This window comes from Dolichospermum sp. UHCC 0259, assembly GCF_009711935.1.
In the GTDB taxonomy this organism is placed as follows: domain Bacteria; phylum Cyanobacteriota; class Cyanobacteriia; order Cyanobacteriales; family Nostocaceae; genus Dolichospermum.
Window position 1 is genome coordinate 1 of the sequence record NZ_VIKX01000323.1, and the last position, 57,671, is coordinate 57,671.

Here is a 57,671-nt window from a genome sequence, read left to right on the forward strand (position 1 = left end):
TTATCTCATTTACGCCGCAGTGTACTAGCAACTTGGGTTAATACTAATTCAATACTTAATAGCCGTTCTTGTATCCGTCCTTCTTCCCTACCTTTGTGCAAAATTTCCTGATAAAAAAAAGATTTTTCTAACATATCTATACTCCTTATAATTAACTCTGATTCATGGCGATGAGGAATTTATGCTACACTTTCTTTAAGGTTTTTAATCAATACGAGATAGGCAGAAATATCAGATTTTTCTGCCGCTGATGCTGCATAAGTCCGCATTTATTTAGGCATTTCCAGTTTATACTGTGATTATAACTCACTGAGGACACAAAAATCTCGGCTCTCCCGTATTTGTTATACAAAATTACCAGTTGCTAAAATAATTTTCAAAAATATGATTTATTAACTTTGCTGGGAAACACTAACTACAATAAATTAGTCTTGTTATTAACAGCCGCAAAAAATTTGTTTATCAGCCTATGAATACCATGCGTAACGCTATTAATCCAGAGAATAAATTGTCAGGTTTTAGTATTATCAATCGTGCCAAAATGTTTATAGGCATCATTGCTGCTATCCCCATTGCTTTAAGCCTACCAGCAAAGGCTTTAGAAGTACAGGTATTACCGAAAAATCCTCAATTAGGAGATACCATTTCCGTTATTATTGAGGCAAATTCTCCAGATAAAACCAGCAATCCTACTGTCACAGTGGGGAAGGAAATATATCCAGCCTTTGAAATTGCACCTCGTAAGTATCGTTCTTTTGTGCCTACAACTCCCTTAGAAAAAGCTGGGGTGAGAACTATTAAAGTTTCCGAGGGTGGACAAGAACAAAATTTATCAGTAAAGGTGCGCGATCGCAAATTTCCCGTCCAACGGATTACCTTACCACCTGGAAAAGCTGGAGTTAAGGCTACTGAATACGAACTCAAGCGAGTAAAAGAATTAAAAGCCCTACAAACACCAGAAAAATATTGGAATGGGGCTTTTCTTGCCCCCAATGCTGGGAGAACATCCACTAAATATGGTGTCCGTCGCTACTATAATGGTAAATTTGCCAAAGACTACTACCACCGTGGACAAGACTATGCAGGTGCAGCGGGTTCAACCGTAATTACCCCAGCAGCCGGACGAGTTGCTTTAGTGGGTAAAGTATCCCAAGGGTTCCGAGTTCATGGTAATCTAGTAGGCGTTGATCACGGTCAGGGAATTATCAGCATTTTCATGCACCTAAGTCGTATTGATGTCAAAGAAGGTGATTTTGTGCAAGCAGGACAAAAAATTGGTGCAGTGGGTTCAACTGGTGCATCTACCGGCCCGCACTTACACTGGGGTTTGTATGTAAACGGACAATCTGTTGATCCATTACCGTGGAAATCTCAGAAAATTGATTAAGTTGTTGACCTAATTACTTTCTCAACCCAAAATACCTGTATATAAATAGTACAATTTGGTAGAGTAATTAATTCAGTAACATGGTAACGGGGTACTTAAGCCCCTTATCTATCTATTATTTGAACTAATTCTGCTATTGTATTCTGGGTGATTGATAGCATTCCTATTTAATTTAGCTATCGGAAATTTTATGTTTCTAGCCAGAAATACATACTTTTATGCCACGCTCCTTCCAAACTACCCACAATGTTTTATGAGTATTGAAAAAATAGTAGAACAAGCTCTTGAAGATGGCCACTTGACACCGACAATGGAGGCAGAGGTTGGGCATATTTGCGACAACGCCTCAGAACTGTCAATTGAAGAATACATGGCTTTAGACCGACTCATGGGTGCATTGTTGACTGGTGAGGTCGTAGCAGTACCCCGTAAACAATTTATCAATGTCATGGAAGAGTTGGTTCTGGGCAATGTCATTGCCAAGGTAGCAGAAATTGAAGTGACCAGCGAAAGTTCTCTAGATGTAGGAGATATAACGGCCTATGCTCTCAATAGACTACCTCCTCTGTATGCAACGACAGAAGAAGGTGCAAAATATCAACGAGAAAGAGCTAAAACAGAACTTGATGCTTTAATATCTCAACAAGTCAGTGAAGCTATATCTCAGTATTTAGATAAACCTAGTTTCTTCCCAGAACGTCAAGCATTGAATAAGAACAATGGTAAGGAGGTTTTAACGCAAGTTACTACATTACTCCAAACTTATGCATCTAACTTTGAGGAAAAATAAATGACAATTGTTAATTGTTAGTGGTCAGTGGTCAGTGGTCAATTGTGTCCAATCACCAATTACGGTAAAAGCCATACAGTAAAAGACTTTTATTCCTGACTTCTGACTGCTTTCATATTTTTATTCACGTACAAATACTTGTGTGCCTATATTTACTTGGCTATACAACATTCGGACATCAGCATTACGCATTCTTAGACAGCCGTGAGAAACAGCCGCCCCCAGTAAATCAACATTTGGTGTGCCATGAAAGCCGAGTTGATTCCGACCATCAGACCAAAAACCAATCCATCTATCCCCTAAAGGACTGTCTGGACCGCTCTCGAAAACAGCATTTGTAATGGGATGTCTCCAAATGGGGTCGTGTTCTTTGTGGATGATTTTAAAGTTACCCGTTGGTGTTTCCCAGCCTTTTTTGCCGATAGCAATTGGATAACTAGCTATTATTTCATTATATTGAGAAACATAGACACGGCGATCGCTCAAATCTACCACGACTTGAGTTTTATTTGATACTGGTATTGATCTCTGAGAATTATTGACTGGATCTGTAACTTGATCCTGACTTGACCTTTGTGTTTTCCACACGGCAGCTTTTTGGGGAGAGTTAGGCACAGAAGCCGCAATTGCACTGGTGCCAATTTCCACCGCTGAACCCTGTGGATAAACCTCTGTGGATGCAGACTGATTTAATTGTCCTGTTGTTCTCATATTGTGCCAATGGACAGCCAGAGATAAAATTGCCGTACCAAAACAGAGAAACATGACCATAGTTGCTACAGATTCATTTCTTGCCATTGCCATCGCTATTCATCGCCTATTATTTATCCCTGACACATCTGGCTAAAGGTGACTGATCATTGATCATTAATAAGTACCAGTCAAGTATTTAGTGGACAGTTTTCAATCTGATTGCCATTTTTAACTTTAACAAGAAGTTAATCCGTAGTCTTCCTTACCTTATTCTTTCATACTTACTTGACGAGGGAATAAAATGCTGAAAACTCCTTTCTATATATATTTCCGTGTTCCGATTATAAATCCGTCACCTTACCGAGGAACTTTTCATCTATCATCTAGTCTAATAGAAGGGAGTGATTTAACGCCAGTCTGATCCATGAGTCAATCCATTAGTGTATCTTGGTCAACAGTTGATGCCACCTACCCAGCAGCATCGGTGCAAGTTGACAAACTCTCAAACCACGATCTTATTTTGCGCTGTCAAGTCGGATTGCGTCCAGAACGCGCTGCCTTTTCAGAACTGTTACGTCGCTACCAAACTCAAGTTGATCGAGTTTTATATCATTTAGCTCCTGATTGGTCTGATAGAGCCGATTTAGCTCAGGAAGTTTGGATTCGTGTCTATAGGAATATTAACCGACTCCAAGAACCTGCCAAGTTCCGAGGTTGGTTAAGTCGCATTGCCACGAATTTGTTTTATGATGAATTACGTAAACGTAAACGGGTCGCTACTCCCTTATCATTAGATGCTCCCCGCACCTTAGATGATGGGGAAATGGATTGGGAAATTGCCGGTGATGCCCCAAGTCCAGATGAGCAACTAACTACTAGAGAATTTTATGAACAGTTGCGAGAAGCGATCGCCGACCTACCAGAAGTTTTTCGGACTACAATTGTTTTAAGAGAAATTGAAGGCATGGCCTATGAAGAAATTGCCGAAATTACCGGAGTTTCCCTGGGAACGGTGAAATCTAGAATAGCCAGAGCCAGATCAAGATTACAAACTCAGTTACAAAGCTATCTAGATACATAATCTACACCATGTTTCTTCAATTCTATGGCAGATTTTAAGAAATATTAAGGACTGTCAACGAAAATATATATTTTCTGCCATTGAGAAGCAAAAATGAATCAACGGGTACTATAAATATGGAGAAGCGCGATTGTTTCGAGTTATTAAGTGCTTACCTGGACGGCGAAGTTACCGCAACTGAACGCAGGCAAGTTGAAGAGTGGCTACTAACTGATGCCTCGATTAAACGCCTGTACAAAAGACTACTAAATCTGAGAAAAGGCTTGCATAGCATCCCTGTTCCCGCCAATTCTCAGTCATCAGAAGCAACGATTAACCAAGTTTTAACCCGTGTTAATCGCCGTTATCGCTTAAATTGGATGTTAGGTAGTGCCGCCGCAGTAGCTTGTATTTTGGGAGCAATATCTGGTTTATTACCCAGTAATTCCAGAATCTTACAAATAGCCACAACACAACCCACAGAATTAACACCAACAGCCTCAGATTCGCCCTTAATGGTAGCTGTAAATAACCCAGTGATTGAAATTCCCAAAACAGCAGTAGCACCTAGCGAGAAGCCAGTTAACAACTTCAATTAATTGCCTGGCAGGTAGACTTTTTGTAATATCATAAAACACACCCAAGCCCAATCTGAAAATAAGTGGTTTAGCTTGTAAACCTCTATGTACTGGCGATTATAGAGGTTTTTTGATGTTGGTTGGTTTCTTTGCTAGTAATCTTCCAAATTATCTAACGCCTTCTTTGAATTTTATTCATCCAAGATCGAAGAAACAAAAGCACCTAAAACGGAAATATTTCTTTCTGCAATTTCGTTAATAAATTCCAGTGCATTAGCAGGTGTGACTTGAAGCATAAAATAAGCTTTTGGCTCACTTTATGCTTCACAAAGCCGATGTCCATTTTATGCTTCAAAAAAATGTGAAAGTAGAAAATTCCTTTTTCCAAGTAATACATAGGAAAAAACAGACACTTTCCCGTGTAATATACGGAAAGATAAGAATCAAGATCAACAACCTTCAATTGTTGGCTTGATGTTTTTATTGACTATCGCATTACGGGTTTTTACTCTCATAGAGTTTGTTGTCCGCGAAGCACTTCAAAAAGCACAACAAGTTCTCGCTGGTCTTTATGATGGTAATCCTAAGCGAGCCACTGCGCGTCCTTCTACTGAGCAGCTACTTAAGACTTTTCGCAACTTAACTCTTTACTCTCTCCCTGATTCTACCATCTTTGTTACGCCTCTTTCTGATCTTCAACGACAGATTCTTTCACTGATGAAATTGCCTGAGTCTCTTTATCAACTGCATCTCTTACCGTGCAAGACTTAATTCCTTCTTCGATTTCCAAAATGAGCGAACGGACAGTATAAACCAGCATCTAATAAAAATAATAAGTTTTTCTGGTTAAATTGTGCCAGTAATTTAGTCATTAAAGTCCTCTCACCAGTTCCTTTACCTTGGCTAGAACCATAGGTAAAATCTAGAATTAGGCGTGTTGATGCTGATATTAATGTGACTATTCTCAGCATGGGAAAAGCACTTTCTCCTCGACCACATTTAGACTTCCCAAATTTATCACGATTACTTTCAGTATCAGGTGTCGTACCTGTGGAACCATCAAATATTACTGTAGTCCATTTATGAAAGTCATATTTCAATGTTGTCAAACTAGAAGTGAGTTTTTTAAATATTAGTTGAAAAACTGTTAATCCTATACGAACTCTGGCATGACTCATAGCACCTTCAGAAATAAGTTGTTTTGGTAGACAACAGGATAACCACCTCAATCCTGATATCATCCAATCCATAATTCCTACTGAGTAAGCATCTGATGATGTTCTTTTTGAATTCCCATACAAAACTGTCAAGGATGACTTGAAATAAACTCTTATAAAGCTTAAATATTCTTTCATATTTTGTCAATATATACTATCAGGCTACTCATTTTGGAGCAGGAACAAAAATTATCGACGAAAAAATGACACATTCATGATTTTTTAAATTTGATTTCAAATAGTTGACAAGATTGATGATTTATAAATTCAAGAAAAATGTGATGGTCATATAATGTTAGATACATTTTGCCTGGAGTTTAGACTAAACTGAAGTTATTTTTACGCCTTAATATTTGCAGAATTAATATTAGTAATTATTTGTAGGCTATTAATTTCATTCACGGGTATTGATATTAAATCAAAATACTCATTTAATCTCAATCTTAGGATTATCCGGTATTGGTAAAACCACACTCGTTAAAAGATTTATAGACTTACATCAACAAAAGTTTGATGCTATTGTTTGGAGAAGTTTAAAATTTCCTCAATCTCTAGATTTATTACTTGATGATTTACTCAAACATCACAAATTAGACTCATTACCAACAATAAATGATAAATTAAAACAATTATTTGATATTCTCAAGAATCAAAAATGTCTAATTATTCTTGATGATTTACAAAATATATTTATTCCTAGTCAATTCGCGGGAAAATATCAACCAGAATATCAAGATTATCAAACCTTATTCAAAATGATTACAGAAACCCATCATCAAAGTAGTGTTATCTTAATTAGTCAAGAACAATGTCCAGAAATGGAATGTTTAGATGAAGAATTATATCCTATTAAATCTTTAAAATTATCAGGTTTAGATAATCCAGAAATTTTCAAAAATACCGGATTAAAAAATGAGGATAGTTGGTTAAAATTAATCAAATTATATGAAGGTAATTTGTTTTATTTAAAAAGTATTAGTATATTAATCCATAAAAATTATGATGGTCAAGTTACTGATTTTTTAGCAGAGGATACTTTACATATTACCAATCAAATGCAATCTCATTTTCAAGATATTTTTAACCGTCTATCATCACCAGAACAAGAAATAGTATTAGAACTAAGTAAATTTGAAAACCCTATTTCCAGGGAAGAATTAAGACAAAGTTTAAATTTATCCTCAGTTGATTTTAATAATTGTTTACAATCCTTACAACAACGGTATTTAATCACGAAAATCAAAGAAGATAAAATTCTGTTTAAATTATCTCCTGTTTTTCAAGAATATGTAAGAAATTATTGTTAATATGTGATAAAATCCCTATTGTTATCCTGTTCATTCTTTAATCCTGGACATCCTGATTCAAACAATTACCTAACTAACTGCATAGCGGAGTTAAAAAACTGCCGACATAAGCCTTTAGTAATTAAAATAGTTGTTAACAAGTTGGTGACAGCTACCATAAAAATAATTAAAATCTCATAGGATACAGCCTCTAGCGGTGTGATTCCAGCTAATAATTGTCCATTGGTAAAGGTTGGTATTGTCACCATACCAATCAGCATCATTTGATTTAAAGTCGGCATAATTGCAGTACGAATCGCTTCTTTGCGGTAGGGCTTAATCGCCTGTTCAGGAGTTGCACCTAAGCTTAAATGTGTTTCTATCTCTGTGGGAAATTGGTTGATACTACTAACCAAACGTTCTCCCGCTATTGCTGCTGCGTTCATGGCATTACCTAGCAATATGCCAGCTAAAGGAATGATATAACGCGGTTCATACCATCTTTCTGGTTGAATAATTAGAAAATTGGTGTAAAGCAATGTTAAGGAAGTGCTGAGAAAAATCGCACTTCCAGCTAAAGGTAAAACTTGTGGAATTTTTTGACTAATGCGGTTACGAGTAATAATTGCAGTAATTGTCAGAATTATTGCTAAAATTCCCACTACTGCCCAAACATTGTTAACGGCAAAAATGAAGTCAAAAATGTATCCTAATACAAGTAGTTGGAGGATAGTTCTACCAGTAGCTACGCTTAAATTTAATTCTAGTCCTAATTGCTCCCACGCCGATATACCAATGGCAACAGCCATTAAACCCATCGCTAAAGCCAAATCTACCATATCTAATTTGATTAACTCTGGCATAGTTTCTCTACCTCTTAACAATTAAAAACTTTAGGTATTACAGGGAATAGGGAACAGGGAAATATTTTTAATTCTTCCTTCTTTATCCTGACAACTGACAACTGACAACTGACAACTAACAAATAAAAACTCATGATTAAAAGTGTAAATTCGATTCCCGCCTTTGATATTAAACAACAATATGCCACCATTGAAGCAGAAGTAAGTGCTGTTGTATTAGCGGTTTTGGCTTCGGGGCGTTATATTGGTGGCCCAGCAATTACAGATTTTGAACAACAGTTTGCAGCTTATCATGGTGTCAGTGAATGTGTAGCTTGTAACTCTGGTACTGATGCTCTATTTTTAGCATTACGCGCTTTAGGAATTGGGGCAGGTGATGAAGTTATTACTACACCATTTACTTTTTTTGCGACGACAGAAGTTATTAGTGCGGTAGGGGCAATCCCAGTATTTGTAGATATTGATGCAACTACGTTTAATTTGGACGTAGAGAAATTAGAAGCAGCGATTACGCCAAAAACTAAAGCAATTATTCCCGTGCATTTATTTGGCTTACCTGTAGATATGACAAGATTAATGGAAATTGCCAAAACTCACAATTTAGCAGTAATTGAAGATTGCGCTCAAGCTACTGGTGCAAGTTGGGAAAATCAAAAAGTTGGTAGTATTGGCCATGTTGGTTGCTTTAGTTTCTACCCTACCAAGAATCTTGGTGGTTGCGGTGATGGTGGAGCAATTACTACGAATGATCCAGCGATCGCTACTCAATTACGAGTTTTGCGCGAACATGGGAGTAAGGTAAGATATATTCATGAGGAAATCGGTGTCAACAGTCGTTTAGATGCCATTCAAGCCGTAATTCTGCAAATTAAACTCCGCTATCTCGATCTTTGGAACAGCAGACGTAAACAAATCGCTGACTATTATTACCAACACCTCAGCCAAGTTTCTGATATTATCGTCCCCCAAGAATTTCCCGGAGGGGTTGGTGTTTGGAATCAATACACTATTCGGATTTCTGGAGAAAGACGGAATGGTGCAAGTGGTAAATATCGAGATTCCGTCAAAAACCAAATGCAGGAACAGGGTGTAAATTCCATGATTTACTATCCCTTACCTTTACATTTGCAGCCAGTGTATAAAAATCTAGGCTATCAACCCGGACAATTACCAGTAGCAGAGCAAGCAAGTCAAGAAGTTTTATCCTTACCCATGTTCCCAGAATTGGAGCAAGAACAACAAGATAAAGTCATTGATACGTTGAAAAATTGTTTGTCCTAAATTGTATGCGTAGTCCTGGCGATTATAAATCGCGGCTACACAAACGAAGTCCGTCTTCACGGACTAATAAAATTTAACCCGCGTTCGCGGAGCGTTCCGAAGGAATAGGCGGGTTTTGCCTGTGTAGACGCGGTTTCCAACCGCCCTTTTAATCTTAATTTGCCTCTTACGCAAATGTGCGAGTATTTGCAGTCGCCAAAGCTTCTACTAAACTACGCACAGCAGCAATCATGGCAATCTCGCTATTGAGTTGGTTGATAGCTGAACCGACACCAACACCAGATGCACCAGAGGCGATCGCTAAAGGTGCAGTAACATTAGAAATACCAGAAGCACACAGTACAGGCACAGAAACCGCACGGGCAATTTCATAAGCAGCAGCTAAAGTAGGAGCAGCCTTTTCAATTAAACCTAAAGTACCGGAGTGAATGGGATTGCTGCTAGTACCACCTTCAGTTTGAATAATATCAGCGCCCGCTTTCACCAAATCTTCCGCCAATTGTACCTGTTGGTCTAAGGTAAGAATATGGGGAACAGTCACAGATAGGGTAATTTCTGGCAGCAAGGCACGGGTTTGGCGAGTTAGTTCCAAAACCTCAGCAGCTTCAAATTTGCGCCCTTGAGCGTAGAAAGAATCGAAGTTACCAATTTCAATCAAATCCGCACCAGCAGCCACAGCAGTGACAAACTTCTCTGGCTCAACAGCAGATACACAAACAGGTAATTTAGTCAAGCTTTTCGCCAATCTGACCAAATCCACATCAGCAGCAATATCCACAAAAGTCGCACCACCCAAATCAGCCGCTTTCACAGTCGCCGCCACACTAGCAGCATTGAAGTTATTCAAACCACTAATTACCTTAAGTACAGGATGAGCGAATGCACGTCTTAGGTTAGGATACATAGTCATAATTTTTTTTGCAGCTTATATTCAGTACCAATATTTTTACACTAAAAATAGCAATATTTGATTTTGAAAAAAAACTCAGTCTGCTGCACTCAAGTAATTTCCTCAATTTACTTGTTGGCAACTCTGCGTAAATTTAAGTAATTTCGGATTTTTGAATACTCAAAGCATGATTTTTATACAAAAACGTGAAAATTTTAGATAATATACCAGATAACAAGTAAGTGAGGTAAAAAATTTACATCAAAAGCCAAGAGAATTTTCCTCCTGACTCCTGCTGGATTTTAAGAAATATCTAGCAATTGTCTCAAGAGCATTTGATCGTCTAGTTTAGCTTTTAAACGACCTTTTTCTACATCACGAATCCAGCTTTGGCTTTTTTCCATCAGCTTTGCTAGTTCCCTTTGGGAAAGGTTCATTTTTTTGCGTCCTTCTATCACCTCTTCCCCTAGCAAATTACCTGTTTGTTGATGATTGCTTTTTGCTTTAGTGGGGCGACGTTGTTTTTTATCTGATTCTGAACGATTTTCCCAATCGGTCGGGAGTTCAAAAGATAAAATTCGTGCATTGAGAAGCAAATTCCACTTACCACGTGGTCCGCTATCTGTGAGACGATTTTCACCACTACCATCATTAATCCAAAATTCTAACGCTTCCTCTGGATCTTCTGGTATATCCACTAATTTAGCCCACAAAGGCTGAATTTCTGGGGGATAGGTAACAGGATCAAATAATGGTTTGATTCCATAATGATTGAGAACTTCTAAATCATTTTCATAGGCTTTAAGTAGGCGTTTCCGTTCTTCCCTGTGTCTGGAAGCTTGGGTTACTTTTTCCTCACCATAAGCAACGCGCAGCAAGGTAGGAATAGTAATCCGTTGTTCTCTACCCATTTTTGTTTTAAATAATAACCAAAGCATGAGTCTAACAGCACCTTCGTGTTGTTGCCACAGACTCATAACTGTGGTGAGTAGGGTTTTAGGAAGACTGCCATATTGATAAAATGTAGTTCGTTCTTTGCATCCTTGTCTGTTGAAGAAATGTTTAGTCCAAATCCCAGCTTTGATTGTAAATGTTAGTCCCACTAAATATTTACAACCTTGATCATCTTCTTGAAAATGGTGTTGGGTATCTGTCAAATTCCATAGATAACTATCTTTAATGGAAAAACTGGGAACTCTACCTTGTTGTGGCCAGTCAATAGAAACCAGGAGAGAACAAGTTTGAGAGACGATGTTTTTAATTAAACCGAGTTTGGCACTTTTGCTGAGGTCTTTGCGTTTTTCTAAGCCCAAATACTGTTCAATTTGTCGTTCATCAATAGTAAATTCTTCTTCCCAAGGTTGCTCTAGGGCTGTAATTTGAGCGGCGAAAATAAGATGGATACAAGCAGCACGGATGTCTAAATAATCAATTGCTTGTGAATTATTAGCACGGTTGTTAACTGGAAATAGGTCTTGAAGATGAAAGGAAATTGTCCCTCGTCCTTGATTAACTAAGCGACTGTAATGTAAGTTACCTTCTTCATCTTTTTCCCATTGTAAAGATGTTCGTTGTGCTAATAAATTACAAGCTTCCCAGATAACAATGGCTGAGGCGAAGGGGTTATTCTTACCATTAGAAAATAAATCGGGACTGGTAGCATCGCGTGGTTCAATTTTACATCTTCCTTTTTTGGCTTGTACAGGAATAGGCGCATTTGTGGGACAGGCAATTACACATTGTGGTTGTGAATAATAGCCATCACAATTATTGCAAAGGGCAGGATCAACCCAATATTCATCATCTTCGATTTTAATTGCACCCGTAGGACATAGGGGTCGGCAGTTGTCACATCCCACGCAACTGTGGTTAGGAATTATATGCGGCATAGTCCGTCTTCCTACTTTAATCGTTGAGATGTTTGGCTCAAGTCTCCCCTTAATGTGTCCTTTTGATTCATAACTCGCTACCAAATTACCTCTATAACGAGAAGATATATTTCTCGCCTGATTAATTACTGATATGGTGAATGAAGCCAGATTTTGTATCTATTGATGTTTGGCAAAGTTGGGCTTCATTGCTTCTTCATTAACTATACTTTTCATAAAGATTTCAATAAGATTGTTCAGTATGAGCTTGGCAGAATTTCTTAATATTTACCTGCAAATTTACTGTCATAATGTTTATTTTGGGATATATAAATTAGTCTAAATGTTTTTGAGTAACATTTTATAGGAGGGAATAGAAATAGAAAATTGAAAACAAAATAGTTCAAAAATAGAGGAAATGATTTTTTGAAGTTTGTATTTACTAATACTGTTGGGAGAATATTTTTATCTAATTAGAAAATATTTGCAAATAGGAAGTCAATGAAGCTAATAATGAGGGTTAGTAATTGATTATTATTCTTATTGAATAAGATATTTTTAGACTCACTAACTAAGATTTATTGAGAAAATAACTTGAAACACAATTCTGGAAACCTTTGATTAATCAGCTTTTTATCTAACCATACTATACAAATTTATCAATAAATAATATCATTTAATATTTTAAACCAAGCAAAAATAAATAATATTATTTAGCAAGTCATCAAAATTTGATAAAAAAGTTAATTTTTGTTATTGAAAAAATGAAATATCAGGCTAGTATGAAGATTAAAGGATTAACTAACATCTAGCTAAAATTGCTGAGGTTTTATTCATGGCTACATTCACAGGATTGACCTTTGGAGGTACTGATTGGACTCCTAAATTTGCCCAAGAAATAGACAAGGACAAGTGTATCGGTTGTGGCAGATGTATGAAAGTTTGTGGTCATAAAGTTTTAGGCTTAATGCCTTTAAACGAAGAAGGTGAATTTGTCGAAGATGAAGATGAGGAAGAAGTGGAACGGAAAGTAATGGTTGTTACTAAACCAGAAAATTGTATTGGCTGTGAAGCTTGTTCTCGGATTTGTCCCAAGAATTGTTATAGTCATGTAACATTGGACAAATAACATATTTGGTGATTTTTAACGGTGTGATGTTCTGCAAAATATCGGTTATTTTGGTTAAGTTTATAGGCAAGGTAATTAGAGGGGAATCTCAATATTTACTGTAGTTTGTGAAAAGGTTTGCAGTAAACAGAAATGTAAATCGTCAGTTGTTATCATCTAAAAAATCATACTTGCTATTATTTTTCTACTGCTATTTGATTTATGAAAATATCAACCTCTCAGATCCTCGATTTCTTCAAGAAGTCGGGGATTTTGTGGTTATCAATATGAAAAAATATGGAAGTTTACCAATTTTTGATTAGTTACAAGTTAGAACAGTAATAGTGAAAATCTCAAAGATAATCTTGTCCTCAGAAAATAATTCTGTGGCTACATAAACAAAGTCTATCTTCACTGACTCTGGTTTTACTACTATTTACAAAGCAGGTAGCATTCATGCAAAAAGTTCCTGTGTCGCTGTGGACACTGTTAGCTGGGATGATCATTGCCCCTATCAGTATCTGGGTTGGTCAAAATCATCATTTATTACCGGAAGCAGCATCGCAACAAGCTCCTTTGGTGGATGGTTTTTTCAATATCATGTTGACAATTGCAGTTGCTCTTTTTTTAGTGGTGGAAGGGACAATTCTGCTTTTTCTAGTTATTTATAGACGACGCAAAGGAGATAATACCGATGGTATTTCCGTAGAGGGTAATTTAAGTTTAGAAATTTTTTGGACGGCAATTCCTACGGTAATTGTGATTGCTTTAGGTATTTATAGTGTTGATATTTATAACCAAATGGGTGGTTTTGGCGTGGGTAGTCATCCTCATCAAATGTCAGCAGGGGCAATGAATGTTAGTCAAATGGCTAATATTGGGATTGGTGAAAATCCGCAAACTAAAAATAAGCCTGCTGATTTGGTTGTAGATGTTAAGGGTATCCAATTTGCGTGGTTATTTAATTATCCTGTCAGTGGTATTGCTGCGGGAGAATTGCACGTTCCTGTCGGTGCTGATGTGCAATTGAATTTATCCGCAGATGATGTGATTCATTCTTTTTGGGTTCCCCAATTTCGTCTTAAACAAGATGCTATTCCTGGTGTTCCTACCCAATTGCGATTTACGGCTACAAAACCTGGTACTTATCCAGTAGTGTGTGCAGAATTGTGTGGTGGTTATCACGGTTCAATGCGATCGCAAGTAATTGTCCATGAACAGCAAGATTTTGATGCTTGGATGCGTGAAAACCAGATTGCTGAAGGTGAAAATATGAATGATGCGGTGGCTACAAATTTGGAGAATTTATCTCCATCAGAATTTCTGGCTCCCTACACTCAAAATTTAGATGTAACTCCAGTAATTATTGAGTCATTAGCCCATCAATTTTAGATTTTGGATTTTAGATTGATTCTTGTCTAAGTTTGTGGATATTGAATCATTCTCATGAAGTTCAAAATCTAAAATTCTGTGATTAATCATGATTAGCTAATAACTGACAAAGGACAACTCACAACAATATGACACAAGTAAATTTTCCAGTTAATCCTCCACCCCATGAAAGTGGATCACCAACTCGGTTGATTACTCATAGTTCTCATCCTGAAGCGTGGAAAGTTCGAGATTATTTCACCTTTAATACTGATCACAAAGTGATTGGGATTCAATATTTGGTGACAGCATTTTTCTTTTATATCATTGGTGGGTTGATGGCGATCGCCCTTCGCGCCGAATTAGCCACACCAGACTCGGATTTCCTTGATCCAAATCTCTACAACGCTTTCATGACCAATCATGGAACAATCATGATTTTCTTGTGGATTGTTCCCAGTGCAATTGGTGGATTTGGTAACTATCTAGTCCCCTTGATGATGGGCGCTAGAGATATGGCTTTTCCTAAATTAAATGCGATCGCCTTTTGGTTAAACCCACCCGCCGGATTATTACTATTACTAAGTTTCATCTTTGGTGGTTCTCAATCTGGTTGGACAGCTTATCCACCATTAAGCTTAGTTACCGCCAACAACGCCCAAAGTTTATGGATTTTGGCCATTGTTTTAGTGGGAACATCTTCAATTTTAGGTTCGATTAACTTTGTCATCACGATTTTGATGATGAAAGTTCCCAGCATGAAATGGGATCAAGTTCCTCTATTTTGTTGGGCAATTCTCGCAACTTCCATCCTCGCACTTTTATCTACCCCCGTATTAGCAGCAGGTTTAGTTTTGCTGTTATTTGATATTAACTTCGGCTCATCTTTCTTCAAACCAGACGCAGGTGGTAATGTCGTTATTTACCAACATTTATTCTGGTTTTATTCCCATCCGGCGGTTTATTTAATGATTCTGCCGATTTTCGGAATTATGTCCGAAATTATTCCCACCCATGCACGGAAACCAATATTTGGTTATAAAGCGATCGCCTTTTCCACAGTCGCCATTTGCGTCGTCGGTTTATTCGTCTGGGTTCACCATATGTTTACCAGTGGTACACCCGGTTGGATGCGGATGTTCTTCACCATTTCCACACTCATAGTTGCAGTTCCCACAGGTGTAAAAATCTTCGGTTGGGTAGCAACCCTCTGGGGTGGAAAAATCCGGTTTACCAGCGCTATGTTATTTGCGATCGGTTTACTCTCCATGTTCGTCATGGGCGGTTTAAGCGGCGTAACAATGGGAACAGCCCCCTTTGACGTTCACGTTCACGACACCTATTATGTAGTCGGTCATTTCCACTACGTTTTATTTGGTGGTTCAGTTTTCGGTATTTACGCAGGCATCTATCACTGGTTTCCCAAAATCACCGGCAGAATGATGAACGAAACCTGGGGAAGAGTTCACTTTGTCCTCACCTTCATTGGTACAAACCTCACATTCCTACCCATGCACAAATTAGGGTTACAAGGAATGCCCCGCCGAGTTGCCATGTATGACCCCCAATTTACTAGCTTAAACCAGTTGTGTACCATTGGCGCAATCCTTTTAGGTATTTCCGTCATTCCCTTCGCCTTAAACGCCATTTACAGTTGGAAAAACGGCGAACTCGCAGGTGATAACCCCTGGGAAAGTTTAACTTTAGAATGGACAACCTCTTCCCCACCCATCATTGAAAACTGGGAAGTTTTACCCGTTGTTACTCATGGACCTTATGACTACGGACATGATAAATCATCGGTAACAGAACCCGTTAGTTGAAACGCAAACATAATTTATCCGCCTTGTACTTAAGTACAAGGCTAATAGTAAAAGTCGGTTAAAACCGACTGGAAAATTGGGATTTTAGTCCGTTTTAACGGACTTGCGCTATGAGACTGGGAATTTATTCCCAGACGGGTGAGGAGGCTAATTGAGAACCAAATACTAGGAATAATAATATGACTGCAATTACACCAATTGAACATCATAGCGATGGACATGAAGAACATCCAGATTTACGAGTGTGGGGATTAATCACATTTCTCGCTTCTGAATCATTAATGTTTGGTGGATTTTTCGCCACCTATTTGTTTTTTAAAGGGACAACCGCAGTTTGGCCACCAGCAGGAACAGAAGTAGAATTATTTATCCCTGCTATTAACACGATCATCCTTGTTTCTAGTAGCTTTGTCATTCACTTTGGTGATATGGCAATTAAAAGAAATAGTGTGGGTTGGATGCGGTTTTGGTATTTTATCACCGCGATTATGGGGGCTGTATTCCTAGCCGGTCAGGTTTATGAATACATGAATTTAGGTTATGGATTCACCACCAATGTTTTCTCCAACTGCTTTTATTTAATGACCGGTTTTCACGGCTTGCACGTCTTTATTGGCTTGTTATTAATTTTGGGTGTATTATGGCGTTCTTTCCGTCGTGGTCATTATTCTGCTACTAAACATACAGGCATTGAAATGGCGGAAATTTACTGGCACTTTGTAGATATCATTTGGATCATTCTCTTCACATTGGTATACCTGCTCAACATTTTGTAAATGTAGGTAATGAGGAATTTATAATTATTCCCATTACCTCTTGTTAAATTTTATCAGTTTAACTTTGTTCAGAGGCAAGGATTTTCATGCCCTTGGATAAATCCTCCGTAAAAAAATTCCGCTTTCAGTAATTTATCGTAAATTATAACCAGAAAAGATTAGTTTAGAATAAATTATGATATAATTGTATGACTTGGTAAAATAGGATTACTTTGTTAAAATGTCTTAATAAAATAAATACTATGCCAGCTAAAGACATCTATCACAATATGGATTCCTTAACTAATAAATATCGTCAAATCATTAAAAAAATTCTCGAAGAATATACTGATTTTCTTGGCAATGATGAACAGGTTACAGTTGAATTTGTGTTAGACGAAAAAAATGATCGTTATTTATTAGTAGAAACAGGTTGGAAAAATGGTTATCGGATATATGGAACTTTATTACATCTTGATTTAATTGATGGTAAAATTTGGATTCAACATGATGGCACTGAAGAGGGTATTGCTAATGATTTGGTGGCTGCGGGAATACCAAAAAGACATATTATTTTAGGTTTTAAGTCTCCTGAAATTTGGAAACATACAGAATTTGCTGTTTCTTAGGTAAAAATTTGTTAATTACTGTTTAGTTAAGCATTGAAGTGGGTATACTGTTATAATATCCTTTGTCGCAATTTCGGCTGTAATTAATAGGCTCACTCACATTTTATTCTTAATCAAAAATTTGTGATACTTGCAAATTTAGGCTATTAAATTGTGGAGATATAACTAAATTATCACCGGAAAAAATTCCTATCTCAGTGTAAATTTCATTAATTAATTCTAAAACTAATATACTTTGGGTTTGGGGGTCAATAATCCAATATTCAGGAATACCACAATCTTGATATTGTAGCCGCTTGGCAATAAAATCTCTATCTCTTTGTAATTCTCCAGGACTAACTACTTCCACAACCAATAAAGGTGGTAACATTGATAGGCGAATAGTGTTCCGATTTGCTAATTGTTGAATATGTTCTTCTCGAATAATAGTTAAATCAGGATAACGGTTTCTGGGTTCTCCTCTTACTTCCAATTCTAAACCATGTCCTCGCACTCTTTTATAACCCAAAAGTGAGCCAAATTGAATTAGCAAAAATGTAGCAATTTGCACATTGATTCCTGATTCTGGGGGCATTTCAATTAACTCTCCATTAAATAATTCATAAAGTTTATCTGTACCATCATCATAGGATAAATACTCTTCAAAGCTTTGAAATTGATGTTTAACTTGTAGCATCAGAGTTACTCCATCTATTGCCGTAGTTAGTTATAGTTTAACACTATTGATTTCTCTTTACGTCTCTGCACGAAATTAAATGTAACCCACTTATCAGAAAATTTTAGACCTTCACATTAGCAATAATCCCAAGTTTGCTATAATCATTATTACTTCAATATAATCGGTTACAACATGATAATCTGGCTCAATTGCCGCATCGTCGTGACTTAAATTTGCTTGTAGTAGCTATTGCAAGAGTGTTAGAATATCAAACATGGTCTGTATGTGGTTTTTGAGTTTTTGTTTTGGAAGACTATAACTCTACTACATTAGCCCTCTCTTCATCCTCTTTTTTTTGCTACAGTATTGATGTTATTGCTTTATTTTTAGGGTTGGATAAATAGTAAATTATCATGGTTGAATTTAACTGGATTAACGGTTTAATTGGGGGTATCCTCATTGGTATCAGTGCCACTATTCTTTTAGCATTTAATGGTCGGATAGCCGGAATTAGTGGTATGGTTAATGGTGCTATCAGTTTTAACAAAAACGACGCTTGGCGCTGGTTGTTTATGTTAGGAATGTTAGCTGGTGGTGCTATTTATGAATTTATTTTGTCAACCCAACCAACTCCTACTTCAAAGTTTGCACCCTTAACAATGATTATTGGTGGCTTGATCGTTGGTTTTGGGACGAGAATGGGAAGCGGTTGTACCAGTGGACATGGAGTGTGTGGTTTAGGTCGTTTGTCAGTGCGATCGCTTGTAGCTGTCTTGACTTTTCTTTCCACTGCTTTTGTAACTGTATTTATTGTCCGTCATTTGTTAAATTAAGTTGGTTAATAATAGCTGATTTATTAGTCATTAATTTTATCCAGGGAGTAAAGTAACCATGAATATTAAACAGTATTTGACAATTTTTATTTCAGGGTTATTATTCGGGTTGGGTTTAGGGTTTTCTCAGATGATAGATCGAGAAAGAGTTCTTGGTTTTTTAGATTTAGCTGGAGTTTGGGACCCGACACTGTTGTTCGTTTTGGGCGGTGCTGTGACTGTAACTTTAATTTCCTTTCGCTTTGTGTTAAAACTTCCTCATCCGTTATTAGACGATAAATTTTATTTACCTACTCAGCAAAATATTGATTCATCTTTAGTTGTAGGATCAGCAATTTTTGGTATTGGTTGGGGGATTTCTGGCTATTGTCCCGGTCCGGGAATTACTGCTTTAGTATTAGGCATTTTCAATCCTGTCTTGTTTTTAATTGGCTTAATTATAGGTTCTTTAACTTATAAGTTTTATAGAGATTTGAATCAACAGTCAAATGTTAATAGTTAACCAATTAGTAATAAGTTGATGAAAAATTTGCAACAAATATTGCAGTATATAACATTTAGGAAAATAAATCAATGAGTTTACCGCTAAATACAGAGAACGAACAACCTGTTACCGAACCAATTCAGATTACTTATTTTATTGATATTCTTTGTATTTGGGCATATATTGCTCAAATTCGGATTGATGAATTGAAATCTACATTTAAAAACCAAATAGTGATTAATTATCACTTTGTTTCCGTATTTGGAGATGCCCGTTACAAACTAGAAAACCGTTGGCGCGATCGCGGTGGATTAGCCGGTTATAGTAACCACGTTCAAGAAGTAGTGGCAAGATTTAATCACCTCAGCGTACATCCAGAAGTTTGGAAAAATGTCACTCCCCATTCCTCCACCTCTTGCCATTTATTTCTGAAAGCTATTCATTTACTAGAAAGCAAAGGATTAATAGAAAGCAAAGGAACACAAAGTTGTTGCGAAACAGCTATTACCGCTTTACGTCAAGCTTTTTTTCAGGATTTACAGGATATTTCCCATCGCAAGGTACAGTGGTCAATTGCAGAAGCTTTAGAATTTCCTATCAGTCAAATTCAAGCAGAAATTGATAGTGGTGCAGCCTATGCTGAACTATCAAGGGATTTTCAAGAGGTGAAAGATTATAACGTTACTGTTAGCCCGACAATGATTTTTAATGAAGGACGACAACGTCTCAATGGCAATGTGGGCTATCGGGTTATGGAATCTAATATTCGGGAATTAATTTCCAATGTACCCGGAGAAGCATCGTGGTGCTAAATCTGTGAAAATTCATCTCTAGTTGTAGGGTGCGTCAGACTGGATAAATCCTGTAAATAAACAGATTGTTGGTATCTGACGCACCCTACCAATGTGCCAGTTGCGTAAGTCCTGTATTATTCTCACTTTAGTCATATAACCAAGTATTTTGGGAAAAATCCGCACTATCTTGATTAGGCTTTTCTTGCAGTCTTTCTACTGATCTATGAGATTTTTTGTATTGGATAGATTTGGAAATTTGACTAGCCTGTTGACTCAGTTGTGGATAAGATGGTTGAGTAGGTTGTTGTAAAACCTTGATTTCTTCTAGCAACTGAGAGTTAGAATCTGCTAATTGTAAAGCGGTTTGTTTCGTTTCCAAAAGTTCCTTCGTTAAACGTTCTACCAATGCTTCTTTTTCAGAAAAAGCTATTTGTAAATCACTAATTTGCTTGATTAAAGTGGATTCTTTTTGTTTTAATGTAGAAACTGTTTGTTGCAATTCTTTAATACTGGTTTCTAGTTCTAACTGATTATTGATGGGAATAACAGGATTATTATCCGTTTGTACTTGGGCTTCCAATACTGGTTCAGCCGAAATTTCAATTACAGGTTCACCTTGTAGAGGTGTAAATTTTGTGGTTTCTTCTTGTATTAAGTTAGAGAGATTTTTTTTAGGCATTACTTTATCAACTCCAATTACGCCGTCATTGTTTAAGTATACGCCTTGAAGTGACAATAAAATCTCAGATTCCCAATTTCTTGGAAAAATTGGATATTTGATTATTTCAGTTCAGGGATGATTAGCTGTATAGAATCAGATTTTAGGAGTTATTGACCGCAGATAAACGCAGATAAACGCAGATGAATACGGATGAATTATTGATATTAGTTCAGATAATAGATAAAATTAAGATGTTTAATTACCTATCCATTTTCTGTTTTGGCTACTATACCTTGTCCTCGTTGTCATCAAATTATTGATAGTCAAGCAATTACTTGTCCTCAATGTCGCTTGTTGCTGAAAGCTTACGGACATCCTGGTATTCCCTTGCACCGCGCTCAAGGAAATGATTATTTATGCGACAGTTGTAGTTATCATTTTGATCATACCTGTAATTTTCCCCAATATCCCTATGCTCAAGATTGTACTCTCTATCAAAATATGGAAGAAAGTACATTAGAATTGCAAAAGCAACATTCTCATCATAGCTTGAGTACAAGGATTAATAATTGGATTAAACGCCATCAAAGTTTGTTATTAATACTAGCGTTGTTATTAGTTTGTTTATTAATAACTTTGTTTAATTCTTGATTTGATGGTATTAGCTATCTCCTTAAACTTTCTTTAATTCTAAGTTTTCGGGCATAGTTTCCATTGTTGACGAAATCTCTTCTTCAAATATTTCTAAATCAAACCAAAAAGTAGTACCCATACCAACTTCACTTACCAAATTGACTTGACTGTGATGTCTATCCATAATGTTTCTGACAATTGATAAACCTAAACCTGTTCCTTCTAGAGTATGAACTCTATTTTCTACACGAAAGAATCGGTCGAAAATTGCTTGTTGATCTTCTGGTGCGATACCAATTCCTGTATCACTAATTTCAATTCTCACTTTACCAGCATGATGGTGAGCATGAGAATTAGCATTTAGTTGATAGGCACGAATAACTACCTTACCACCGGCTAGAGTAAATTTAAGAGAATTACCAATTAAATTCCCAAATACTTGCAGTAATAAATCATAATTGCCCAGAACAAAAGGTAAATTAGGGGTCAGTTCGTGGCATAGTTCAATACCTTTGTCTTTAGCATTAAGCTGATAGGTACGTAATGTTTGTTCTATAGCTTGTGGTAAGTCTACTTTATCAAAGGTGTAATTTCGACCTGATTCAAGTTTTGATAAATCTAAAACGTCATTAACTAAACGGGTGAGTCTATCAGTTTCATTATTAACTGTTTGCAGAAATTCTTTGCGTTCATCAATCCCTAAATCTTCACCATAATCATGCAGGGTTTCAATATAGGTTTTAATGTTAAATAAAGGTGTGCGTAATTCGTGAGAGATGTTGCTAATAAATTGGCTTTTTGCTTCATTTAGTTCTACCTCCCGGCTAATATCTTGGACGGTGATAGCTATGCCTTTAATACTTTCTCGTTGCAGGTTGAGAACTGTAGTTAAAACAATGCGAATTGTGCGTTGAGTGGGTTGTTTGAGGAGGATACGAAATTCGGCACTTTCACATTCACCTGCTGCCATTTCATACAAAGTCCGGGATATTTCCATTTGCACACTATGGGGTAAGTAATGCAGGATATTACTACCAACAACATCCACACCTTCCCAAGCAAAAATCCGTCTGGCGGTGGGATTGACTAATATTACTTGCATATTATTATCAATCAAAACTGCACCATCAGCAATGGTGGAAACTAAGGTTTCTAATTTAGCTTTTTCGGCAGTTAATTCTTCAATATTTTGTTCTTCATAACGTTCTAGCCGTTCTGCCATTTCATTAAAGCTGAAAATTAGTTCTCCTAGTTCACCACCTAGAGGTATATCTATCCGTTGTTTAAAGTTTCCAGCCGCAATTTGTTTAACGCCTACTAGCAATTCTTTAATAGGTTTAGTAATAGTTAAAGCATTAATTACTCCTGCTAAAATCACCATGACCCAAATTGTGATAAAGACGGCAATGGTAACATCACGGGTAAAATTAGTGGATATGACTGCGGTTTGATTAGGGTTAATACCAACTGCTAACACACCTAAGTATTTGTTGTCTACTATTAAAGGCACAAATACATCGGTAACTGCACCATCGGGGGTGTTATGCTGCCTAACCATTGGCTGATCTTCATTGCCAGGATAATCTTCTGGTAGTTGGATATGGCGCTTAATGGTGAGGGAGTTTTCTACCTCTGGTTCCCAAAAGGGAAGACCAAAAAAGATTTGCCCAGTTTCATCGGCGTATAACATATAACGCACGCTAGAAGTGGCACTGAAAAAACGTTGGGAAAATTGGGCAACTTCAGTTAAATTTTGATCGGCAATTAGGGGGGCTACATTTGCCGCCAGGAGTAATCCTAGATCACGACCAAAGCGGGTATCATTGAGACGTGCATCTTGCTGAATTGTGTTTACAGCCCAGAAGGTCAAACCACTCATGACCAAGGAAACCATGAGGGTGGCGACGGCTAGGAGTTTGGTCTGAAGAGTGAATTCTGACCACCAATTGGCGATACTTGCGGCGAGGGATGCGTTGCCTTTGTCCAGCGCAGCGATCGCTTTTGACGCACCAGAGGCAAATTCATTTCGGAAATTTCTAAAAATATCCAGCATCTTAAAATACAAGTGTTAGTAAGTAGTTAGACAAAATTAAATTCAATCGGGTCGTCAGGGAAAAGGGAACAGAAAGACAATGTGTGTAATTAATTTTGTCCGATTACCTCTTCTTTCCTAATTTAACTATGTTTTTGGAGTAATCGTGAAAACTAAGTCGAAACAGAGGTTATGTGATGTGACTATTACAATGTAAAATAGGTAATAATCTCCAGTTCAACATCGAGAATATTTTGACTTTCCTAGTTGAACTCACATTCTAACTCAGTAAATTATTTCCCAAATACTTATAACTAACCGAATTAAAATTTTTCTCTTCTATTTATGACTTCTCCTGAAATACCCCGCAAATTACCCAGTCAAGCGATCGCTGCGAAAATTTTTCACGTCGGCAATGTCATCAGTTTATTTATCATGATCACCAGCGGCTTGCAAATTTACAATGCAAACCCTGTCTTTGGTGGACGTGGTGGATTAACTATTTTCCCCCTGTTTACTTTGGGTGGTTGGTTGGCTGGAGGTAGACATTGGCATTTTGCAGCCATGTGGCTATTTTCTATAAATCTGTTTTTCTATGGAATTTATATTTTTGTTACCCAACGCTGGAAAAATAGATTTGTTAGCAGCAAAGATATCAAAGCATTACAAAAAACTCAGAATCACCAACGTTTAAACTATGCTTGGCATCGAATTATTTATACAGCCATCATTCCGATTTTATTACTAGCAATATTTACAGGCATAGGAATGTATAAACCTGCTCAATTTTATTGGATAGTTGATATTTTTGGCAGTTGGCAAGCATTAAGAATTGCCCACTTTGCTTCTGTACCAATAGTCGTAATATTTGTTTGGTTTCATTGGCGATTGGGGCAGAATGTAGGCGGCAATGCCCTAACAAAATCTATGTTTTGGTAAAAAGTAACAACATTGAGGAATCAAAATGAATAATCATGAATTTACACGGAGAAAGTTTTTAGAAATTTCCGGTTTGTCGAGTATGAGTTTATTATTGGGTGGTTGTGGTACACCGATGTTTTCAGACTTGGTAGGAAAACTTTCTGAACCTCTCAATCAGAAATTTCAAGAATTAATATTTCAGCCTCAAAAGCCAGTTCCCGAATTTTTACCTAGTCAAATTGAACCAAGTAAATTAATAATTAATAGCTTTAAATCTACACCCATTATTGATTTAGAAAAATATCGTTTAATTGTAGATGGTGAAGTAAATCATCCACTGAGTTTAAGTATGGCAGATATTCAAGCCTTACCCCTTACTTCTATGATTATTCGTCATGTTTGTGTAGAAGGCTGGGCAGCAATTGTCCAATGGGGTGGCATTCGTTTGAGAGAAATTATTGCCCTTTCTCAACCTAAATCCCAGGTTAAATATGCCTATTTTCAATCAGCAGATGGTTATTATGAAAGTTGGGATATAGCTTCAGTTTTACACCCACAAACCCTATTAGCTTATCAAAAAAATGGTGCAGCTTTGCCTGTGGAAAATGGTGCGCCTTTACGATTAGCTTCACCCATTAAACTTGGCTATAAACAAAGTAAATGGGTAACACGAGTTACCCTCACCAGTAAATTATCAAATGCTAAAGGTTATTGGGAAGATATGGGTTATGAATGGTTCGCTGGATTGTAAATTGAGTCAGGAGTCAGGAGTCAGGAGTCAGGAGTCAGGAGTCAGGAGTCAGGAGTCAGGATGAAGAAGAAAGAAGGAAATTTCTAATGACCAATTACCAATTACCTTATTTTTTCACTAAAATATAGGCATTTGTATATTCAGGTAATTTTTGAATATATCGTTCAAAATCTTTTTCACTAGCAAAAGTTCCTGCTAAGAAATCAAGTTGATAGAGGTTAGGTAAAAATGCCCCACCTGTATCGGCAATTACGCCCATTCTTAACCGTTTCTGATTGTCTTCAGTAACAATTATTCTGCCTAAACCAATGTTTAGCACATCTCCTGCAAATGTTACTCCTGGTTTAATGGATATTTTAGCATCTATTTTATATCCATAACCTTTAATTGCATCAACTTCTTGAAAATACCAATAACGCTTTTGTGCAGTAGCTTTTAAGCCCCGAATATAGGACATTCCATTATTTTTGTCTACGTTTAAAAACTCTTTAGTTCCATCAGTAAAATTAACTAAAACAGTTCCCTGCATTAGTGCTGCTTCTAAACCATTGCGAGTTAAATAAGCAATAGGTTTAACCTTGCCAAATTCCTTACCTCCAGGTTCATAAATACCTGATAAAACGTCTTGTTTTGTATATTTAGTGTAAAATTTATCTTGACTCACTTCTTCGTTAATAGCGTAAATTGGTGTATTGTATTTAGAAGTTTTTTGTCGAGAACCTGAATGAATAAAAGCTGCATATTTAGTAATTCTTAATTTTTTCTGTTGGGGATTTTCTGGGTTATGGGCAGACCATTTAATTACGCGAAAATTGGCGTTAATAAAGTTAGGATCTTGTAACCGAGTTGTTCGCTTATTAGAAATGTCTTCTTCTAAGACGACAATCATAAAATCTAATGTTTTCAGAATATCTTTAACGGTAACTCCTTGAGTTACTAAGATACCTGTGCGTTGAATATCGGGATCTTCTTGAGAGTATTTTTGAAAATATTTTCTAGTATTTGTAAGTACGGTTAATAAATCACCTTGATTAAAATTGATGGGATTATTTGGTAATTTTCCTGCTGTCAATACTCGATTAGAATTAATACTGTATTGATATTTTTTCCATTCATTAATAACTGAATAGAATGCGTATTTTACATTATTTTTGGCATTTATGTTAGAGGGTTTTGGCGTAGATAAATTATTAGTAAATGCTTCAATTGGAGGATTTCCTATTTGGGATAATGATACATTTTTAACAATTTGTTGTTGTTGAATTGGCTGCTTATTAGTGAAACTAATTACCAATAAAGCAGTAATAAATGCTGTGATTTTGAATTTTTGATTAAGTAGGTAAACATAATAAAACCAATATATGTTTAGTTTTGTGAAACCCGTAAAACAACCTATTTGTAAGGCATTCATTGAATTTACATTTCGTCACATACCTTTAAATTTTTCGGTTTACCTACTTAAATAGAATACGCATAATTCATGAAGACCAACAATGATTATGCCCCATTTTAGCATTCTCAGAAATGTTGACAATGGGAAATATGCCCAATTATGATGATTAATCATCCATTTCTTTTAAGGTAGCTAATGCTGAAGGTGATAAACGACTAAGATAGCGGAATATCCAATATTTAACTATAGTGTCTAAAATTACAGGAAATGTGGCAATAAACATAAAGATATAATTTCTATTTGCTGGTAAACCTAAGTGTTCTGTAAATCCTTCCAGAATTATTTCCCAACCATGAGGTGAGTGAAAGCCGACAAATACATCTGTACAGAGGATAATTAAAAAAGCTTTAGCACTATCGCTTAAACCATAAACAACTTGATCTATAAAGTGTTGAAGAGAAATAATATCTTTGGTACTAAAAATAATGACCAATGCAAAAGCAATTAAGGCTATAATATCAGCAAAGGTATTACTAATGGCGTTGGTACTTTTATGTTGAAATTTTGCTGCTAGTTCTATGGCTTTGGCTTTAATCTTAGATTCTCGATTTTCTGGAGAAATTTTAGTTTCTGAATCCAGTAAACTTTCAAACTTTAATTTTGCTGTAAATATTTTTAATTCATGAAAGGCTTTGTCTTCCATTTCCTGATTGAGAAAAATTTGCCCGGAGTTATCGTTTCTCAGGTTTTCTACTATGGGAAGAATAAACAGCCGTTTGGATAGGTGATGAGTTAGCAGGGGAATTATAATCAATAATAATAAGAATTTGATGGCTATAGTTGTCCGCTGTCTGGATATTTGATATTTTTTAATAAATTCTTGATCTGCGTTTGGAGATATATCACTGAGAATTTTCTGGAATGTTTTTCCAATTGATCTGGGAAATATGCCCGTTTTTAAGAATGTAAATGATTGTGAAGAGGTATCTTTATTAGATGATTGTGATGATTTTTTCACGGTAAGATAAATCTTTCTAGTTTGAGTCCGAGGTTAGATGTAGCTATTATAAACTCCTACAACTATAACAATTAAAAAAGTTTATATTCAACTGTGAAATAAATACCATTTTCTTGTAATGTATTTCCAGTTCTATCTAACTTAACTAAGGGAATACCCCAATCAATTCTAGCATTAAAGTTGTTAGCAACTAGAAAACGTAAACCTAAACCGACGGATGATAAGGTTTGTTTGGGAATCTTAACTTCAGAATCAGAGTGATTCCAAACTGTGCCAAAATCGAAAAATGGAGCTAATTGGACTGTAGTTTGCCATTTAGGTATTTTCAGGATTGGGGTACGCAGTTCTGCGGATGCAAATAAGCCATTGTCAGCCAATAATTGATCTTGACGATAACCTCTAATGCTCTGTTGCCCACCAATACTTAGTTGTTCGAGGGGGACTAGAGGACGATCAGCTAGTTGTAAATCAGAGCGCAATAATAAGGTTGTATCTGGTGTTAATAAGCGTAAATATTGGGTTTGTCCCCGCCAAGTTATAAACTGACTATCAGGTGCTTTATCGTTAATGGTGGAATTTAAAGCATTAATCCCCCAGTTAAATTGCGAACGGAGAGCAAATACTTGTTGGGTATTTCTTTGAGTATATTCCTGGAAAAAACGGAGAGCAGAAATTTTTGTTTCTCCTTGTTCGTTTGCACCGATAGATAAAGGAAAAGGAATATTTAAAAGTGAGGTTTGTGATTCTTGTCGAGAAGCTGTTAAACCTATGGTAAATTCTTCCTTTGGTGTTTGTTTTAGGGGTTGACGATAGGTGATTTGATAGTTGTGTGATTCTGACTGGATATCTAAGGTGTTAAAGGGCTTTTCCAGAATATTACTATTGCTTAGACTATAGTTTAAGCTAATAGTCCCATTGTAGGGGTTGATGGGAAATGAATAACTTAAATCATCGAGGGAGTTACTACCATCGGTATTGATATAGCCTACATGAAAGCGATCGCCAAATCCTAAAAGATTATTGTGACTAATTTGCAATTGACGGCGGATACTACCAACACTAGGTGATCTTTGATTATCAAAATTTAGCTGAGTAGAGAAAGCTTGAGCCTCCCGCACCTTGATTTCTAATGTACTTACCCCCGGACGAGAACCGGCTGCTAATTCTGCTGATAAATTAGCAATTAAAGGGTCAAGTTGGAGCATTTGTAAGGACTCAAGCAAGCGATTTTGATTTAAAGGAGCTTTGGTCGCTAATGCCAATCTACTGCGAAGATAACCAGCTTTTAATCTTTGTAAACCTGTAACATTAATTGACTCAACTTCACCTTCAATCACTTCTATTTTTACTACCCCATTTTTTAATTCTTGGGGAGGGATAAATGCTCCAGATGTAATATATCCAGATTTTACATATAGTTGGCTAATAGCTTCCTGCGCTTTAAGTAATTCAGCAAAAGAAATAGGATGTTTAGTAAAAGGTTCTAATGTTTTTGCTAATTCTGTTTGACTAAAAACAGTGCTACCAATAACATCAAATTGTGTAACTGTAATTGTTCCCGGAATTTGTTCTAATGATGGTTGGAGAATTGAAGGAATTTGTCCTGGTGTTGGTAATAGCTCTTCTAAAGGTGGTAATGGTTGAGTTTCGGGTAGAGGTTGGGGAGTTGGTAATACTGTTGGATCTTTAGGTGTAACAGGTTGTGTAATTATTTGGGCGTTAGCTGATAATAAGAGATTGGGGAAAAAAATCACCAATTCAATAGAAAAAAATAACCAATTAAATATGATTTTGTAGGAATTTTGAGGTTGGTTTTTCACTTTTTTAACACACCTTAATTTTGCAATAATAAATAGTAACATACTGATCTAAAACCTCATCTTACTATCCTTTTTTTAAGATGATGAATTTCTATCAAATTAGAGCCAATTACCTATGAGTACAAAAGCTGACCAAAAATAGGGATGTTTAAATTCCTCTTGATTTAAAATTGCTAATTGAGCGCGACGCAGAGCTTCAGATTTTGTAATTTTACTATTAGCTAATTCCTGATAAAATTTAGTCATGAGTAAAGAGGTTGCTTGATCATCAACAGACCAAAGACTAGCAACTGTACTCCGCACTCCAGCTTTGACTGCTATTCCTGCTAAACCTAAACTAGCTCTTTTGTCTCCACTTGCAGTTTGACAAGCACTTAAAACTAATAATTCAATTGGACGAATTTGCTTTTTATCAGAACGTAGTATATTCGTCAGTTGATCAATGTTTAATTGACTATCCCAGGTTAAAATAAAAGTATCTTCTGCTTTGGAACTAAATTGACCATGAGTTGCTAAATGAACTATTTGAGCCGGATATTGTTTAATATTTTTTTCTAGAGTTGAGTTTGTAAAAGACTCATTTTTTAATAAAATTCCATTAGGAAACTTAGCTTTAATTTGTGCTAATTCTAATATTACATTAGGAAGGGCATCAAATTTTTCACGAGATTCACTTATTCCTGCTGCAAACAATTGTACTTGTTCTCGTAATAAAGGTTTAATATCTACAAGTTGCAAGCTAGGAGCAAGAGCAATGCTATATTTTTCGATTAAATATTGTTTACCATCATAAAGAGCAGCTAAGGGAATATTTCTGAATACTCCATCCGAAATAAAGACTAAATTTTTAATCTTGCTATGTTCTAATTTTGTAGCTAATTCTTTGTTAATTAACCAATTATAAATTTGTTGAGATAATCTTAATCTTCTTTTGTTTGCACCTCTAGCATTAGTTAATTCACGTTTTAATTCTTTAATACCGTTCTCTAAATCTACTTGAGATATAGGTTGTGAATACTTTTGTAGCGGTTGATTCGGTAAAGCTACAATTAATTCTAGCCTATCTTTTAAAATCAGAGTATAGAAAACAGCAGTGGTAGGATCATTAAGTTCATCTATTTCTACAGGTTTACTGTTTAAACAAGCATTACGGAAGAAATTATCTAATTCTGCTAGTTGTAAATCTTCAATTACTTGTCTAGCTTCTTTAAGTTCTGCTTGACTGGAGTTTTCATGTAATAATAATCCTGCTAATTCTCGATAAACTGGTTCAACATCTTCTCGAAAAGAAAATTGCAAATCGGAACTAATAGCAACTAAATCAGTTCTGATATTTTTTAAAGTTTTCACAGTTTGTTGATAGGCAAATATGGCATCTTTTTGGTTTCCTGCTGCTGCTAATATTCTACCTAGTTGCCATTGCCATTTATAACTAATATCTGGTGCTTTAATTCTTTGAGCAATTAATACTGCTTTTTCTGTCAATTTTTGCGCTTCTGGATAGCGGTGATTTTTTTCATAGACATTACCTAGCACTCCTAACGTATAACTTTCAGCACGATTATCTGCTAATTTTTGCGCTAAATTTAATGCTGTTGCTAATTCTTTAACAATTAAATTTTGATAAGTTTTCGCTATTTCTTTATTTTTGAGAATAGTTTTAGCGAAAGTAATCCGAGCATAAACCGCACTGCGACTAGCAGGTAGTTTAGTTAAAATATCTTGGATTTTGGGAATTAATACTTGAACTTCTGGTACTTTTTGATCAGATAATAACAAATCAAATTGATTTAAATAGGCTTGAATGAGTAAATCGGAAGTAGGTGATTTTTCAATGGCTTGTTGATAATAATTAATAGCTTGCTCAGAGTTTAATTTTAATCTCTGGGTTTTACCTAAACTAATGAAAACTTCAGTTATAATGGTAGAATTAGATGCTAATTTTTTAGCAACAGTCAAACTTTGATTTAAGACTTGTGTAGATTCATCTAATTTTCTTACTCCTCGAAGAACATCACCTAAAGTTAAAAGTGCTTTAGCTTTGAGTAAAGTATCTGGTTGTTTATCTAAAATTGCTTGAGTTGCCGTCAAATTTTTAACAGCTTGATTATATAAACCTAACCCTTGTAATGACTGAGATTCGTTAATTTTAGTTCTAATTAATCCTATACTGTCTCCTGATTTTTCATAAATATCAATTATCTGTTGCCAAGTATCTAAAGAAGCTTGAGAATCACCAATAGATAATTGAATTTGTCCTTGCACTTCCAGAGTTTTTGCCAATAATTCTTGACGCTTTTTGTTGTCTGCTATTTTGGATAAATATTTGATGCTTTCTGCTACAGCCTGTTTAGCTTCTTGAGGATTTCCCATTTTCTGGTAAACTAAACCTAAATTTCGCCAAGCTATAATTTGTCCAGTCAAATTATCTTGTTTTTGATAGTTATTAATGGCATCTTTTAAGTTGGTAATAGCTGGTTGAAATTCTCCATTTTCGTATAATTTTTGAGCTTGATTTTCCAAAGATAGAGAACTTTCAGAAGTTATGGAAATATTACTAACATTAGCTAAAACAGGAAAAGGATTCAATACATAGCTTAATGATAATAAACTTAAAACCAAGAGCTTGCGATTTAGCATTATGATATTGCCCCCTCATACCCATTTCTTTAGTCTACTATACCCCTGTTACAACTTTTGCACTTTATTTAATCCACATTCCTTAGAGGATGTTTGAAAAGTATCAGAATTAATTGAGATCCCCCCAACCCCCCTTAAAAAGGGGGGCTAAATTCCTCAAAGTCCCCCTTAAAAAGGGGGACTTAGGGGGATCTGCGGGTGTCAGATCCCACACGAAAAAGTTTTCAAACAATCTCTTAGGAAAATATTTATTACAACAATTGGAAACAGCAATTGCTTTGGAGGGGTTTAAGCAGATTTGGATTGGATTGAAACTGCCAGTAAGTAGGTGAACACAATAAAACCGAACTGTGTAAAGAAACTAACGACAATTTTCAACGCCAACCTACTTATTTTAACTGAAGCTGTTAAACTTTATGAAAGTAATAGTTATCTACCAACAATCGGTGTAGAAACCAGCAGATGCGATCGCGTTTATGTAAAATATCTATGATCAAGATATTCCAAGATTTACTTAATCTTTTTCTTAAATCTTCTTGTCCGCTGTGTCAACGTTCTACGCAGAGGGAACTTTGTCCATATTGTATTCGGCAAATCCAAAGTTGCCATAAGCAAAATCCCGCTTATTTATGGAAGCAACCATTACCCATATTTGTGTGGGGAAATTATGGTGGTGCTGTTAAAAGGGCGATCGCTGCCCTAAAATATGAGAATCAACCACAAATTGGTTATGTTTTAGGCGAATGGTTAGGGGAATCATGGTTATTACATTCACCTCAACCACAACAACAGGTTTTAGTTGTTCCTATTCCTATGCACCCTAAAAAACAAAAACAACGCGGTTTTAATCAAGCCGCATTAATAGCGGAAGGTTTTTGTAATGTGACAGGATACAAATTGAAAGTCAATGCTTTAGAACGCATTAAGGAAACTGAAGCCCTATTTAATTTGTCCCCAGTCCAAAGACAAGAAAACTTAGCAGATGCTTTTATCATTGGTAAAGATTTGCGTCGTCGTCCCCATATACCAATATTATTAGTAGATGATATTTATACTACTGGTGCTACTGTTAAAGCTGCTGTCAAGACATTTGAACAACATCAAATTACAGTCTTGGGTGTAGCCGCTGTTGCCACGACAAATAAATAAAAATAAAGCTATATTAGATTGGTTGCTCGATATTTGTGGGAACAGTATTTTTATTTATGAAAAAGATTTTTACAGTGCATTTAAACCAAATGTTAATTATTCCTATCACATTACTAACAATGGGAATATGGATCAAAACAGCCTCAGCACAAAATAAGTTATATAGCCCTATTCCATTAATTAATTTGACAGAAATTTCTGATACTCTATCAAATAAGGATATTCCCACAGGTCAAGGGGGATTTGCGCGTGATTATTCCATCAAATTAAATCAGGGTGATAATTTATCTATTGATTTGTCATCGGAAAACTTTGACGGTATTATTACACTATTAGCTCCCAATGGTTCAACAGCAGGAGAAAATGATGATGCTCCTGATGGTACCAGCAATTCTCTATTATTTACCCGCATTACAGAAGCAGGAACTTACATTGTGCGGGTTCGCTCTTTTGGGGAAACTGGGGTGGGTAACTTTAAACTCAAGGTAACAAAACTGCAACCAGTTAAGTAGATATAAACCACCATTTGTATATACATCTAGTTTAATTAATTGGAGTTTTAGTAGTGGTTATATGAATATAAAAATGGTAATTTTTTTGATTTCATAAAATTCAATCCTCTTACAAACAACAACTAATAGCCAACTCCGCATTTTTCACCAACGTCTCCTTATCAAGGGTCGAAACTGAATATTGAGGAGTTGCTTGTAATAACTTTTCCACCCTCTCCCGCGCAGCTTCTACAACTGCTGCATCTAAACTACCATTATCCAAACTAGCAGAAAAATCTTCAGCTATTTTATATGTTCGTTCTAAAGAAGAAGAATTGATATTTCGAGAAACTATAAACAAATCACAACCAGCATGAAAAGCCCGCACAACTGTTCCTGATTGCATAAACATCTCAGATACAGCTTTCATATCTAAATCATCAGAAACTATCACACCTTGAAAACCTAACTCTTCTCGTAAAATATCATTCAAAATGATTTTAGATAAAGTTGCTGGTACTTCTGGATCAATTTGTGGGAACAAAATATGCGCCGTCATAATTAACGGAATTTGTGACTGAATTAATGTTTGAAAAGGAATCAATTCCCGATTTCGCAAATCTTCTAAACTCAAATTTAAGATTGGTAATTCCAAATGGGAATCTGTGCTGGTGTCGCCGTGTCCAGGAAAGTGTTTAGCAGAACCTAAAATTCCTTCTTCCCGTAATCCTTGGTAATATTCTCGCGCTGCTTGACTAGCGGTTTCTGGTGTAGTTCCAAATGCACGAGCGCCAATAATTGGGTTTTGGGGATTAGAGAAAATATCTGCAACCGGAGACCAAGAAAGATTAATTCCCAGTGATTTTAATTCTAGTGCTGTGGCTTTGGCAACTTCATAAGCATGAGACTGCAATAAATAAGCTTGAGGAAAGCGGGTAATTGGTAAAGGTGTCCGCACAACTCGCCCACCTTCATGATCTAAAGTAGTAAATATGGAGTCACGCTCAGTATATTGGCGAACTTCATGAATGAGGTTTTTAAACTGTTCTAACCAAACTGGATATGGTACACCGTCAAGAAAGTTTTTGGCAAAAAAGATGACACCAATCGGTTTTAGTTCATTTAACGCCCGTTTATCATCATCATTTAAACTTGTCCCGGAAATACCCAGAATGAGATGATTACCAAAGCTTTGTGATGATTGGGATATTGACATAATTAGTTTGATATCAATAAAGGATAAAGCCTTTTCTACTTTATCCTTCCAGCTTACTAAAAGTTGGAAACTAATAACTCACTTTTGGCATTAGCCATGTCTTCAGTTTTTGGTGGAGATGGTTTTAAGGTCATTTGTGGGGCATTTTGTTGTAAAACTACAGCTTTATAAGCTACGATTCCAGTATGTTCACTATCGAGACAACGAGCCGCAGTTCGAGATAAATCCAGGTTTCTGGGTAAAATATACGGACCACGATCATTAACGCGCACAATCACGGATTTATTGTTTTCTAAATTTGTAACTTTTAAGAAAGTATTAAAAGGTAAGGTGCGATGGGCAACAGTAAAATCATCTTGATTATATATCTCACCATTTGCGGTTAAGCGACCATGAAAATAGCCACCATACCAAGAAGCTATACCAGAAAGTTTTGTGGTTGAGGACTGTAATCCATACATTTCCATTTGTCCTTGTACCAGTGTCAGCGGTTTGGTATGGAGTGCTGCTCGCAAATTATTAGTCCATTCTATTGCTAAAATATCACCGCTGCGACCAAGTTGCTGAGAGAGTTTTTGATCTATTGCAAATAGTAAGCGATTACCTACCATCAAGGAAGGAGTTTTATCCACTAAGCCCGGTTGTAATTGTGTAGGCTGTACAGCAGGTGATTTCATTAATTGCTGCAAGCGATTTTGTAATGCTTTGGCTGTAATTTTATCAGGTAGTCTGGCAACAAAACTGTTGTTAACCCATACTTCGTAACTGGATGGATTCCGCTTGACAATCAATACTGGTGAGTAGTCATAACTTCCGTTTGGATCAACTGAATTGCTGATGACATTAAAGAAGCTTTGGAGCGATCGCACAACAGTAGAAGGTGATAAATCTACTTTAGGAAGACTAACTTGTGTAACTACTGGCAAAAAGTTAGTAGCATTTTTCAAGTGAGGTTGTGCAGCTATATTTTCTGGCACAGAGGGACAAAATTGCGTTTCTTTTGCCTTCAAGGTTATTGAAGGTGCGGCGATAGACTTATCTCTGTAGGATGATAATCGCCTATTTATCCAGTCAAACGTGAAAGCAGTTTTTGATATTAAGGTTTTTTGCCAAGCATTTTTATGTTGTTGAGCGATCGTCAGAAATTGAGCTTGCGGCTTAATTAAGTTGGCTGGACGTTGGATTGGAGAAAATGCAGCTATTAAACCCAATGGTAAATTTGCCGTCAACACCAAAGCACCACCTGTAAAGGATGTCACCCATAGTATTCCCGTTGATATCATAGTTTAGTTATTCTCCAGATAGATGCACAATTCCTAGAGAAATAATCCCCAGGTTGAATAAAAAAAGAGTTTTATGGAACAAAGAAAAAATTTTCTTGGAATTACATAATTTCTATGCGTTTTCAGATTTAATTATGATTAAACTGTCTGGGATCATCATATACCGTAATGGAGATTTAAATAAATAAAAGTTTTAAATCTAGTTTTGATGTATTACTAATATTTCCATTATTTTTGCTTATGACTAAAATTCTTATTTGCTATTTACTTTACTATCACATATATATCATGCGTATAAACACTGAGTAAAGAAGCATTTTTTGTATTTATGATGGGCAGTTAAGCAAAAATATACACTGATTCAAAATGAGTCATAAACTACACTAAATATTGATCACGTAAAAAAATTTTGTGTTTACCCCTGGATCGAAGATTAAGGTAAATTACATAGTCAGGGGGATATTTTGGGAATTTTTGGCGAAGCAATCAGACCTACCGTGCCAAATGTAAAGGATTGCAACGTATAATGAGAACGACAAAACAGTTAAGAAATATTGAAGAATAGTAGGTTTAAATGCGCGTAGCGATCGCGGGAGCGGGACTAGCAGGACTTTCCTGTGCAAAATATCTCACCGACTTAGGTCACACCCCCATTGTCTTGGAGCGCCGAGACGTAGTTGGGGGAAAAGTGGCTGCGTGGAAAGATGCTGATGGTGACTGGTACGAAACAGGGCTGCACATTTTTTTTGGGGCCTATCCCAATATGTTGCAGTTATTCAAAGAATTGAACATTGAAGATCGATTGCAGTGGAAAGAACACACAATGATTTTCAATCAGCCTGAAGCGCCGGGGACTTACAGCCGATTCGATTTTCCAGATTTGCCAGCGCCTATCAATGGGATGGTGGCCATTCTCAGAAACAACGATATGCTGACCTGGCCGGAGAAAATCAGTTTTGGTATTGGTTTAATACCTGCCATTCTCCAGGGGCAAAAGTACGTCGAAGAAATGGACAAATATTCTTTTCGGGAGTGGTTACAAAAACAAAACGTTCCCCCCAGAGTAGAAAAAGAAGTATTCATTGCTATGTCTAAAGCTTTGAACTTCATTGATCCAGACGAAATTTCCGCCACTGTCCTCTTAACGGCATTGAATCGCTTTCTCCAAGAGAAAAACGGTTCCAAAATGGCCTTCCTGGATGGTTCACCCACAGAAAGATTGTGTCAGCCAATTATTGACCACATCACTGAACACGGTGGTGAGGTGCGTCTGAATGCGCCCTTGAAAGAGATTTTACTCAACGAGGATGGAACTGTAAAAGGATTCCTACTGCGGGGCTTAAATGGGGCAGAAGATGAAATATTTACAGCGGATACCTATGTATCGGCTCTTCCCGTTGATCCTTTAAAGCCGATTTTGCCAAGTTCTTGGAAAGCAATGGAGTTTTTCCAAAAATTGGAGGGTTTGGAAGGTGTACCAGTGATTAATGTTCATATCTGGTTTGATCGCAAATTAACAGATATTGATCATCTGCTATTTTCCCGTTCTCCACTCCTCAGCGTTTATGCTGATATGAGTAATACTTGCCGTGAATATGCCAATCCTGACCGTTCCATGTTGGAATTAGTTCTAGCACCAGCCAAAGATTGGATATCTAAATCCGATGCAGAAATCGTTGCTGCAACTATTACTGAGTTAGAAAAACTTTTTCCCCAACACTTTGGGGGAGATAATCCGACTAAAATACTGAAATATCATGTGGTGAAAACACCGCGTTCAGTTTACAAAGCTACTCCAGGTCGCCAACAGTACCGCCCTTCACAGCAAACCCCCATTTCTAACTTCTATTTGACTGGGGATTATACAATGCAACGCTATCTCGCCAGTATGGAAGGGGCTGTACTTTCTGGTAAACTAACAGCGCAGGCGATATTTCAAGCGCTGACGGTAGCAAATTCCTCTAACCTGCAAACGCCAACACGACCGCCCGCCACGAATGCTGCAACTGCCTGATTCCCCCCCGCGCATGAAAACGCTGGTTTCTATAGATGATTCCTACACCCTTTGTCGAGAACTCACGGCTAAGTACGCTAAAACTTTTTATTTAGGTACGATGCTGATGAGTCCGGCCAAGCGCCAATCTGTTTGGGCAATTTATGCCTGGTGTCGCCGTACAGATGAATTAGTGGATGGTCCGGCATCTGCTATCACCACGCCAGAAACCCTAGAACTATGGGAAAAGCAACTGGAATCCATTTTTGCGGGATGCCCTTTGGATAATTATGATGTAGCGTTAGTAGATACTCTCCAACGCTTTCCGCTCGACATTCAACCCTTTCGGGATATGATCGCCGGTCAGCGGATGGACTTGTATCGCAGTCGCTATGCAACTTTTGAGGATTTATACCTCTACTGCTACCGAGTAGCGGGAACTGTGGGTTTGATGTCAACGACGATTATGGGGGTAGATAATAGTATCTATACAGCCCCTTGGCATCAAAACCAACAGCCCTATCTTCCTATAGAAGAGGCGATCGCTTTGGGAATTGCTAATCAACTTACCAATATTCTCCGCGATGTTGGTGAAGATGCCCGTCGAGGTAGAATCTATCTTCCCTTAGAAGATTTGGCCAAATTCAATTACACCGAGGAAGAATGTATTCGCGGCGTAGTGGATGACCGCTGGCGTTCACTCATGCGGTTTCAAATTGACCGCGCCCGTAAGTTCTACGTCCAAGCAGATAAGGGTATTAGTTACCTCGCTGCTGATGCTCGGTGGCCTGTTTGGTCTGCATCTATGCTATATGAGCAGATTTTAGAGGTGATTGAGCGCAATGATTATGATGTGTTCAATCAGCGAGCTTATGTTCCCCAATGGAAAAAGTTACGCACCTTGCCGGCAGCTTGGATGCGATCGCAAGTTTTATAGATTGGTTAGTTGTCAGTTGTTAGTTGTCAGTTGTCATTGAATCTATTTAGGGCTTGCTGATAGTGTAGCGTGGCGCGTTAGCCATATAAACCGAAAACCTGAATAAATCTCCCTCTAATTCTTCCTCCTGACTCCTGACTCCTGACTCCTGACTCCTAGCTATTTACAAAATAACTATTGACAGGCTCAAAAACTTCTGCTACTATAATTACTCATGACCTGGAGAGGTGGCTGAGTGGTCGAAAGCGGCAGATTGCTAATCTGTTAAGGGATTATATCCCTTCGGGGGTTCGAATCCCCCCCTCTCCATTTTTAAGCGGGTGCGTTAACAAGTTGTAACGCACCTTTTTTGTGTTATTTTTTAGCGACCATATTCATATCCCAAGTATATAGACCGATTTGGTGAGGAACTCTGACAAATCGGCCTGTGCGATGACCCCTAGATAGTTCATTGAGAACCTTATTTTTAACCTCTCTGACTTCTTCTGCGTCCAGATGTCCATAAATGCCATTAACTATCTCATTCACATTGAAAATTCGTCCGGCATTTTGTTCTAGAAATAAGGTCAGAGCATCAATTAAAAATTGACCATCAAATTGTGCCAACATCGGTACTACTTTCGTTTGGGGTTTGACGAAATGTTTGTTGGTTTTGGTGGATTTAATCCCCCTAGATATTCCTCTACCTTGAATTGGTCCTAGTGAATTTAAATCTAGGGTATAACAGCCCGGTTCATTAGGAATCGCTGACCAATAACCACTTTCCCTGCCTTGAGTCAGAGATGATTGGACTCTACCTTTAACGACTTTAAAAATAGTAGACTCTAAATCACCATAGAGCGATCGCACAATAAAATCTATGTGACAGACAGTTCCCACATACTCTCGCAGTAGCTTTTTGAGTGCCTCCATGCGAGTCATATTTTCATAGTGAGCCAACATGGGAACATCTTCCCCCTTACCAACATAGTGACGACGCTGATAGGAAAGATTGTTCGAGTCTCTCACTTCAGAGAGGGAATGTTCGACTTTGAAAGGGTCTGATTGAGGAATTTCTGACTCTAAAGAATCCAAATATTCCAGATTAGAACTGTGATTAGAAGACAACAACAATAGTGAATCTTCTTCTTGTGCCTCAACCTGTTCGTTGTTATCAGTATAAGACCATGTAGACAACAAAGATTCTACATTATCTAATTGCGATCGCGCCTCAATAAATAGACGTTGGTACTTTTGGGCGAGACTCCCATAGTAATCTCGTAATTCCAACAATGGCGTAATAAATACTTCGGGTGGTGCTTGTAATTGTCCTGGAGAATTCATAGCAATTCACTCAACCTAAATCTATATTGCTGGTGTAAGTCATGGCTCTAGGCTTGCTTGGTGTAGATGCCTGGAGTGATTTTTTAGGAGGTTGGGGAGGACGACAACTTTCACAATATAAAGGGCGAGTTCCGAAAGTTTCCCGCTTTGTAGCCTGATTACATTCTTTACAAACAAAGTTGAAAACTCGCGTGTGAATCTGCCTTTTGTGCGCTCGGACAGTATATTCTCTAACATCAATTACTTTGGTTGCCATAATTAATAATTGCCAATCTCAATCCTATTTATATAGCTATTCAAGCAAATGAAACTGTATCAGTGTGTGTTTTTATAGAAGTTTTCTCAAAAATCGAAAACTCCTATCTAGGTCAAGGATACAAACTGCTATTTCCGATATATTAACAGCGACTGAGATATATTTGCTCATATCTTACATAAAAGTATGAAAAGGATATAGGCTATATTTTTGTCCCCATGACTCGTAAATATAAAAATGCTTTTTAGCATCTATCTTGAGAATTAACTATATAATTGGAACCATATTTTTAGGTAGATTTCACAACATAAATCATTGATCATGAATTATTATCTCTCCTACTTGTTATAAAAAAATGAAGGATGAAATGATTGTCAAACCACTCATCCTTACTAACTCATTTTAACTAAAAACCATTAACCGAGACTAACCCTTACAGCCTTGTGTTTTTCCGATTCGGCTTTAGGAATAGTCAAATGGAGAATTCCATTCTTATATTCTGCCACTACCTTCTCATTATCCACGACCGCAGGTAAGGCGATTATCCGTTGGAACTTGCCATAACGAAATTCCGAGCGAGTCATACCTTCCGCTTCTGTTGTTGTTTCCGATTTGCGATCGCCGCTAATAGAAACCGACTCAGGAGTTACCTCAACATTAAGATCCTTCGCATCTAAGCCCGGTATTTCCACTTTCAATTTCAAATCACTATCGGTTTCCGCAATTTCGGCAGGAGGAATAAAAGTCAATCCTATTTTTTCCCCTCCATCTGGTGGTAATAACTGTTCAAATAAACGATCCATTTGCTGACGGATAATACCCATTTCAGGGAATGGTTCCCAGCGTTCTATTTCCCGTAAAGGATTCCAACGTACAAGTGTCATATCTATCTCCTCAAAAATTCACTATTGGACTTTCTGATTTGGTGAGACTGAATCTTAAGCTTCTGATTGGTAAACAATACTACTGGTAAGACTTTTAACTTTTAACTTCTTGAAGCCTAATCTTTAGCTTCCCAACTAAATAGTAACACTAGAAAATCAATTGATTACAGTTCGGTTTTATAGATATGATCGTCGTGATAACCGTACTATATAAATCCTCAATTATTCTGAAACCTGTTAATTAGTATAGAGTCGGTAATGATTCCCTTATTACTAAGTATGTTTTTCATATTTTAGAAGATAAATATAGAAATACTCACTCTTTTTTTGGTCAAAAATTAATTAAAAATAGGATTGAAGAGATTGAATCAGATGATTAAGCAAAGTAGTCTTAGCAGTGTTGATAAAAAAATGATCACCATCTATCATTCGTAATGAAAAAGGGGCGACGGTTTGTTTTTCCCATGCAGCAATGGCAGTAGAACTAACTCTTGGGTCTTGTAAACCACCAAAAGCAGTAATAGGACAATCTAAAGGGGGTTGGGGAGTATAAATATAGGATTCTAAAACTGTAAAATCAGCGCGGATAATAGGTAAAAATATCTGCATCAAGTCGGCATTTTGTAGCACTTCTTGGGGAGTTCCATTGAACTGGGATATTTTGGCTAAAAAATCGGTATCTGGTAATTGAGAAATTGGCGGCTTTTCGGTAGATAATTGTGGTGCTTGATGAGCAGCAACAAAAAGATGTAAAGGGTAAAAATTATATTTAGAACGCAGTATCCTAATTAACTCAAAACTAATTAATGAACCCATACTGTAACCGATAAAAGCACAAGGTTTATCTAGATAGGGGATGATATTAGTGGCTATTGCTTGAACTAAAGGTTGAATTTTTGTATATGGAGGTGATTTGATTTGTTTGCCTCTTCCGGGAATTTCTATAGGGCATAATTCAATAGTTGCGGGTAAATCATCAGCCCATGTCCGAAAAATCGTAGCGCTACCACCGGCATAAGCAAAGCAAAATAGGCGTAATTTGGCGTGGGAATTGGGTTGAGGGCAAGTTATCCAATTTGTGAAGGTAGTTTCAGTGGTCATGATGGGGTTTTTATGAGGTTGATTGACTTTTCTTAATTTTCAAATACACCAGTCTCAACAATAGCTTTGCATAATTTATCAATTACGGGAACTGAAACACTATTTCCAATTAGTTTCATCCATCTTGGTCTTGACTCTGGTAATTTAAAATCTTGAGGAAATCCCTGGATTAAACAAGCCTCGCGTTTAGTAATTTTTCTAAATTCTCTTGACTCATAAACTTCTTTGATGAATTTGTTTTTAAAGTCATGATGATTTAGTGCTTTGATTGTCTTTAAAGTTATAAAGTCATTTGTATCGCTGGCAACTAGAGTTGGAAAAATATCAGAACTTGGTAAAAATATCCGACTTACACCAAATAATCCTGTGCTTATTTTAGTGTTTTTAAAATCATAGCGAATTTCAGCACACTCAATAATATTTTTTTCTTGAAGAGACTCAATTGTTTTTTTAATTGACATCTTTTCTAATTTAAACACTCTTTGAATTTTCAACCTATCAACAATTATTTCTGCATTATTGGTGAATGAAAGTAAAATTTGTTCATCTTTTGTCAAATCTTTAATATTATACTTTTTGATAATAAAACGATATTGTTCAGATTTTAAGATTTCTAATTGCACCAGTTCATCAATTTCTGTTTGTTTAATTGACGAATCTAGGCTTTGAAAATGTTCTAATGATAATGGATTTCCGTCTAATTCTCCATAATTGCTTTTTCGTCTATTTTTAAGTAATAATAAACAAATATCTTTCTGTCGTTGAGTAGTTTCAATAATGTCCCACGAGTGTATTGTTGTATGACCATTTCTCAGGTCGTTAAATAAAAAGTAATCATTGAATCCGTTGGTACTTGAAAGACTCATCCTTTTAGATTCAATAATATTGCCAAATATGTCTCTCTCAACAATCTGATCATCTATTTTTTGTTGTGGTAGAATACCTAATATATCGCCAAGTTTTAGTTTTTTATCTGTTGGTTTTGGTAAACTGAATTTTTGTAAATACTCTTTTTTCTTAAATCCAATTATGTATAGGCGAATCCTATTTTGTGGTACACCATAATCAAATGAGTTAATAACAAAATAGTTGGCATGATATCCGGCTTGTTCAATTCTATCTAAAACATAAGATAAAGCCTTTTTATTACGAGGATCAACTAATCCTTTGACATTCTCAAAAATAAATGCTTTTGGTTGAGATTGTTGAAGTAAATAAATTGTATCGTTCCATAACTGACCTCTATCATCATCAAAACCTAGATTTTTACCCGCAATTGACCAACTTTGACAAGGAACTCCAGCCGTTAACAAATCGTGAGGTGGTAATTCTTTGATTTTAGTAATATCTCCTAAGTTAGAACTAGGATCAATTTGAAAGTTATCGCAATATGTATTTATTGCATCTTTATTTATTTCACTAAAACCTATGCAATCACCACCATGATTACTTAATGCCATTTTAAATCCACCAATTCCAGCAAAAAGGTCAATAAAAGTAAATCGTATATTCTGCATCTTCATTATTCATTCTAAATTTTGGTATACTTAGAATAGCTTAATTGTTTGACACTGTAAAAACCCATATATCTAGGTTTTTGGTAATCATTCTAAAAGTTCAAATCTCAACTGTCACAACAACTTATTACTCACAGAATAAATGTTATATGCAAACAATTGATCAAAAGTCAACTAAAAAAGCATGGTTTAGAGCAATATCTCAACCAGCAAAAGAATTTTCTGCCACTCAATTACCTATTCTCGCAGGTAAAATCCCCGCTGGTTTAAGGGGTACACTGTACCGGAATGGACCAGCACGACTAGAACGGAATGGTATCCGAGTGGGACATTGGTTTGATGGAGACGGGGCAATTCTCGCGGTCAATTTTACCAATGCAGAAACATTTGCAGTTTATCGCTATGTGCAAACTACAGGTTATCAAGAAGAAACTGCTGCGGGTAAATTGCTTTATGGTAATTATGGCATGACTGCACCAGGAATTATCTGGAATCAATGGATAAAACCCGTAAAAAATGTGGCTAATACTTCCGTTTTAGCATTACCTGAGAAACTTTTGGCATTGTGGGAAGCGGGTAAACCTCATGCTTTAGATTTGCAAACTTTAGAAACTTGTGGTGAAGATAATTTAGGCAGTTTAACTAAGGGATTAAGTTATTCTGCCCATTATAAGCAGGATGCAAATACAGGGGAAATTTTTAATTTTGGTGTAACTCCTGGATTAAATGCCACACTTAATGTTTATAAAAGTGACTCTACGGGCAAAATTATCCAAACAGCAACGCATGAATTAGAAGGGGTCCCACTCATACATGATTTTGTTTTAGCAGGACAGTATCTAATTTTTTTTATTTCCCCAGTGCGGTTAAATCTTTGGCCAGTTTTGATAGGAACAAGTAATTATAGTGATTCTCTAGAATGGCATCCTGAATTGGGAACTCAGATTATAGTGCTAGATAGAGAAACTTTATCTTTAGTCAGTCGAGGAGAAACTGAACCTTGGTTTCAGTGGCATTTTGCTAATGGTTATGTAGATGCTAGTGGTGCGGTAATTGTAGATATTGTCCGTTATGAAGATTTTCAAACTAATCAATATTTACAGGAAGTAGTGACAGGGGAAACTCACACAATTGCCAAAAGTACATTTTCCCAAGTGCAACTTAATCCTCTAACTGGAAAAGTAATTAAAATTGAACAACTTTCAAATCAACATTGTGAGTTTCCTAGTGTTCCTCCACAAAATGCAGGTCAATTTTCTCGCTATACCTATATGTCAGGATTTCAACCAGGGACAGATGTTGGTAACGAACTTTTAAATACTATTGCTTGTTTTGATCATCAAACTGGAACTTTAACGCAAGCAAAAATAGGAGAAAATTGCTATCCGTCCGAACCTATTTATGTCCAAAATCCGCAAAATTCTGAGCAAGGTTGGTTGTTAACTGTGGTTTATGATGGTAATGCTCATGGTAGCGAAGTTTGGGTATTTGCCAGTGATAGGTTAAATGAAGAACCTATTTGTAAACTGGGATTACCCAGCGTTATCCCCCACAGTTTTCACGGGACATGGAAACCTGCTTAAAAAAATCCCATAATCAACGTAGGGGGGTGTCGCCCATATATACTAAAAACGGTTAAGATATGGAATGAAAGTAAAATCACGAAAACCCCAGATTTGTAGGGGTACTGCGTTCCTAGTCTCTGACTAGGAACGAGATAAAATGATATTGTTTTGGCATTTCATGATCCTGAAACTCGGAATTTGACAGAGTTTGCAGTAGCTTAGATTGAATATTTATTACACACCATATTTTTGATAATCAAAAGGAGTTGTGAATAATGAAAGTGAAAAAAGAAGAAATTAAAGCCATGATTCTCCAATTTCCTGTAGAAGAAATCAATGAATTAATTGCAGAAATTAGGAAGGCTTTAGAAATAAGAGAGTTTATGAAATTAGCAGAAACAGGATTTACGGAGTGGAATGATCCAGAAGAGGATATTTATAATGATGAAACCTTCTAAGTAGGTCAACAGGAAAATTTAAAGGTATGTAACGGTATGTAAAGTTGTCTCAATGCGATATTCTGATTGAGTTTCAGCCATTTTATAAAACGCAATACCCCTCATTTTTATTTTGTTCACCTACTTAGTTGTCCAGAATACGTACAATATTTGTTAATTATGTTGATTTAAGTATCGCTCATCATCTTATTATCAAAAATAACCCCATCCTGAAAATCCTAAAATCCTGGACATCCTGATTCAGACAAAATGATATATTAACTTAAAAGAGCGTTAGCGGTAGCTTACCGTAGGCATCGCAATCCCAAGAAGAACTTAATCAACTTTATGATATAATTGGATTATTTAGATAAAAATTAAATAAAGGAGTAAATTAAATTCATGTTAATTGAATTTCAAGTTGGCAATTTTCTATCTTTTAAAGACACAGTGACTTTTAGTATGGTTGCTTCTGATATTAATAGTCAAGATCCAGAATTAGATGAAAATAATGTATTTTCAGTTAATGAAGAATTGAAGTTACTAAAAACAACAGCTATTTATGGTGCTAATGCAAGTGGAAAGAGTAATCTTGCCAAAGCATTTAGCTTTATGAGAAACTTTGTTATTAATTCTTCTAAAGAAATGCAGTTCACAGATAAGATTCCCGTTGAAACTTTCCGACTTAGTACAGAAACAGAAGATCAACCATCATTTTTTCAAACAACTTTTTATCTAAACAAAAAAACTTATAAATATGGTTTTAAAGTATCTCAAGATAAAGTAGTCGAAGAATGGCTATTTTTTCAAAACAATATTAAAGAATATCAACTATTTCAAAGAGATGGCAATAAATTTAAAATTAGTAAAAAATCTTTTCAAGAAGGATTCAATTTAGAAGAAAAGACTAAACATAACTCTCTTTTTATTTCTGTTGTAGCACAATTTAATGGTAAAATTTCTGCTGAAATAATCAAATGGTTTGCTAATTATCAAGTTGTATCTGGTTCAGGAACATACGATGATTTGTATAGAAAATTTACTTTAAAATTGTTTGAATCTCCTTTAATTAAAAAAGATAGTATTAAATTAATTAAAGATTTAGATTTATCAATTCAAGATATCAATATTAGTAAAGAAGAACTATCTTTAGAAAATTTATTTAGTATTCAAACATCTCACGAAAAATATAATGAAAATGGTGAAATAATTGGATTTGAAAAATTTGACTTAGAAAAAAATGAATCTGAAGGAACGAAAAAACTATTTTATTTCTCCGCATTACTTTTAAACGCTTTAAGATATAGCCAAGTTTTAATTATAGATGAATTGGATGCAAGATTACATCCTATCATTACTCATAAAATTATTGAGCTATTTAATTCAAAACAATATAATCCAAAATCAGCACAGCTTGTTTTCATGACTCATGATACTAATTTGCTTAATCCTAATCTATTTGGTAGTAGATTATTAAGACGAGATCAAATCTGGTTTACAGAAAAAAATCAACAGGGAGCAACTGATTTATATTCTTTAGTTGAATATGATGATATTCCAGAAGATGCTTCTTTTGAAGCAGATTATATTCGCGGAAGATATGGAGCAATTCCCTTTATTGGTAATTTTAAAGATTTATTATCTAATGAATAAAAATGGCAAAACCAAATTTAAAAAACAATATAATGTACTCTAAAAGAAGAGTAAGTGGTAGATCAAAAAAGAAAATATTTTTGATTCTTTCTGAAGGGACAGAGACTGAACCTAACTATTTTGAAGCTTTTCGGCGAATAGCACACGCTAATGGAACAGCAGATATTACTATTAAAGGATTGGGTGCGGTAGGAATAACAGTTGTTACAATAGCTAAAAAGTTAAAAGAACAAGGTAATTATGGAGATGATGAGGTTTGGTGTGTATTTGATAGAGACTTAAAACGTGAAAATAATAATCAGCAAAATTTTAACGCAGCGATTAGATTAGCTATAGAAAATCAATTAAAGTTAGCTATTTCTAATGATGCTTTTGAATTATGGTATTTATTGCATTATGAATATTATCAAAGTGAAACTCATCGAAGTGATTATGAAAAAATGCTAAGTATAAGATTAGGTGAAAAATATGAAAAAAATTCTGAAACCATGTATGAAAAACTAAAAGACAAACAATCTAATGCTATTAAGTTTGCTAAAAAACTTTGGTTAAGCCATTGTAATTTACATGGAATAGATGATCCTAATAATTTAACCATAGAACAAAGAATTATAATACACAATATTAATCCATCAACAACAGTTTATCAATTAGTGGAAAAACTTAGTGAAGTTATTTTTCCAAAACCACAAAAAGAATGAACATTCGTTTTTTATTTATTTTAAATATACTAATATTTTGTAGGTTGGATTTGATCAACCCAACCTCTTTGGTAAATAGTAAAAATAGGATAATTACATCCTATAAACCACTTAAACCACTTAATTTATAATATCTTACAATTCTTTCACCGTTAACTGAATACTTGGATTTGGTAATAACGTATATCTCAGATATAATCCCAACCACACAAAACCAATAATTAATAAAGTCCCAATTCCCAGAAAATTCGGCAACCAGAAAACTACCTCTACATGATTTATATCTCTTGGTTTAAGTCTCCATGTCAATTGATTACCATGCTTTTCTGGTTGGATAGCATTTTCATCATTTTCAATGTTCTTGATTCCCCAAGGTGTCTGTAAGCTAAAGTCTAAATTGACAAGAGAACTATCACCTTTTGTCGTCAGCATAGCCAAAGAACGTAAATCTAAATCATATACTAAATGATTTCTAGAAAATAGGAAAAAATTTGTATCTTCTGCAACTAAAGTTGAGCTAAGATTTGCAAGTTCCGAACCATCACTATCTTCAGATGTGCGAGTATTGAAAAAGCCAGTAAATTTTTCTTGTAATTCCTTCGCACTGGTAAAGGGAATTTTGACAATGATTTCTGATGCGGAAACTCTTTGTGTTGAACCTGCTAATGTTCGCGCTCGATTTTCTAAAGTTTTTAACCATTCAGAGAGATAATCACTACTAAAAAGAGTGATTTTTTCCGATACCTGAATATGCTGTACTAATTCACCATTATTTGTGCTATTAAAATTTACTCCTAAATCATATTTCACACAACCAGATAATAGTAATGAAGAAAGTATTACCATCAAGACAATTGGTTTGATTTTAGTAATTTTTCTAATTTTGTTAATAGAAAAAAATACAGATTTCATTGAATGTGATATTATCTTAATAAAAGTTAATACATTCATGACTCAATTTCTCCTTATTTGCTAAAAACTTAACCAAACTAAATAGAAAATTGTCAAACCAACAGAAATTAAACCTACCCAAACAAAATTATTGTCTTTAGTATTGACTGTACTCAAGTCAATGTATTCTCGTTCTAAAGGTTTTGGTTTAGATGTGGATTTTTTAGGTTGGGAAGTGACAAGTATTTTGGATTTGTTATCAGAAACTATACCAAAATCGGGAATTTCTGTCATCCACTCCTTTGGTCTATTCAGTTTGGGTGCTTTTAAAATATAAACTAGGCGTTTTGCTTGTTGACGAATTTCATAATGGGGATGACGGCTGAGTTGTTGACAAAGATTTATGGCTTCTTCGGAACGTCCCGCAGCTTCATAAGCATTCACCAACCAAATTTCTATTTCACCAGCAAATCGGCTATTTTTTCCTAATAAGGTGCTGGCTTTTTCTAAACTTTCTACAGCTTCCCGATATTGACCGTTTTCAAAAGCAGTTGTCCCAATTTGGAAACACGATTTAGCGAGTTCTAAATTTTCTGTAGTCATTAGTCATTAGTCAGTTGTCAGTTGTTACTCAATAGCTTGAATTTTAACTTACAGTAGATTTCAGGTAAATGAAGTTTTACCAATGAATACTGTAGGGGCTTAGCATTGCTAAACCCTCCTAAATTAATTTTGCTGTAACTTGTAATTTGTCCCCAATCTCGATTATTATTTCGACTGATGAGAACCGAGAATCATTGTTCCAATCCCCACATCTGTAAATACTTCTAATAATAAGGCGTGAGGAATGCGTCCATCAATTATATGTGAAGCTTTGACTCCTTGGGCAAGCGATCGCACACAACAATTCACTTTCGGAATCATCCCCCCACTGACTATACCATCACTAATTAATTGCCGCGCCTCCCGAATATCTACTTTCGGGATCAAGGTAGAAGGGTCTTTATAATCGCTTAAAATTCCTCTCGTATCAGTCAGCAAAATTAACTTTTCCGCCCCCAAAGCTGCGGCTATTTCCCCCGCTACCGTATCCGCATTAATATTATAAGCCTGTCCAGTTTCATCCGCCGCCACACTGGAAACAACGGGAATATAGCCATTACTCGAAAGTGTTTCTAAAATTTTGATATTGACATTACTCACTTCCCCCACAAAACCAATTCCTTCATCACCTTGCGGACGAGCCGTAATCAAGTTACCATCCTTACCGCAAAGTCCTACAGCCATCCCTCCAGCTTGATTAATCAGTTCTACAATTTCTTTATTCACCCGCCCAACTAACACCATTTCTACTACATCCATTGTAGCTGCATCAGTTACGCGCAAACCATTTTTAAACTGTGCTTCAATTCCTAATTTACCTAACCAACTATTAATTTCTGGTCCACCACCATGCACTAAAATCGGTCGCAAGCCCACGCAAGATAGGAACACCACATCCCGGATCACTTTATCTTTAAGGGAGCTATCCTTCATCGCTGCGCCACCGTATTTAACCACAACGGTACGACCGGCGAATTGTTGAATGTAAGGTAGAGCCTCGCTGAGAATTTCTACGCGATTAGCTTCAGCTTGCCTGATATATTCGGTATCATTAATCATGTTATTACCCAAGTTGCTAGTTATATAGTTTATGGGATAACTAGCAACAAGAGTTAATCAGTCATTTTGATCATAGCAGGGGGAGAAGAGGCAGGGGGGCAGAGGCGCAGGGGAGCAGGGGAGATATTTATTACCTATTACCTATTACCCATTACCTATTACCCATTCCTAAGAAAGTTGAAACAAGAAAGTAACTAAATCGCCCTTACCCAAGCTAATGCGATCGCCTGGACGGAGGCGATGTCTGTTTCCAGGTAATAGAGGTAAATTGTTAACATAAGTACCATTGGAACTACCTGCATCTTCTAGATAACAAGCATCTCCCTCAATCCGAATATCTGCATGAATCCGCGAAACAATCTCGGAATTTGCAAACCCGGAAACATCTATATCTGGAGGCACACGATCATTAGGCTTACCAATATGCACAACTGAGAGATTTTGTGGTAATTCTATTTCCTGATTAGCTTGAACATGGAATAACCGCGCCACTATCTGTTGTAATTGAGTATTTGCCACTTTTCCTGCCGGTGCGACTGGGGTAACTTCAGGAATAGATATAGGATCTATCTGGGGTACATAAGCAGGGGGAATATAAGGCTCAGATCCCGGTACTACAGCTATAGCCACCGATTCAGGGGTAAGTACAGGCGGAATATAAACTTCCGGTTCTGGTGCTACAGGTGCAGGTGGAGGGGTAAGTACAGGCGGAATATAAACTTCTGGTTCTGGTGCTACAGGTGCAGGTACAGAAGGAACATAAACAGCTTGTTCTTGAACTACAGCCACAGGTTCAGGAGTCAGTACAGGCGGAATATAAACTTCTGGTTCTGGCGTTACAGGTGCAGGTGTAGAAGGAACATAAACAGCTTGTTCCTGAACCACAGCCACAGGTGCAGATACGGGAGGATTAGCTGGGGGTGCAACTTCCAATACATCAGGCTGTAACAGTTGCATCATTAAATCAGGAGCGACCACTGGCGCTGATACAGGATTAACAGCAACAGTTGGGGCGATCGCGGGAGTAGCGCCAAAATGGAGATTGTAACCGCACTGACCACAGAAAGCGGCATCTGACTGTACAGTTGCTCCACAATTAGGACAACTAGCTGTAGCTGGTAACGGCGTATAGCAAGCTTCACATTGAACAGCGCCGTCTGGGTTGGGATGATTGCAATTAGGGCAGACGATCATGGATTTAAGCCTTAGTGAAGGTCGTTGTAAAAATATTACTGACAGGCACATAAGTAACTTTAGCTGGTGATGCTAAAAATTACTTAGAGTGAGAACAGGTTGATCATTGGAGATAATTCTTCATCATCTCCATCAACCAAATCTCAAAAATCATAGTTAATCTTAGAGTTCCAAACCAGCCGCTGCGTCTAGCAACCAGTAGAGTTCTCCTTGGGGACGAATTAACCGCGATGGATAGGCGAAATCATCCGCTACGGGTGCAAAAATTTGGGCTAAAGCTGGTCTTTTATTAGCACCAGCAGCCATAAAAATCACACTGCGAGCCGCGTTAATAAATGGGTAAGTAAAAGTGATGCGAAGATTATCCTCTTTATTACCAACAGTAACTAAGCGATCGCTCACCTTGAGAGCTTCCGTGTAGGGAAACAAAGATGCAGTATGGGCATCATCACCCATTCCCAGTAAAACTACATCTAATGCTGGGAACTCTCCCGATGCCGAATTAAAAAATGTTTGCAGATGCTGGTTATACTTAGCTGCATCCACCTCTGGGTTAGCAGATAAGGTAGGAATAGCATGAATATTCGCCTTGGGAAGTTCCACCTGATCTAACCATGCACGTCGCGCCATCAGTTCATTGCTATCAGGATGATCTGCTGGTACATAACGCTCATCTCCCCAGAATACATGAATTTTATCCCAGGGCAACTTTTGATTAGCCATGGCCTCATACAAAGGTTTTGGTGTGCTACCACCTGATAGAGCAATTGTAAATTGCCCCCGTTCGCTAATCGCAGTTTCCAGTTTCGACAGGATCAATTCTAGCGCCCGTTGAACGAGTGCCGATACACTGGAATGGACTTCAACAGTTTTGTTCATGGCATTATCATTACATAGCTTGTTTCTTGGCAATACCATAGCGAACATCTGACAATTTTCCGGTTTAACCCTAGAAACTTTTAATATCATCAGGTTAAGCCTAAGCTAATACCTCGCCTAGCCATAAAATATCGTCCTCTACCTTCTTTACCATCCTTTTTAGTCAGTTGTCAGTAGTCAGTTGTACTAATCGGAGTCAGAGGGGCAGAGGAGCAGAGGAGCAGAGGGGTAGAGGGGTAGGAAGGAGTTCAGGAAGAAAGAAGATAATTTTCTCCCCTACTCCCTGCTTCCTCTCTCAACAAGTGAATTTAATTTTGTCCAATTATAAGAGCCTAATTTTTTCATGTTGCCCAAAATCTCTCAATCAAGTGTTGACTTCCTGCTGAGAATCTGATACCATAGATTTTGATAAGGAAGAACTATCATCAAATAAAAAATTAACTAAACCCCAATACCCTTTCCTTCTTCTCGCCATAACTGATTTAACCTATTAGCGGGCATAGTTAAATACAGCACATCCCCAGGAGCGAGAATTGTTTCCAGCAAATCCCAGCCTTGCACAGTTTCATGGTTGATTTCCACATACAAAGGCACAAAATCCGCAAACTTAGCCACATCCTTCACCCACTCATCACAAAAAGGGTGGATTGGTGTGATGGTAGTTGCAAAAGCTACCCATAAATTATCAGCAATAATACCATTACCAACAATCCTACCACCAAGAGCAGCCGCAGCAAAAGCAGGAGCAGCGAGTTCAGCGGGGCTAAATACAGCCTCAAAATCAAATACCTGTTGTGCTATACCAGCAAAATCAGGATCAGCATAGTTAACAATTACAGGAATTTTTGGCGCTAAAGACTTAGCTTTGAGGGCAATTTCTAAATTAGTCGCATCATTATTAGTAACAGCCAAAACTGCGGTAGCCGTATTAATATTACTTGCGTGTAAAGTAGCCCGAAAACTGGCATCAGCCAGAATCACTGGAATACTCATTCCTCTGGCAGTAGTCACATATCTATTATTAGCATCCGTTTCAATGACAACTACTTCATGTCCACTCTGGTGCAATTGTTGAACAATTCTAATACCAATACCGCTTAAACCACAAACAATATAATGATGATGTTGAGGGATTCTTGCCGCATCCAAGAATTGTTTTAAGCGACTACCCAGGATAAAATCTGTTAGCATCGCGTACCAAATCCCAATTACCGCAGCCCCAATTAGCATAATCACAATGGTAAATAATTTAATGCTGTCTGGTGCATTTTCGACCACCTTATCATTACCACCAGCCCCCGTGATCATGCCAACAGCAAAATATAAAGCATCAATAAAAGAGATACTATGTTTACTAGCAACATAGGTAAAAGTGGATATTAAAATAATTACGAATAAGGCAATTGCCATACCCACAACTGATTGGGCGTGTTTCTGAAACTCCCGAATATTGGCAAAAACTTTGACTAATTTTCTGACTAATGATTTACGTTGGGGACGAATGCGAGGTTGAGTACCAATAATTAAGCGATCGCCTACTCTTAATTGTTGTTCCAAAAGCACCGCAGATACTAAATTTAGTTTGCCTTCCACAGCCACATAATAAATCAGCATCCTTGTAGGATCTTCCCATAAATCACTGATTTTTCTACCTTTCCAGGGATGATTTTCGTGGATATATTCCTCTTGAATTGGCCAAATTTGGTCAAGTAACTTAATTTGACCAATAGCCTTATTTCCCAACGCCGCAAAGGTAAATACAGGTGCTGCCAAACCCACAACACTCATACTTAAATGATTGGACAAAGTTTGATCAAGACGTTCACCTAAATTCGTATTATAAAAACGGTTAATAATCCGAATTTGGGGATTAAGTACCCGCGCTTGCATCATAATCGACAAATTCAAGGCATCATCAGAAGTGGCAATTACCAAAGTATGTGCTTCTGTAATTCCTGCCGCTTGTAAAGTAGAAACTGCGTGTAACTCACCAACAATTACATTAGCAGCAGGTTCACCAGACACAGGTTTGCGATGAATACCTACTACCAAAGCCCCTTGTTGTTTGAGTAAGCGAAAGATTTTATATCCGGTACGTCCTAAGCCACAAACAATAATTCGAGGTTTCATAAAACCGCAACATAAAATTTATATAAAGGGCTACATATCAGTTATCAAGAAAAGCATCACCCAGTCAGAATTGAATTCAAGAATCCTTATTGTTGCTTAATTTGTGGCAAAATAACTGTAACTGAACACACGATATTTATCTCCAGGAAATTAAAAATTAAAAATTAATAACTAAAAATCTGCCCAATTTAAATTAGTTGTTATGAGACACAGTTTTTTATAATCAAACCTGTAGGGGCGGAGTTTCCCCGCCCTTAATTATAAGCAAGTCTACCCGCTCTTAATCGTAGTACATTCAACCAAAAACGCTGTATTATCCATAAACAATTTAGAAAACATTGATGAGGTGCTGTAAAGTAATCCAGGTAGGAATTTATCAGGATGATCATGGCACTTTATTTAGATTCAGCTATTGCCGCAGAAGCCGAAATCGTTAAACATTGGGGTTGGGTCAAAGGTATTACCACCAACCCCACCTTATTAGCACAAGCTAACACCCCACCAGAAACCACCCTCAAAACCTTAGTTTCCTTAACTTCGGGTCCACTATACTACCAACTCCTCGCTTCAGATAAAGAGAAAATGATCGCTGAAGGGAGAAAAGCCTTTGAAATTATTGGTTCTCAAACCATCTTGAAAATCCCCGCCACACCGCTAGGATTTGAGGTAGTAGCCACCCTTTCTTCTGAAATTACCTGTTCCGTCACCGGCATTTACAGCCCTGCACAAGCCGCTGTGGCCAAGGAAGCGGGGGCAAAAATTGCGATCGCCTATGTGAATCGGGCAGAACGCTTACTAGGAGACGGTATTGCCTTAGTCCGCGATATGTCCAGCATCCTTAAAGGCAGTGATGTAGAAATTTTAGCAGCTAGTATCAAGTCACCAGCGGAAGCAGCCGCATCTCTCCAAGCCGGTGCAAATCATCTCACCTTACCTTTAGCAATGTTGCAAGCGATCGCCACCCATGAATTTTCCCATCAAACCGTGATTGATTTTGCCGCTGGAGGAATTGGTTTAACCATTTAACTTGATATTACCTCAATCCCATATAGAGAAGACTGTTAGTGAATTAATGAAGGGTTTCACCCCTCATCCTGAAAACCTGAATTTTGCATAATTAGAGTATTTTAAAATCGGGTTTATAGTCATAGACAAAATGCCTTTAAAACCAGTGAAATCAAGCTATATCAGGGATGATGGGTGTGACCCCCTATTAATTATTCTCGAAAAATATAGGTTAAAAACTGTTAGAGATGAACAAATAAAAAAAATAAAAATAAATGCCAAATTGGCAACCACGATGAAATTATCCAGGCTAAATTATATTAGACAAGCGAAAACAAGAGAGTTGTTAAAAAGCTGAATCAATTAACTTCATACTCTTGTAGAGGTTGTCTAAAAAATAAATAGAATTAGTATTTGCTGCATAGGAATACCTGCTAAGTATAGACGTTATCGTTAACCTGCAAATTACCCCCCTAATTAGCGGTTTTCGTCTATATGAATAAAGTTCCTAATCGCTTCAGCAGCAAATGGTAGAGTGGGAGAGAAAGGCGCTTGGTAATGCCTCCTCCCACTCTCTTTTTTTTGGGTACTTTTTTCCTAAGCAAACAGGGAACAGGGAATAGGGAATAGGGAATAGGGAATAGGGAATAGGGAATTTTCTTCTTCTTTATCCTGACTCCTGACTCCTGACTCCTGACTCCTGACTCCTGACTCCTGACTCCTAACTCCTGCTATTAAAACGTCTTTGTTGCAGCAATTGAATTGACTCTACAATTTTTTCTACCTTAACAGGCTTAGAAATATAATCATCCATACCAACAGATAAACATTGATCCCTGTCTGATGGCATAGCATTAGCAGTCAAAGCAATAATATAAGGACGATTAGTTTCACCCCATTCTTGATAAATTGCTTTTGTTGTTTCCAGACCATCTAATTCTGGCATTTGTATATCCATAAAAATGACATCATACATTTCTTGTTTTAATGTACTTAATGCCTCAATACCATTATTAACAATAATTACTTGATATCCTAGTTTTTTAAATATCTTCCCCGCAATTTTTTGATTAACCAAATTATCTTCAGCAATCATGATTTTAATAGGAAATTTTTGGGAGAACGTAGCATCAAAAGTATTTGCTGTTTTTTGAACAGATATAACTTT

Annotated in this window: 54 protein-coding genes, 1 tRNA gene and 1 pseudogene (1 of these 56 running past the window's edge); 29 read left to right on the forward strand and 27 right to left on the reverse strand. The window is 36.7% G+C overall.

The features are described 5' to 3' along the window. Positions 1 to 5: 5 nt before the first annotated feature. Entirely contained in the window at positions 6 to 134 is a 129-nt protein-coding gene (locus FJR05_RS27735) for a hypothetical protein (protein ID WP_256376213.1), read from the reverse strand. Positions 135 to 469: 335 nt separating this feature from the next. Here FJR05_RS27735 and FJR05_RS25585 point away from each other — a divergent pair, with 335 nt between their 5' ends. Both FJR05_RS25585 and FJR05_RS25590 read left to right on the forward strand, forming a co-directional pair. Continuing rightward, on the forward strand, positions 470 to 1,387 hold the full coding sequence (locus FJR05_RS25585; RefSeq protein ID WP_168646702.1) for a M23 family metallopeptidase: 918 nt from the start codon (positions 470 to 472) through the stop codon (positions 1,385 to 1,387). Positions 1,388 to 1,640: 253 nt separating this feature from the next. Then, positions 1,641 to 2,177, forward strand: coding sequence for a late competence development ComFB family protein (locus FJR05_RS25590; protein ID WP_168646703.1), 537 nt, complete (start codon positions 1,641 to 1,643; stop codon positions 2,175 to 2,177). Between the two features lie 120 nt (positions 2,178 to 2,297). On the opposite strand, the gene FJR05_RS25595 is transcribed toward FJR05_RS25590, so the two are convergent. Then, positions 2,298 to 2,981 carry a L,D-transpeptidase gene (locus FJR05_RS25595; protein WP_168646704.1) on the reverse strand — a complete coding sequence of 228 codons (684 nt, stop codon included), beginning with the start codon at positions 2,979 to 2,981 and terminating at the stop codon, positions 2,298 to 2,300. A 313-nt stretch (positions 2,982 to 3,294) separates the two neighbouring features. On the opposite strand from FJR05_RS25595, the gene FJR05_RS25600 reads away from it, so the two are divergent. From FJR05_RS25600 to FJR05_RS25610, 3 genes are all read left to right on the forward strand, one after another. Next, positions 3,295 to 3,951 (forward strand): sigma-70 family RNA polymerase sigma factor, encoded by a 657-nt coding sequence (locus FJR05_RS25600; RefSeq protein ID WP_168646705.1) that lies wholly within the window; start codon positions 3,295 to 3,297, stop codon positions 3,949 to 3,951. Between the two features lie 116 nt (positions 3,952 to 4,067). Beyond that, positions 4,068 to 4,529, forward strand: a complete 462-nt coding sequence (locus FJR05_RS25605) for a zf-HC2 domain-containing protein (protein WP_168646706.1) — start codon at positions 4,068 to 4,070, stop codon at positions 4,527 to 4,529. A 453-nt stretch (positions 4,530 to 4,982) separates the two neighbouring features. Beyond that, positions 4,983 to 5,279 (forward strand): hypothetical protein, encoded by a 297-nt coding sequence (locus FJR05_RS25610; protein WP_217385698.1) that lies wholly within the window; start codon positions 4,983 to 4,985, stop codon positions 5,277 to 5,279. Here the strand turns inward: FJR05_RS25610 and FJR05_RS25615 are convergent. Further along, entirely contained in the window at positions 5,276 to 5,758 is a 483-nt protein-coding gene (locus tag FJR05_RS25615; protein ID WP_168646707.1) for a hypothetical protein, read from the reverse strand. The genes FJR05_RS25610 and FJR05_RS25615 overlap by 4 nt on opposite strands. 374 nt (positions 5,759 to 6,132) lie before the next feature. On the opposite strand from FJR05_RS25615, the gene FJR05_RS25620 reads away from it, so the two are divergent. Beyond that, positions 6,133 to 7,032: an ATP-binding protein gene (locus tag FJR05_RS25620; RefSeq protein WP_168646708.1), complete on the forward strand. Its 900-nt coding sequence runs from the start codon at positions 6,133 to 6,135 to the stop codon at positions 7,030 to 7,032. 65 nt (positions 7,033 to 7,097) lie between these two features. Here FJR05_RS25620 and fetB read toward each other — a convergent pair whose 3' ends face one another. Continuing rightward, entirely contained in the window at positions 7,098 to 7,874 is a 777-nt protein-coding gene (fetB, locus tag FJR05_RS25625; protein ID WP_168646709.1) for an iron export ABC transporter permease subunit FetB, read from the reverse strand. Between the two features lie 132 nt (positions 7,875 to 8,006). Here fetB and FJR05_RS25630 point away from each other — a divergent pair, with 132 nt between their 5' ends. Continuing rightward, on the forward strand, positions 8,007 to 9,155 hold the full coding sequence (locus FJR05_RS25630) for a DegT/DnrJ/EryC1/StrS aminotransferase family protein (RefSeq protein WP_168646710.1): 1,149 nt from the start codon (positions 8,007 to 8,009) through the stop codon (positions 9,153 to 9,155). 166 nt (positions 9,156 to 9,321) lie between these two features. Here FJR05_RS25630 and FJR05_RS25635 read toward each other — a convergent pair whose 3' ends face one another. Together FJR05_RS25635 and FJR05_RS25640 are read right to left on the reverse strand one after the other, a co-directional pair. Continuing rightward, positions 9,322 to 10,065 (reverse strand): DUF561 domain-containing protein, encoded by a 744-nt coding sequence (locus tag FJR05_RS25635; protein WP_168646711.1) that lies wholly within the window; start codon positions 10,063 to 10,065, stop codon positions 9,322 to 9,324. A gap of 281 nt (positions 10,066 to 10,346) precedes the next feature. Continuing rightward, entirely contained in the window at positions 10,347 to 11,933 is a 1,587-nt protein-coding gene (locus tag FJR05_RS25640; protein WP_168646712.1) for a helix-turn-helix domain-containing protein, read from the reverse strand. Positions 11,934 to 12,747: 814 nt separating this feature from the next. Between FJR05_RS25640 and fdxB the strand changes: the two genes are divergently transcribed. The 5 genes from fdxB (at position 12,748) to FJR05_RS25665 (ending at position 17,598) form a co-directional block, all read left to right on the forward strand. Further along, positions 12,748 to 13,041 carry a ferredoxin III, nif-specific gene (gene fdxB, locus FJR05_RS25645; protein ID WP_168646713.1) on the forward strand — a complete coding sequence of 98 codons (294 nt, stop codon included), beginning with the start codon at positions 12,748 to 12,750 and terminating at the stop codon, positions 13,039 to 13,041. Positions 13,042 to 13,476: 435 nt separating this feature from the next. Then, the gene (locus FJR05_RS25650; RefSeq protein WP_168646714.1) at positions 13,477 to 14,412 is read left to right on the forward strand and encodes a cytochrome c oxidase subunit II; all 936 of its coding nucleotides are present in this window, start codon (positions 13,477 to 13,479) and stop codon (positions 14,410 to 14,412) included. Positions 14,413 to 14,540: 128 nt separating this feature from the next. Then, on the forward strand, positions 14,541 to 16,214 hold the full coding sequence (gene ctaD / locus FJR05_RS25655) for a cytochrome c oxidase subunit I (RefSeq protein ID WP_168646715.1): 1,674 nt from the start codon (positions 14,541 to 14,543) through the stop codon (positions 16,212 to 16,214). 179 nt (positions 16,215 to 16,393) lie between these two features. After that, positions 16,394 to 16,990: a heme-copper oxidase subunit III gene (locus FJR05_RS25660; protein WP_015078454.1), complete on the forward strand. Its 597-nt coding sequence runs from the start codon at positions 16,394 to 16,396 to the stop codon at positions 16,988 to 16,990. A gap of 269 nt (positions 16,991 to 17,259) precedes the next feature. Continuing rightward, positions 17,260 to 17,598, forward strand: a complete 339-nt coding sequence (locus FJR05_RS25665) for a XisI protein (protein ID WP_168646749.1) — start codon at positions 17,260 to 17,262, stop codon at positions 17,596 to 17,598. A 109-nt stretch (positions 17,599 to 17,707) separates the two neighbouring features. Here the strand turns inward: FJR05_RS25665 and FJR05_RS25670 are convergent, their stop codons facing one another. Beyond that, positions 17,708 to 18,274, reverse strand: coding sequence for a Uma2 family endonuclease (locus FJR05_RS25670; protein ID WP_168646716.1), 567 nt, complete (start codon positions 18,272 to 18,274; stop codon positions 17,708 to 17,710). A gap of 395 nt (positions 18,275 to 18,669) precedes the next feature. Here FJR05_RS25670 and FJR05_RS25675 point away from each other — a divergent pair, with 395 nt between their 5' ends. From FJR05_RS25675 to FJR05_RS25685, 3 genes are all read left to right on the forward strand, one after another. Then, positions 18,670 to 19,089, forward strand: coding sequence for a YeeE/YedE family protein (locus tag FJR05_RS25675; protein ID WP_168646717.1), 420 nt, complete (start codon positions 18,670 to 18,672; stop codon positions 19,087 to 19,089). Positions 19,090 to 19,147: 58 nt separating this feature from the next. Then, the gene (locus FJR05_RS25680) at positions 19,148 to 19,591 is read left to right on the forward strand and encodes a DUF6691 family protein (RefSeq protein ID WP_168646718.1); all 444 of its coding nucleotides are present in this window, start codon (positions 19,148 to 19,150) and stop codon (positions 19,589 to 19,591) included. A gap of 71 nt (positions 19,592 to 19,662) precedes the next feature. After that, positions 19,663 to 20,385, forward strand: a complete 723-nt coding sequence (locus FJR05_RS25685) for a DsbA family protein (protein WP_168646719.1) — start codon at positions 19,663 to 19,665, stop codon at positions 20,383 to 20,385. A gap of 127 nt (positions 20,386 to 20,512) precedes the next feature. Here the strand turns inward: FJR05_RS25685 and FJR05_RS25690 are convergent, their stop codons facing one another. Next, the gene (locus FJR05_RS25690) at positions 20,513 to 21,046 is read right to left on the reverse strand and encodes a hypothetical protein (RefSeq protein WP_168646720.1); all 534 of its coding nucleotides are present in this window, start codon (positions 21,044 to 21,046) and stop codon (positions 20,513 to 20,515) included. A 261-nt stretch (positions 21,047 to 21,307) separates the two neighbouring features. Here FJR05_RS25690 and FJR05_RS25695 point away from each other — a divergent pair, with 261 nt between their 5' ends. Further along, on the forward strand, positions 21,308 to 21,679 hold the full coding sequence (locus tag FJR05_RS25695) for a zinc ribbon domain-containing protein (RefSeq protein WP_168646721.1): 372 nt from the start codon (positions 21,308 to 21,310) through the stop codon (positions 21,677 to 21,679). Positions 21,680 to 21,701: 22 nt separating this feature from the next. On the opposite strand, the gene nblS is transcribed toward FJR05_RS25695, so the two are convergent. Further along, the gene (nblS, locus tag FJR05_RS25700; protein WP_254447114.1) at positions 21,702 to 23,714 is read right to left on the reverse strand and encodes a two-component system sensor histidine kinase NblS; all 2,013 of its coding nucleotides are present in this window, start codon (positions 23,712 to 23,714) and stop codon (positions 21,702 to 21,704) included. 324 nt (positions 23,715 to 24,038) lie between these two features. On the opposite strand from nblS, the gene FJR05_RS25705 reads away from it, so the two are divergent. Continuing rightward, on the forward strand, positions 24,039 to 24,632 hold the full coding sequence (locus FJR05_RS25705; RefSeq protein ID WP_168646722.1) for a cytochrome b/b6 domain-containing protein: 594 nt from the start codon (positions 24,039 to 24,041) through the stop codon (positions 24,630 to 24,632). 25 nt (positions 24,633 to 24,657) lie between these two features. Continuing rightward, a complete protein-coding gene (locus FJR05_RS25710) occupies positions 24,658 to 25,365 on the forward strand; it encodes a molybdopterin-dependent oxidoreductase (protein WP_168646723.1) in 708 nt (235 codons plus the stop codon). Positions 25,366 to 25,471: 106 nt separating this feature from the next. On the opposite strand, the gene FJR05_RS25715 is transcribed toward FJR05_RS25710, so the two are convergent. From FJR05_RS25715 to FJR05_RS25730, 4 genes are all read right to left on the reverse strand, one after another. Continuing rightward, on the reverse strand, positions 25,472 to 26,776 hold the full coding sequence (locus FJR05_RS25715; RefSeq protein ID WP_254447116.1) for a hypothetical protein: 1,305 nt from the start codon (positions 26,774 to 26,776) through the stop codon (positions 25,472 to 25,474). A 148-nt stretch (positions 26,777 to 26,924) separates the two neighbouring features. After that, positions 26,925 to 27,776: a CemA family protein gene (locus FJR05_RS25720; RefSeq protein WP_371416945.1), complete on the reverse strand. Its 852-nt coding sequence runs from the start codon at positions 27,774 to 27,776 to the stop codon at positions 26,925 to 26,927. Positions 27,777 to 27,847: 71 nt separating this feature from the next. Further along, a complete protein-coding gene (locus FJR05_RS25725) occupies positions 27,848 to 29,596 on the reverse strand; it encodes a ShlB/FhaC/HecB family hemolysin secretion/activation protein (RefSeq protein WP_371416946.1) in 1,749 nt (582 codons plus the stop codon). Positions 29,597 to 29,695: 99 nt separating this feature from the next. Next, entirely contained in the window at positions 29,696 to 32,236 is a 2,541-nt protein-coding gene (locus FJR05_RS25730; RefSeq protein ID WP_168646725.1) for a CHAT domain-containing protein, read from the reverse strand. A gap of 394 nt (positions 32,237 to 32,630) precedes the next feature. Between FJR05_RS25730 and FJR05_RS28100 the strand changes: the two are divergent. From FJR05_RS28100 to FJR05_RS25745, 3 genes and pseudogenes are all read left to right on the forward strand, one after another. Further along, a pseudogene (locus tag FJR05_RS28100) lies at positions 32,631 to 32,729 on the forward strand (GNAT family N-acetyltransferase); the annotation flags it as partial. Beyond that, positions 32,726 to 33,385, forward strand: coding sequence for a ComF family protein (locus FJR05_RS25740; protein ID WP_168646726.1), 660 nt, complete (start codon positions 32,726 to 32,728; stop codon positions 33,383 to 33,385). The pseudogene FJR05_RS28100 and the gene FJR05_RS25740, both read left to right, overlap by 4 nt. A gap of 56 nt (positions 33,386 to 33,441) precedes the next feature. Next, positions 33,442 to 33,897: a PPC domain-containing protein gene (locus tag FJR05_RS25745; RefSeq protein WP_168646727.1), complete on the forward strand. Its 456-nt coding sequence runs from the start codon at positions 33,442 to 33,444 to the stop codon at positions 33,895 to 33,897. Between the two features lie 109 nt (positions 33,898 to 34,006). Here FJR05_RS25745 and nagZ read toward each other — a convergent pair whose 3' ends face one another. Both nagZ and FJR05_RS28105 read right to left on the reverse strand, forming a co-directional pair. Next, positions 34,007 to 35,092 (reverse strand): beta-N-acetylhexosaminidase, encoded by a 1,086-nt coding sequence (gene nagZ, locus FJR05_RS25750; protein ID WP_168646728.1) that lies wholly within the window; start codon positions 35,090 to 35,092, stop codon positions 34,007 to 34,009. A gap of 56 nt (positions 35,093 to 35,148) precedes the next feature. Next, positions 35,149 to 36,351, reverse strand: a complete 1,203-nt coding sequence (locus FJR05_RS28105; protein WP_217385700.1) for a septal ring lytic transglycosylase RlpA family protein — start codon at positions 36,349 to 36,351, stop codon at positions 35,149 to 35,151. Positions 36,352 to 36,949: 598 nt separating this feature from the next. On the opposite strand from FJR05_RS28105, the gene pds reads away from it, so the two are divergent. From pds to FJR05_RS25770, 3 genes are all read left to right on the forward strand, one after another. Then, a complete protein-coding gene (pds, locus tag FJR05_RS25760) occupies positions 36,950 to 38,389 on the forward strand; it encodes a 15-cis-phytoene desaturase (protein WP_168646729.1) in 1,440 nt (479 codons plus the stop codon). Further along, complete coding sequence (gene crtB, locus FJR05_RS25765; RefSeq protein ID WP_168646730.1) at positions 38,373 to 39,305, forward strand: 15-cis-phytoene synthase CrtB; 933 nt, start codon at positions 38,373 to 38,375, stop codon at positions 39,303 to 39,305. The genes pds and crtB overlap by 17 nt, the downstream gene beginning before the upstream one ends. 221 nt (positions 39,306 to 39,526) lie before the next feature. Next, positions 39,527 to 39,614 (forward strand) — tRNA-Ser (locus tag FJR05_RS25770). A 45-nt stretch (positions 39,615 to 39,659) separates the two neighbouring features. Here FJR05_RS25770 and FJR05_RS25775 read toward each other — a convergent pair. The 5 genes from FJR05_RS25775 to FJR05_RS25795 form a co-directional block, all read right to left on the reverse strand. After that, entirely contained in the window at positions 39,660 to 40,628 is a 969-nt protein-coding gene (locus FJR05_RS25775; protein ID WP_168646731.1) for a hypothetical protein, read from the reverse strand. Positions 40,629 to 40,638: 10 nt separating this feature from the next. Continuing rightward, complete coding sequence (locus tag FJR05_RS25780) at positions 40,639 to 40,884, reverse strand: hypothetical protein (protein ID WP_168646732.1); 246 nt, start codon at positions 40,882 to 40,884, stop codon at positions 40,639 to 40,641. 416 nt (positions 40,885 to 41,300) lie between these two features. Next, positions 41,301 to 41,768 carry an Hsp20/alpha crystallin family protein gene (locus FJR05_RS25785; protein ID WP_168646733.1) on the reverse strand — a complete coding sequence of 156 codons (468 nt, stop codon included), beginning with the start codon at positions 41,766 to 41,768 and terminating at the stop codon, positions 41,301 to 41,303. A 342-nt stretch (positions 41,769 to 42,110) separates the two neighbouring features. Continuing rightward, the gene (locus FJR05_RS25790; RefSeq protein WP_168646734.1) at positions 42,111 to 42,869 is read right to left on the reverse strand and encodes a thioesterase II family protein; all 759 of its coding nucleotides are present in this window, start codon (positions 42,867 to 42,869) and stop codon (positions 42,111 to 42,113) included. A 32-nt stretch (positions 42,870 to 42,901) separates the two neighbouring features. Further along, complete coding sequence (locus FJR05_RS25795; protein WP_168646735.1) at positions 42,902 to 44,386, reverse strand: DNA cytosine methyltransferase; 1,485 nt, start codon at positions 44,384 to 44,386, stop codon at positions 42,902 to 42,904. A 149-nt stretch (positions 44,387 to 44,535) separates the two neighbouring features. Here FJR05_RS25795 and FJR05_RS25800 point away from each other — a divergent pair, with 149 nt between their 5' ends. The 4 genes from FJR05_RS25800 to FJR05_RS25815 all read left to right on the forward strand — a co-directional run bounded on the left by FJR05_RS25800 (position 44,536) and on the right by FJR05_RS25815 (position 48,742). After that, on the forward strand, positions 44,536 to 45,969 hold the full coding sequence (locus FJR05_RS25800; RefSeq protein WP_168646736.1) for a carotenoid oxygenase family protein: 1,434 nt from the start codon (positions 44,536 to 44,538) through the stop codon (positions 45,967 to 45,969). 257 nt (positions 45,970 to 46,226) lie between these two features. After that, positions 46,227 to 46,409 carry a hypothetical protein gene (locus FJR05_RS25805; RefSeq protein WP_168646737.1) on the forward strand — a complete coding sequence of 61 codons (183 nt, stop codon included), beginning with the start codon at positions 46,227 to 46,229 and terminating at the stop codon, positions 46,407 to 46,409. Between the two features lie 381 nt (positions 46,410 to 46,790). Next, positions 46,791 to 48,041, forward strand: coding sequence for an ATP/GTP-binding protein (locus FJR05_RS25810; RefSeq protein ID WP_168646738.1), 1,251 nt, complete (start codon positions 46,791 to 46,793; stop codon positions 48,039 to 48,041). Between the two features lie 2 nt (positions 48,042 to 48,043). Next, on the forward strand, positions 48,044 to 48,742 hold the full coding sequence (locus FJR05_RS25815; RefSeq protein WP_168646739.1) for an RloB family protein: 699 nt from the start codon (positions 48,044 to 48,046) through the stop codon (positions 48,740 to 48,742). 135 nt (positions 48,743 to 48,877) lie between these two features. Here the strand turns inward: FJR05_RS25815 and FJR05_RS25820 are convergent, their stop codons facing one another. The 6 genes from FJR05_RS25820 to FJR05_RS25845 all read right to left on the reverse strand — a co-directional run bounded on the left by FJR05_RS25820 (position 48,878) and on the right by FJR05_RS25845 (position 55,498). Then, complete coding sequence (locus tag FJR05_RS25820) at positions 48,878 to 49,654, reverse strand: DUF3153 domain-containing protein (RefSeq protein WP_254447118.1); 777 nt, start codon at positions 49,652 to 49,654, stop codon at positions 48,878 to 48,880. 60 nt (positions 49,655 to 49,714) lie between these two features. Continuing rightward, on the reverse strand, positions 49,715 to 50,236 hold the full coding sequence (locus tag FJR05_RS25825; protein WP_168646741.1) for a tetratricopeptide repeat protein: 522 nt from the start codon (positions 50,234 to 50,236) through the stop codon (positions 49,715 to 49,717). Positions 50,237 to 50,401: 165 nt separating this feature from the next. Then, a complete protein-coding gene (gene argB / locus FJR05_RS25830) occupies positions 50,402 to 51,295 on the reverse strand; it encodes an acetylglutamate kinase (protein ID WP_168646742.1) in 894 nt (297 codons plus the stop codon). 168 nt (positions 51,296 to 51,463) lie between these two features. Next, the gene (locus tag FJR05_RS25835; protein WP_168646743.1) at positions 51,464 to 52,489 is read right to left on the reverse strand and encodes an FHA domain-containing protein; all 1,026 of its coding nucleotides are present in this window, start codon (positions 52,487 to 52,489) and stop codon (positions 51,464 to 51,466) included. 162 nt (positions 52,490 to 52,651) lie between these two features. Next, positions 52,652 to 53,368, reverse strand: coding sequence for a 6-phosphogluconolactonase (gene pgl / locus FJR05_RS25840; RefSeq protein WP_168646744.1), 717 nt, complete (start codon positions 53,366 to 53,368; stop codon positions 52,652 to 52,654). A 441-nt stretch (positions 53,369 to 53,809) separates the two neighbouring features. Further along, entirely contained in the window at positions 53,810 to 55,498 is a 1,689-nt protein-coding gene (locus FJR05_RS25845) for a TrkA family potassium uptake protein (RefSeq protein ID WP_168646745.1), read from the reverse strand. A gap of 387 nt (positions 55,499 to 55,885) precedes the next feature. Between FJR05_RS25845 and FJR05_RS25850 the strand changes: the two genes are divergently transcribed. After that, positions 55,886 to 56,524, forward strand: coding sequence for a transaldolase family protein (locus tag FJR05_RS25850; RefSeq protein ID WP_168646746.1), 639 nt, complete (start codon positions 55,886 to 55,888; stop codon positions 56,522 to 56,524). Between the two features lie 700 nt (positions 56,525 to 57,224). Here FJR05_RS25850 and FJR05_RS25855 read toward each other — a convergent pair. Next, on the reverse strand, positions 57,225 to 57,671 hold the 3' portion of the coding sequence (locus tag FJR05_RS25855; protein WP_371416947.1) for a response regulator. It continues 795 nt past the right edge of the window; the window shows 447 of its 1,242 coding nt (coding positions 796–1,242); its start codon lies off the right edge, out of view; its stop codon occupies positions 57,225 to 57,227.

Bases quoted from the DNA above. Each gene is read 5' to 3' on its own strand.
- fetB (WP_168646709.1), bottom strand. From the start codon at position 7,874: ATGCCAGAGTTAATCAAATTAGATATGGTAGATTTGGCTTTAGCGATG.
- FJR05_RS25640 (WP_168646712.1), bottom strand. From the start codon at position 11,933: ATGCCGCATATAATTCCTAACCACAGTTGCGTGGGATGTGACAACTGC.
- FJR05_RS25715 (WP_254447116.1), bottom strand. From the start codon at position 26,776: ATGAATGCCTTACAAATAGGTTGTTTTACGGGTTTCACAAAACTAAAC.
- FJR05_RS25670 (WP_168646716.1), bottom strand. From the start codon at position 18,274: ATGCTACAAGTTAAACATCAATTTCAAAGCTTTGAAGAGTATTTATCC.
- FJR05_RS25805 (WP_168646737.1), top strand. From the start codon at position 46,227: ATGAAAGTGAAAAAAGAAGAAATTAAAGCCATGATTCTCCAATTTCCT.
- nblS (WP_254447114.1), bottom strand. From the start codon at position 23,714: ATGCTGGATATTTTTAGAAATTTCCGAAATGAATTTGCCTCTGGTGCG.
- FJR05_RS25690 (WP_168646720.1), bottom strand. From the start codon at position 21,046: ATGCCTAAAAAAAATCTCTCTAACTTAATACAAGAAGAAACCACAAAA.
- FJR05_RS25790 (WP_168646734.1), bottom strand. From the start codon at position 42,869: ATGACCACTGAAACTACCTTCACAAATTGGATAACTTGCCCTCAACCC.
- FJR05_RS25740 (WP_168646726.1), top strand. From the start codon at position 32,726: ATGATCAAGATATTCCAAGATTTACTTAATCTTTTTCTTAAATCTTCT.
- FJR05_RS25665 (WP_168646749.1), top strand. From the start codon at position 17,260: ATGGATTCCTTAACTAATAAATATCGTCAAATCATTAAAAAAATTCTC.
- FJR05_RS25780 (WP_168646732.1), bottom strand. From the start codon at position 40,884: ATGGCAACCAAAGTAATTGATGTTAGAGAATATACTGTCCGAGCGCAC.
- FJR05_RS25785 (WP_168646733.1), bottom strand. From the start codon at position 41,768: ATGACACTTGTACGTTGGAATCCTTTACGGGAAATAGAACGCTGGGAA.
- FJR05_RS25595 (WP_168646704.1), bottom strand. From the start codon at position 2,981: ATGGCAATGGCAAGAAATGAATCTGTAGCAACTATGGTCATGTTTCTC.
- argB (WP_168646742.1), bottom strand. From the start codon at position 51,295: ATGATTAATGATACCGAATATATCAGGCAAGCTGAAGCTAATCGCGTA.
- FJR05_RS25605 (WP_168646706.1), top strand. From the start codon at position 4,068: ATGGAGAAGCGCGATTGTTTCGAGTTATTAAGTGCTTACCTGGACGGC.
- FJR05_RS25710 (WP_168646723.1), top strand. From the start codon at position 24,658: ATGAATAATCATGAATTTACACGGAGAAAGTTTTTAGAAATTTCCGGT.
- FJR05_RS25590 (WP_168646703.1), top strand. From the start codon at position 1,641: ATGAGTATTGAAAAAATAGTAGAACAAGCTCTTGAAGATGGCCACTTG.
- FJR05_RS25820 (WP_254447118.1), bottom strand. From the start codon at position 49,654: ATGAAATCTGTATTTTTTTCTATTAACAAAATTAGAAAAATTACTAAA.
- FJR05_RS25850 (WP_168646746.1), top strand. From the start codon at position 55,886: ATGGCACTTTATTTAGATTCAGCTATTGCCGCAGAAGCCGAAATCGTT.
- FJR05_RS25705 (WP_168646722.1), top strand. From the start codon at position 24,039: ATGACTTCTCCTGAAATACCCCGCAAATTACCCAGTCAAGCGATCGCT.
- FJR05_RS27735 (WP_256376213.1), bottom strand. From the start codon at position 134: ATGTTAGAAAAATCTTTTTTTTATCAGGAAATTTTGCACAAAGGTAGG.
- FJR05_RS25635 (WP_168646711.1), bottom strand. From the start codon at position 10,065: ATGACTATGTATCCTAACCTAAGACGTGCATTCGCTCATCCTGTACTT.
- FJR05_RS25600 (WP_168646705.1), top strand. From the start codon at position 3,295: ATGAGTCAATCCATTAGTGTATCTTGGTCAACAGTTGATGCCACCTAC.
- FJR05_RS25675 (WP_168646717.1), top strand. From the start codon at position 18,670: ATGGTTGAATTTAACTGGATTAACGGTTTAATTGGGGGTATCCTCATT.
- FJR05_RS25650 (WP_168646714.1), top strand. From the start codon at position 13,477: ATGCAAAAAGTTCCTGTGTCGCTGTGGACACTGTTAGCTGGGATGATC.
- FJR05_RS25810 (WP_168646738.1), top strand. From the start codon at position 46,791: ATGTTAATTGAATTTCAAGTTGGCAATTTTCTATCTTTTAAAGACACA.
- FJR05_RS25835 (WP_168646743.1), bottom strand. From the start codon at position 52,489: ATGATCGTCTGCCCTAATTGCAATCATCCCAACCCAGACGGCGCTGTT.
- FJR05_RS25825 (WP_168646741.1), bottom strand. From the start codon at position 50,236: ATGACTACAGAAAATTTAGAACTCGCTAAATCGTGTTTCCAAATTGGG.
- FJR05_RS25815 (WP_168646739.1), top strand. From the start codon at position 48,044: ATGGCAAAACCAAATTTAAAAAACAATATAATGTACTCTAAAAGAAGA.
- fdxB (WP_168646713.1), top strand. From the start codon at position 12,748: ATGGCTACATTCACAGGATTGACCTTTGGAGGTACTGATTGGACTCCT.
- FJR05_RS25845 (WP_168646745.1), bottom strand. From the start codon at position 55,498: ATGAAACCTCGAATTATTGTTTGTGGCTTAGGACGTACCGGATATAAA.
- FJR05_RS25615 (WP_168646707.1), bottom strand. From the start codon at position 5,758: ATGGATTGGATGATATCAGGATTGAGGTGGTTATCCTGTTGTCTACCA.
- FJR05_RS25585 (WP_168646702.1), top strand. From the start codon at position 470: ATGAATACCATGCGTAACGCTATTAATCCAGAGAATAAATTGTCAGGT.
- FJR05_RS25800 (WP_168646736.1), top strand. From the start codon at position 44,536: ATGCAAACAATTGATCAAAAGTCAACTAAAAAAGCATGGTTTAGAGCA.
- ctaD (WP_168646715.1), top strand. From the start codon at position 14,541: ATGACACAAGTAAATTTTCCAGTTAATCCTCCACCCCATGAAAGTGGA.
- FJR05_RS25685 (WP_168646719.1), top strand. From the start codon at position 19,663: ATGAGTTTACCGCTAAATACAGAGAACGAACAACCTGTTACCGAACCA.
- FJR05_RS25730 (WP_168646725.1), bottom strand. From the start codon at position 32,236: ATGCTAAATCGCAAGCTCTTGGTTTTAAGTTTATTATCATTAAGCTAT.
- FJR05_RS25660 (WP_015078454.1), top strand. From the start codon at position 16,394: ATGACTGCAATTACACCAATTGAACATCATAGCGATGGACATGAAGAA.
- FJR05_RS25680 (WP_168646718.1), top strand. From the start codon at position 19,148: ATGAATATTAAACAGTATTTGACAATTTTTATTTCAGGGTTATTATTC.
- FJR05_RS25630 (WP_168646710.1), top strand. From the start codon at position 8,007: ATGATTAAAAGTGTAAATTCGATTCCCGCCTTTGATATTAAACAACAA.
- crtB (WP_168646730.1), top strand. From the start codon at position 38,373: ATGCTGCAACTGCCTGATTCCCCCCCGCGCATGAAAACGCTGGTTTCT.
- nagZ (WP_168646728.1), bottom strand. From the start codon at position 35,092: ATGTCAATATCCCAATCATCACAAAGCTTTGGTAATCATCTCATTCTG.
- FJR05_RS25745 (WP_168646727.1), top strand. From the start codon at position 33,442: ATGAAAAAGATTTTTACAGTGCATTTAAACCAAATGTTAATTATTCCT.
- FJR05_RS25775 (WP_168646731.1), bottom strand. From the start codon at position 40,628: ATGAATTCTCCAGGACAATTACAAGCACCACCCGAAGTATTTATTACG.
- FJR05_RS25795 (WP_168646735.1), bottom strand. From the start codon at position 44,386: ATGCAGAATATACGATTTACTTTTATTGACCTTTTTGCTGGAATTGGT.
- FJR05_RS25610 (WP_217385698.1), top strand. From the start codon at position 4,983: ATGTTTTTATTGACTATCGCATTACGGGTTTTTACTCTCATAGAGTTT.
- pds (WP_168646729.1), top strand. From the start codon at position 36,950: ATGCGCGTAGCGATCGCGGGAGCGGGACTAGCAGGACTTTCCTGTGCA.
- pgl (WP_168646744.1), bottom strand. From the start codon at position 53,368: ATGAACAAAACTGTTGAAGTCCATTCCAGTGTATCGGCACTCGTTCAA.